The sequence below is a fragment of the Pseudomonas sp. GW821-FHT03C07 genome (assembly GCF_059420925.1).
The window spans coordinates 43037-97588 of sequence record NZ_JBWKUQ010000024.1 but is presented as its reverse complement, the minus strand read 5'-3'; the positions used below and the strand labels follow the sequence as shown (position 1 = coordinate 97588).

59 protein-coding genes are annotated in these 54552 nt (G+C 62.8%); 32 read left to right on the top strand and 27 right to left on the bottom strand.

The genetic code is table 11. From position 1 onward, the window contains the following. Positions 1–15: 15 nt before the first annotated feature. The 3 genes from rsmB to def all read right to left on the bottom strand — a co-directional run bounded on the left by rsmB (position 16) and on the right by def (position 2913). Entirely contained in the window at positions 16–1323 is a 1308-nt protein-coding gene (rsmB, locus tag AC07VG_RS29990; protein WP_495022368.1) for a 16S rRNA (cytosine(967)-C(5))-methyltransferase RsmB, read from the bottom strand. Next, positions 1320–2264, bottom strand: a complete 945-nt coding sequence (fmt, locus tag AC07VG_RS29985) for a methionyl-tRNA formyltransferase (RefSeq protein ID WP_495000278.1) — start codon at positions 2262–2264, stop codon at positions 1320–1322. Before fmt ends, rsmB begins: the two co-directional genes overlap by 4 nt. A gap of 142 nt (positions 2265–2406) precedes the next feature. Further along, a complete protein-coding gene (def, locus tag AC07VG_RS29980; RefSeq protein WP_495000279.1) occupies positions 2407–2913 on the bottom strand; it encodes a peptide deformylase in 507 nt (168 codons plus the stop codon). A gap of 152 nt (positions 2914–3065) precedes the next feature. Here def and AC07VG_RS29975 point away from each other — a divergent pair, with 152 nt between their 5' ends. From AC07VG_RS29975 to tsaC, 3 genes are all read left to right on the top strand, one after another. Continuing rightward, complete coding sequence (locus AC07VG_RS29975; protein ID WP_495000280.1) at positions 3066–4088, top strand: LysM peptidoglycan-binding domain-containing protein; 1023 nt, start codon at positions 3066–3068, stop codon at positions 4086–4088. A gap of 292 nt (positions 4089–4380) precedes the next feature. Then, entirely contained in the window at positions 4381–5481 is a 1101-nt protein-coding gene (gene dprA / locus AC07VG_RS29970; RefSeq protein ID WP_495000281.1) for a DNA-processing protein DprA, read from the top strand. Positions 5482–5528: 47 nt separating this feature from the next. After that, the gene (gene tsaC / locus AC07VG_RS29965; RefSeq protein ID WP_248799700.1) at positions 5529–6086 is read left to right on the top strand and encodes an L-threonylcarbamoyladenylate synthase type 1 TsaC; all 558 of its coding nucleotides are present in this window, start codon (positions 5529–5531) and stop codon (positions 6084–6086) included. A 188-nt stretch (positions 6087–6274) separates the two neighbouring features. On the opposite strand, the gene AC07VG_RS29960 is transcribed toward tsaC, so the two are convergent. After that, positions 6275–7252, bottom strand: coding sequence for a quinone oxidoreductase family protein (locus AC07VG_RS29960; RefSeq protein ID WP_495000282.1), 978 nt, complete (start codon positions 7250–7252; stop codon positions 6275–6277). 180 nt (positions 7253–7432) lie between these two features. Between AC07VG_RS29960 and hemF the strand changes: the two genes are divergently transcribed. Further along, positions 7433–8353: an oxygen-dependent coproporphyrinogen oxidase gene (gene hemF / locus AC07VG_RS29955; protein ID WP_495000283.1), complete on the top strand. Its 921-nt coding sequence runs from the start codon at positions 7433–7435 to the stop codon at positions 8351–8353. Then, on the top strand, positions 8353–9174 hold the full coding sequence (gene aroE, locus AC07VG_RS29950; RefSeq protein ID WP_495022367.1) for a shikimate dehydrogenase: 822 nt from the start codon (positions 8353–8355) through the stop codon (positions 9172–9174). Before hemF ends, aroE begins: the two co-directional genes overlap by 1 nt. A gap of 152 nt (positions 9175–9326) precedes the next feature. Here the strand turns inward: aroE and AC07VG_RS29945 are convergent, their stop codons facing one another. From AC07VG_RS29945 to betC, 3 genes are all read right to left on the bottom strand, one after another. Continuing rightward, complete coding sequence (locus tag AC07VG_RS29945; RefSeq protein WP_495004567.1) at positions 9327–10895, bottom strand: SulP family inorganic anion transporter; 1569 nt, start codon at positions 10893–10895, stop codon at positions 9327–9329. 240 nt (positions 10896–11135) lie between these two features. Beyond that, a complete protein-coding gene (locus AC07VG_RS29940; protein ID WP_495022366.1) occupies positions 11136–12056 on the bottom strand; it encodes a choline ABC transporter substrate-binding protein in 921 nt (306 codons plus the stop codon). Positions 12057–12075: 19 nt separating this feature from the next. Beyond that, positions 12076–13590 carry a choline-sulfatase gene (betC, locus tag AC07VG_RS29935; RefSeq protein ID WP_495022365.1) on the bottom strand — a complete coding sequence of 505 codons (1515 nt, stop codon included), beginning with the start codon at positions 13588–13590 and terminating at the stop codon, positions 12076–12078. A gap of 114 nt (positions 13591–13704) precedes the next feature. Between betC and AC07VG_RS29930 the strand changes: the two genes are divergently transcribed. Beyond that, on the top strand, positions 13705–14655 hold the full coding sequence (locus AC07VG_RS29930) for a choline sulfate utilization transcriptional regulator (RefSeq protein WP_495004570.1): 951 nt from the start codon (positions 13705–13707) through the stop codon (positions 14653–14655). 39 nt (positions 14656–14694) lie between these two features. Further along, complete coding sequence (locus tag AC07VG_RS29925; protein WP_495004571.1) at positions 14695–15024, top strand: DOPA 4,5-dioxygenase family protein; 330 nt, start codon at positions 14695–14697, stop codon at positions 15022–15024. A 12-nt stretch (positions 15025–15036) separates the two neighbouring features. Here AC07VG_RS29925 and AC07VG_RS29920 read toward each other — a convergent pair whose 3' ends face one another. The 4 genes from AC07VG_RS29920 to trpB all read right to left on the bottom strand — a co-directional run bounded on the left by AC07VG_RS29920 (position 15037) and on the right by trpB (position 18136). After that, positions 15037–15483 (bottom strand): anti-virulence regulator CigR family protein, encoded by a 447-nt coding sequence (locus AC07VG_RS29920; protein WP_495004572.1) that lies wholly within the window; start codon positions 15481–15483, stop codon positions 15037–15039. Between the two features lie 143 nt (positions 15484–15626). After that, entirely contained in the window at positions 15627–15917 is a 291-nt protein-coding gene (locus tag AC07VG_RS29915; RefSeq protein ID WP_495022364.1) for a hypothetical protein, read from the bottom strand. Positions 15918–16109: 192 nt separating this feature from the next. Continuing rightward, positions 16110–16916 carry a tryptophan synthase subunit alpha gene (gene trpA / locus AC07VG_RS29910; protein WP_495004573.1) on the bottom strand — a complete coding sequence of 269 codons (807 nt, stop codon included), beginning with the start codon at positions 16914–16916 and terminating at the stop codon, positions 16110–16112. After that, a complete protein-coding gene (trpB, locus tag AC07VG_RS29905) occupies positions 16916–18136 on the bottom strand; it encodes a tryptophan synthase subunit beta (RefSeq protein ID WP_495004574.1) in 1221 nt (406 codons plus the stop codon). Before trpB ends, trpA begins: the two co-directional genes overlap by 1 nt. A gap of 112 nt (positions 18137–18248) precedes the next feature. On the opposite strand from trpB, the gene AC07VG_RS29900 reads away from it, so the two are divergent. Then, positions 18249–19142, top strand: coding sequence for a LysR family transcriptional regulator (locus AC07VG_RS29900; protein WP_495004575.1), 894 nt, complete (start codon positions 18249–18251; stop codon positions 19140–19142). Here AC07VG_RS29900 and AC07VG_RS29895 read toward each other — a convergent pair. Continuing rightward, the gene (locus AC07VG_RS29895) at positions 19139–19465 is read right to left on the bottom strand and encodes an ElaB/YgaM/YqjD family protein (protein ID WP_495004576.1); all 327 of its coding nucleotides are present in this window, start codon (positions 19463–19465) and stop codon (positions 19139–19141) included. The genes AC07VG_RS29900 and AC07VG_RS29895 overlap by 4 nt on opposite strands. 161 nt (positions 19466–19626) lie before the next feature. Here AC07VG_RS29895 and AC07VG_RS29890 point away from each other — a divergent pair, with 161 nt between their 5' ends. Both AC07VG_RS29890 and AC07VG_RS29885 read left to right on the top strand, forming a co-directional pair. Further along, positions 19627–19842 carry a dodecin gene (locus tag AC07VG_RS29890; RefSeq protein WP_100939968.1) on the top strand — a complete coding sequence of 72 codons (216 nt, stop codon included), beginning with the start codon at positions 19627–19629 and terminating at the stop codon, positions 19840–19842. 134 nt (positions 19843–19976) lie between these two features. Continuing rightward, positions 19977–20207 carry a DUF1161 domain-containing protein gene (locus AC07VG_RS29885; protein WP_495004577.1) on the top strand — a complete coding sequence of 77 codons (231 nt, stop codon included), beginning with the start codon at positions 19977–19979 and terminating at the stop codon, positions 20205–20207. Between the two features lie 54 nt (positions 20208–20261). Here the strand turns inward: AC07VG_RS29885 and AC07VG_RS29880 are convergent, their stop codons facing one another. Then, positions 20262–21263, bottom strand: coding sequence for an LLM class flavin-dependent oxidoreductase (locus AC07VG_RS29880; protein WP_495004578.1), 1002 nt, complete (start codon positions 21261–21263; stop codon positions 20262–20264). 221 nt (positions 21264–21484) lie between these two features. Here AC07VG_RS29880 and AC07VG_RS29875 point away from each other — a divergent pair, with 221 nt between their 5' ends. Beyond that, complete coding sequence (locus AC07VG_RS29875) at positions 21485–21916, top strand: OsmC family protein (protein ID WP_495004579.1); 432 nt, start codon at positions 21485–21487, stop codon at positions 21914–21916. Between the two features lie 127 nt (positions 21917–22043). Continuing rightward, on the top strand, positions 22044–22277 hold the full coding sequence (locus tag AC07VG_RS29870; protein WP_495004580.1) for a DUF1161 domain-containing protein: 234 nt from the start codon (positions 22044–22046) through the stop codon (positions 22275–22277). 23 nt (positions 22278–22300) lie between these two features. Here AC07VG_RS29870 and AC07VG_RS29865 read toward each other — a convergent pair whose 3' ends face one another. Continuing rightward, positions 22301–22717 carry a PA0061/PA0062 family lipoprotein gene (locus AC07VG_RS29865; protein ID WP_495004581.1) on the bottom strand — a complete coding sequence of 139 codons (417 nt, stop codon included), beginning with the start codon at positions 22715–22717 and terminating at the stop codon, positions 22301–22303. Positions 22718–22900: 183 nt separating this feature from the next. Between AC07VG_RS29865 and AC07VG_RS29860 the strand changes: the two genes are divergently transcribed. Then, complete coding sequence (locus AC07VG_RS29860; RefSeq protein WP_495004582.1) at positions 22901–23950, top strand: aminopeptidase; 1050 nt, start codon at positions 22901–22903, stop codon at positions 23948–23950. 119 nt (positions 23951–24069) lie between these two features. Here AC07VG_RS29860 and AC07VG_RS29855 read toward each other — a convergent pair whose 3' ends face one another. Both AC07VG_RS29855 and AC07VG_RS29850 read right to left on the bottom strand, forming a co-directional pair. After that, on the bottom strand, positions 24070–24714 hold the full coding sequence (locus AC07VG_RS29855) for an HAD family hydrolase (protein WP_495004583.1): 645 nt from the start codon (positions 24712–24714) through the stop codon (positions 24070–24072). A 27-nt stretch (positions 24715–24741) separates the two neighbouring features. Next, positions 24742–25290, bottom strand: coding sequence for a gamma carbonic anhydrase family protein (locus AC07VG_RS29850; RefSeq protein WP_495004584.1), 549 nt, complete (start codon positions 25288–25290; stop codon positions 24742–24744). A gap of 89 nt (positions 25291–25379) precedes the next feature. Between AC07VG_RS29850 and prlC the strand changes: the two genes are divergently transcribed. After that, the gene (prlC, locus tag AC07VG_RS29845) at positions 25380–27431 is read left to right on the top strand and encodes an oligopeptidase A (protein WP_495022363.1); all 2052 of its coding nucleotides are present in this window, start codon (positions 25380–25382) and stop codon (positions 27429–27431) included. Next, positions 27428–27715 (top strand): YheV family putative zinc ribbon protein, encoded by a 288-nt coding sequence (locus AC07VG_RS29840; protein WP_495004586.1) that lies wholly within the window; start codon positions 27428–27430, stop codon positions 27713–27715. The genes prlC and AC07VG_RS29840 overlap by 4 nt, the downstream gene beginning before the upstream one ends. A gap of 51 nt (positions 27716–27766) precedes the next feature. Here the strand turns inward: AC07VG_RS29840 and AC07VG_RS29835 are convergent, their stop codons facing one another. Beyond that, positions 27767–28411 (bottom strand): phosphatase domain-containing protein, encoded by a 645-nt coding sequence (locus AC07VG_RS29835; protein ID WP_495004587.1) that lies wholly within the window; start codon positions 28409–28411, stop codon positions 27767–27769. 301 nt (positions 28412–28712) lie between these two features. Between AC07VG_RS29835 and AC07VG_RS29830 the strand changes: the two genes are divergently transcribed. The 6 genes from AC07VG_RS29830 (at position 28713) to AC07VG_RS29805 (ending at position 36419) form a co-directional block, all read left to right on the top strand. Beyond that, positions 28713–29453, top strand: coding sequence for a gluconate 2-dehydrogenase subunit 3 family protein (locus AC07VG_RS29830; protein WP_495004588.1), 741 nt, complete (start codon positions 28713–28715; stop codon positions 29451–29453). Between the two features lie 2 nt (positions 29454–29455). Further along, positions 29456–31240 carry a GMC family oxidoreductase gene (locus AC07VG_RS29825; protein WP_495004589.1) on the top strand — a complete coding sequence of 595 codons (1785 nt, stop codon included), beginning with the start codon at positions 29456–29458 and terminating at the stop codon, positions 31238–31240. 12 nt (positions 31241–31252) lie between these two features. Beyond that, the gene (locus tag AC07VG_RS29820) at positions 31253–32527 is read left to right on the top strand and encodes a c-type cytochrome (protein ID WP_495004590.1); all 1275 of its coding nucleotides are present in this window, start codon (positions 31253–31255) and stop codon (positions 32525–32527) included. A gap of 213 nt (positions 32528–32740) precedes the next feature. Next, complete coding sequence (locus tag AC07VG_RS29815) at positions 32741–33799, top strand: PA0069 family radical SAM protein (protein WP_495004591.1); 1059 nt, start codon at positions 32741–32743, stop codon at positions 33797–33799. A gap of 257 nt (positions 33800–34056) precedes the next feature. Further along, positions 34057–34788, top strand: a complete 732-nt coding sequence (locus AC07VG_RS29810) for a carbonic anhydrase (protein WP_495004592.1) — start codon at positions 34057–34059, stop codon at positions 34786–34788. A gap of 95 nt (positions 34789–34883) precedes the next feature. Beyond that, positions 34884–36419 (top strand): SulP family inorganic anion transporter, encoded by a 1536-nt coding sequence (locus AC07VG_RS29805; protein WP_495022362.1) that lies wholly within the window; start codon positions 34884–34886, stop codon positions 36417–36419. 164 nt (positions 36420–36583) lie between these two features. Here the strand turns inward: AC07VG_RS29805 and AC07VG_RS29800 are convergent, their stop codons facing one another. Then, the gene (locus AC07VG_RS29800) at positions 36584–37234 is read right to left on the bottom strand and encodes a hypothetical protein (protein WP_495004594.1); all 651 of its coding nucleotides are present in this window, start codon (positions 37232–37234) and stop codon (positions 36584–36586) included. A gap of 373 nt (positions 37235–37607) precedes the next feature. Between AC07VG_RS29800 and coxB the strand changes: the two genes are divergently transcribed. The 4 genes from coxB to AC07VG_RS29780 all read left to right on the top strand — a co-directional run bounded on the left by coxB (position 37608) and on the right by AC07VG_RS29780 (position 41908). Next, positions 37608–38735: a cytochrome c oxidase subunit II gene (gene coxB / locus AC07VG_RS29795; RefSeq protein ID WP_495004595.1), complete on the top strand. Its 1128-nt coding sequence runs from the start codon at positions 37608–37610 to the stop codon at positions 38733–38735. Between the two features lie 98 nt (positions 38736–38833). Continuing rightward, positions 38834–40432, top strand: a complete 1599-nt coding sequence (ctaD, locus tag AC07VG_RS29790) for a cytochrome c oxidase subunit I (protein ID WP_495004596.1) — start codon at positions 38834–38836, stop codon at positions 40430–40432. 3 nt (positions 40433–40435) lie between these two features. After that, entirely contained in the window at positions 40436–40984 is a 549-nt protein-coding gene (locus AC07VG_RS29785) for a cytochrome c oxidase assembly protein (protein ID WP_495004597.1), read from the top strand. A 33-nt stretch (positions 40985–41017) separates the two neighbouring features. Then, on the top strand, positions 41018–41908 hold the full coding sequence (locus tag AC07VG_RS29780) for a cytochrome c oxidase subunit 3 (protein ID WP_495004598.1): 891 nt from the start codon (positions 41018–41020) through the stop codon (positions 41906–41908). A 20-nt stretch (positions 41909–41928) separates the two neighbouring features. Here the strand turns inward: AC07VG_RS29780 and AC07VG_RS29775 are convergent, their stop codons facing one another. Then, entirely contained in the window at positions 41929–42132 is a 204-nt protein-coding gene (locus AC07VG_RS29775) for a twin transmembrane helix small protein (RefSeq protein WP_495004599.1), read from the bottom strand. Positions 42133–42203: 71 nt separating this feature from the next. Between AC07VG_RS29775 and AC07VG_RS29770 the strand changes: the two genes are divergently transcribed. The 5 genes from AC07VG_RS29770 to AC07VG_RS29750 are packed head-to-tail and all read left to right on the top strand — an operon-like array spanning position 42204 to position 46112. Then, positions 42204–42950, top strand: coding sequence for an SURF1 family protein (locus AC07VG_RS29770; RefSeq protein WP_495004600.1), 747 nt, complete (start codon positions 42204–42206; stop codon positions 42948–42950). After that, positions 42916–43509 carry a PA_0111/PP_0108 family redox-active disulfide protein gene (locus AC07VG_RS29765; protein ID WP_495004601.1) on the top strand — a complete coding sequence of 198 codons (594 nt, stop codon included), beginning with the start codon at positions 42916–42918 and terminating at the stop codon, positions 43507–43509. Before AC07VG_RS29770 ends, AC07VG_RS29765 begins: the two co-directional genes overlap by 35 nt. A 10-nt stretch (positions 43510–43519) precedes the next feature. Further along, positions 43520–44593 carry a COX15/CtaA family protein gene (locus AC07VG_RS29760; RefSeq protein ID WP_495004602.1) on the top strand — a complete coding sequence of 358 codons (1074 nt, stop codon included), beginning with the start codon at positions 43520–43522 and terminating at the stop codon, positions 44591–44593. Then, positions 44581–45480, top strand: a complete 900-nt coding sequence (cyoE, locus tag AC07VG_RS29755; protein WP_495004603.1) for a heme o synthase — start codon at positions 44581–44583, stop codon at positions 45478–45480. Before AC07VG_RS29760 ends, cyoE begins: the two co-directional genes overlap by 13 nt. Continuing rightward, positions 45477–46112: an SCO family protein gene (locus AC07VG_RS29750; protein ID WP_495004604.1), complete on the top strand. Its 636-nt coding sequence runs from the start codon at positions 45477–45479 to the stop codon at positions 46110–46112. The genes cyoE and AC07VG_RS29750 overlap by 4 nt, the downstream gene beginning before the upstream one ends. Positions 46113–46273: 161 nt before the next feature. On the opposite strand, the gene AC07VG_RS29745 is transcribed toward AC07VG_RS29750, so the two are convergent. After that, complete coding sequence (locus AC07VG_RS29745; RefSeq protein ID WP_495004605.1) at positions 46274–46699, bottom strand: VOC family protein; 426 nt, start codon at positions 46697–46699, stop codon at positions 46274–46276. 108 nt (positions 46700–46807) lie between these two features. On the opposite strand from AC07VG_RS29745, the gene AC07VG_RS29740 reads away from it, so the two are divergent. Beyond that, complete coding sequence (locus AC07VG_RS29740) at positions 46808–47665, top strand: LysR family transcriptional regulator (RefSeq protein WP_495004606.1); 858 nt, start codon at positions 46808–46810, stop codon at positions 47663–47665. A gap of 179 nt (positions 47666–47844) precedes the next feature. On the opposite strand, the gene AC07VG_RS29735 is transcribed toward AC07VG_RS29740, so the two are convergent. From AC07VG_RS29735 to zur, 7 genes are all read right to left on the bottom strand, one after another. After that, positions 47845–48618 (bottom strand): MetQ/NlpA family ABC transporter substrate-binding protein, encoded by a 774-nt coding sequence (locus AC07VG_RS29735; RefSeq protein ID WP_495004607.1) that lies wholly within the window; start codon positions 48616–48618, stop codon positions 47845–47847. A 78-nt stretch (positions 48619–48696) separates the two neighbouring features. Continuing rightward, positions 48697–49371, bottom strand: coding sequence for a methionine ABC transporter permease (locus AC07VG_RS29730; protein WP_495004608.1), 675 nt, complete (start codon positions 49369–49371; stop codon positions 48697–48699). Beyond that, positions 49371–50378 carry a methionine ABC transporter ATP-binding protein gene (locus AC07VG_RS29725; protein WP_495004609.1) on the bottom strand — a complete coding sequence of 336 codons (1008 nt, stop codon included), beginning with the start codon at positions 50376–50378 and terminating at the stop codon, positions 49371–49373. The genes AC07VG_RS29730 and AC07VG_RS29725 overlap by 1 nt, the downstream gene beginning before the upstream one ends. Positions 50379–50636: 258 nt before the next feature. Beyond that, entirely contained in the window at positions 50637–51353 is a 717-nt protein-coding gene (locus tag AC07VG_RS29720) for a PA5502 family lipoprotein (RefSeq protein WP_495004610.1), read from the bottom strand. 37 nt (positions 51354–51390) lie between these two features. Next, the gene (gene znuB, locus AC07VG_RS29715; RefSeq protein WP_495004611.1) at positions 51391–52179 is read right to left on the bottom strand and encodes a zinc ABC transporter permease subunit ZnuB; all 789 of its coding nucleotides are present in this window, start codon (positions 52177–52179) and stop codon (positions 51391–51393) included. Next, positions 52172–52960, bottom strand: coding sequence for a zinc ABC transporter ATP-binding protein ZnuC (gene znuC, locus AC07VG_RS29710; RefSeq protein ID WP_495004612.1), 789 nt, complete (start codon positions 52958–52960; stop codon positions 52172–52174). Before znuC ends, znuB begins: the two co-directional genes overlap by 8 nt. Next, a complete protein-coding gene (zur, locus tag AC07VG_RS29705; RefSeq protein ID WP_495022361.1) occupies positions 52960–53442 on the bottom strand; it encodes a zinc uptake transcriptional repressor Zur in 483 nt (160 codons plus the stop codon). Before zur ends, znuC begins: the two co-directional genes overlap by 1 nt. A 66-nt stretch (positions 53443–53508) precedes the next feature. On the opposite strand from zur, the gene AC07VG_RS29700 reads away from it, so the two are divergent. After that, entirely contained in the window at positions 53509–54429 is a 921-nt protein-coding gene (locus tag AC07VG_RS29700) for a zinc ABC transporter substrate-binding protein (protein WP_495022360.1), read from the top strand. Positions 54430–54552: the final 123 nt, after the last annotated feature.

Genomic DNA, 54552 nt, shown 5'->3' with positions numbered 1-54552 from the left:
TCCGTTACCCCCGGCTCAGCCGCGCGCGGCGATCTTGATCAGTTTGGCGTAGTAGAAGCCATCGTGACCACCTTGCTGGGCGAGCAACTGGCGACCGTGGGGCTGCTTGATGCCAAAGGCCCCGGCGATGTCCAGCTCGCGGGCGCCGGAGGTCCGGGACAGGAACGCCGCGATCACTTCGGTGTTCTCGGTCGGCAAGGTCGAGCAGGTGGCGTAGAGCAGGATGCCGCCGACTTCCAGAGTCGTCCACATTGCGTCCAGCAGTTCGCCTTGCAAGGCGGCCAGGGCGGCGATGTCGTCGGGCTGGCGGGTCAGCTTGATGTCGGGATGGCGACGGATCACGCCGGTGGCCGAGCACGGCGCGTCCAGCAGGATGCGCTGGAACGGCTTGCCGTCCCACCATTTGGCGGTGTCACGCCCATCGGCGGCGATCAGTTCGGCGTCCAGGCCAAGGCGTTCGAGGTTCTCGCGCACCCGTACCAGGCGCTTGGCCTCCAGGTCGACGGCAACCACGCCGGCCAGTTGCGGCTGGACTTCGAGGATATGACAGGTCTTGCCGCCAGGGGCGCAGCAGGCGTCGAGCACCCGCTGGCCGGGCGCCAGGTCGAGCAGGTCGGCGGCCAGTTGCGCGGCTTCGTCCTGGACGCTGATCCAGCCTTCGTTGAAGCCGGGCAGGTTGCGCACGTCGCCGGCCTCTTCCAGGACGATACCGTCCGGGCTGTAGACACAGGCCTGCGCGCCGACTCCGGCGTCGCCCAGCAGCTTGAGGTAGGCATCGCGCGAGTGATGGCGGCGATTGACCCGCAGGATCATCGGCGGGTGGGCATTGTTCGCCGCGCAGATGGCTTCCCATTGTTCCGGCCAGAAGGCTTTCAGGGATTTCTGCAGCCAGCGTGGGTGGGCGGTACGCACCACCGGGTCGTGTTCCAGCTCGGCCAGCAGCGCCTCGCTTTCCCGTTGCGCGCGGCGCAGCACGGCATTGAGCAAGGCCTTGGCCCAGGGTTTTTTCAGCTTGTCGGCGCAACCGACGGTCTCGCCGATGGCGGCATGGGCTGGCACGCGGGTGTAGAGCAGTTGATAGAGGCCGACCAGCAGCAAGGCTTCGACGTCGGTATCGGCGGCCTTGAAGGGTTTTTGCAGCAGCTTGGCCGCCAGTGCCGAGAGGCGTGGCTGCCAACGCGCGGTGCCGAACGCCAAGTCCTGGGTCAGACCGCGATCGCGAGCCTCGACCTTGTCCAGTTGCAGCGGCAACGAGCTGTTGAGCGACGCCTTGCCGTTGAGGACGGCGGTGAGTGCCTTGGCGGCGGCCAGACGCGGGTTCATTGGCCGAGCACCGTACCGAGGGCGAATTTCTCGCGGCGGCTGTTGAACAGATCGCTGAAATTCAGCGCCTTGCCGCCGGGCAGTTGCAGGCGGGTCAGGCACAGGGCGCCGGCGCCGGTGGCGACGATCAGGCCGTCCTTGCTCGCGGCGAGGATTTCACCCGGCGCGCCCTTGCCTTCGGCCACGCCACCGGCCAGTACTTTCAGGGCTTCGCCGTCGAGGGTGCTGTGGCTGACCGGCCAGGGGTTGAAGGCACGAATCAGGCGTTCCAGCTCGACCGCCGGACGGTTCCAGTCGATACGCGCCTCGTCCTTGTTCAGCTTGTGGGCGTAGGTGGCGAGGCTGTCGTCCTGCACTTCGCCGTCCAGGGTCCCGGCGGCGAGACCGGCGATGGCCTGGAGCACGGCGGGCGGGCCGAGTTCGGCCAGGCGATCATGCAAGGTGCCGCCAGTGTCTTCGGCGCTGATCGGGGTGACGCTCTTGAGCAGCATCGGCCCGGTGTCGAGTCCGGCCTCCATGCGCATCACGGTCACGCCGCTTTCGCGATCACCGGCTTCGACGGCGCGCTGGATCGGCGCCGCACCGCGCCAGCGCGGCAGCAGCGAGGCGTGGCTGTTGATGCAACCCAGGCGCGGGATATCCAGCACCACCTGTGGCAGGATCAGGCCGTAGGCGACCACCACCAGCAGGTCCGGCTTGAGCGCCGCCAGTTCGGCCTGGGCCTCGGCGTTGCGCAGGGTCGGCGGTTGCAGGACGCTGATGCCGTGCTCCAGCGCGAGCTGCTTGACCGGGCTCGGCATCAGCTTCTGCCCACGGCCCGCCGGCCGATCCGGTTGGGTGTAGACCGCGACGATCTGGTAAGGGCTGTCGAGCAGGGCCTTGAGATGTTCGGCGGCGAATTCGGGGGTGCCGGCAAAGACGATGCGCAGTGGCTCAGACATAAAAAGGGCTCGCTTGGATACTGTAGGAGCGAGCTTGCTCGCGAGGGTGGCCGGGGCAGCGCGGGGTATCAGGTACCCCGCGTTATCGTTGACGTCCATCGCGAGCGAGCTCGCTCCTACAGGAGATACAGGAAGGGGCGGATCAGGCGTTCTGGCGATGGAGCTTTTCCAGCTTCTTCTTGATCCGGTCGCGCTTGAGCGTAGACAGGTAATCGACGAACAGCTTGCCGTTGAGGTGATCGCATTCATGCTGGATGCACACCGCCAACAGGCCTTCGGCCTCCAGTTCGAACGGCTTGCCGTCGCGGTCCAGGGCCTTGACCCGCAGTTTCGTCGGGCGGTCGACGTTTTCGTAGAAGCCCGGCACCGACAGACAGCCTTCCTGGTACTGCTCCACTTCCGCGGTCAGGGTTTCGAACTCGGGGTTGATGAACACCCGGGGTTCGCTACGATCTTCGCTCAGGTCCATGACCACGATACGCTGGTGCACATTGACCTGGGTCGCCGCCAGGCCGATGCCTGGGGCTTCATACATTGTTTCAAACATGTCGTCGATCAGCTGCCGCGCCTGGTCGTCCACCACGGCCACGGGTTTGGCGATGGTGCGCAGGCGCGGGTCTGGAAATTCGAGGATGTTTAAAATGGCCATAGGCGTATTTGCTGCACTTGTGAGGTAAAGTCAGAGACGGTTGCCGAAATGTCCCGGTGGGATCGGCTACCGTTGTAAAACGTTCTCCCTGGGAGCGAGCCGCGGGGGCTCTGGCGTTTCACGCGAAGGCACATAATAAAGGGATTCACTGCATGAGGAAAACACTACTCGCCCTGTTGCTGGCCGTTAGCGGCGTCGTGCAGGCGCAAGTGCAACTCAAGGACGGTTATCCACAGCGCTATACCGTAGTGCGCGGTGACACACTTTGGGACATTTCCGCCAAGTTTCTCAGCGAGCCGTGGAAGTGGCCGGAGATCTGGCACGCGAACCCCCAGGTGGCCAATCCGGACCTGATCTATCCCGGCGACACCCTGACCCTGCAGTTCGTCGACGGCCAGCCGCGGTTGGTGGTGGATCGCGGCGCGTCGCGGGGGACCGTGAAGTTATCGCCGCAGGTGCGCCGCTTGCCGGTGGCCGAGGCGATTCCGAGCATTCCGCTGGAAAAGATCAATGCGTTCCTGTTGAGCAACCGCATTGTCGACAACGCCAATGATTTCCAGAAAGCCCCGTATATCCTGGCCGGCAGCAATGAGCGGGTGCTCAGTGGCATGGGCGACCGGATCTATGCCCGTGGCGTGTTCGACCCGGCGCACACGGTGTACGGCCTGTTCCGCCAGGGCAAGGTCTATACCGACGCGCAGACCAAGGAGTTCCTTGGGATCAACGCCGACGACGTCGGCACGGGCGAGTTGGTGGCGACCGAAGGCGATATCGGCACGTTGAACCTGCGCCGCACCACCCAGGAAGTTCGCCTGGGTGACCGCCTGTTCGTCAGCGAAGAGCGCCCGGTCAATTCGACGTTCATGCCCAGTGCGCCGCAAGTGCAGATCCTCGGCACGATCATAGATGTGCCACGGGGTGTTACACAGATCGGGGTCATGGACGTGGTCACGATCAATAAGGGGCGACGCGATGGCCTGGTCGAAGGCAACGTTCTAGCGGTGATGAAGACCGGCGAGACCGTACAAGACCAGATCACCGGACAGCGGGTGAAGGTCCCCGACGAACGTTCGGGCCTGTTGATGGTGTTTCGCACCTACGAAAAGCTCAGCTATGGTTTAGTACTTACTGCCACGCGGTCCCTGACAGTTCTGGACAAGGTGCGCAACCCGTAGCGCTGGATGCTCGATGGCTGGCCGAAGATTCGGTCCCCCTGAAACCCCGCGTCTTTGTGGGAGCCGGCTTGCTGGCGATGGCGATGCAAGATTCACCGCCGCCATCGCTGGCAAGCCCGCTCCCACAATGATCGTGTTTGGGTCCTGCAATTGCGCTTTCCAATGGATCAGAACGCTGCCTCCAGGGTAGCGTCCAAGGTCGCCTCCGTTAGCAGGCTAAACAGGTTACCCACAGAGTTATCCACAGCTTGTTCCTGCTGTTCCAGGACCGCCACAGATCAAGGATGATCCGATGTCGCTGTCCAACTGTACCTCCCTGTCCCCGGCGGAGCTGGAAGCCCGCCTGCGTCTGCACCGACTGCCGGAACTCGGTCCACGGCGCTTTCGCAGCCTGATCAAGGCCTTCGGTTCGGCCTCGGCGGCCCTTGGTGCGCCGGCCGCCGCCTGGCGTGCGCTAGGCTTGCCGACGGCCTGTGCCGAGGCGCGCCGCAGCCCTGAAGTGCGTGACGCTGCCAGCGCTGCATTGCGCTGGCTAGAGCGCCCGGCTTGTCATTTGGTGATGTGGGACCAGGGCGATTACCCGGCCCTTCTCGCCGAACTGGACGACGCCCCGCCGTTGCTGTTCGTGGCCGGCGACCCTACCCTTCTGGAACAACCGCAGCTGGCGCTGGTTGGCAGTCGGCGTGCCTCCAAGCCAGGCATGGACACGGCGGCGGCCTTTTCCCGGAGCCTGGCCGGCGCCGGTTTTGTCATCACCAGCGGGCTGGCGCTGGGGATCGACGGCGCGGCCCATCAGGCGGCCCTGGACATCGGCGGGCGAACTATCGGGGTACTCGGTACCGGCCTGGAAAATTTTTATCCACAACGCCATCGCCGGCTGGCGCAGGCCATGATTGCCCAGGGCAGCGCCGTGGTGTCCGAGTTGCCGCTGGAGGCAGCGCCGCATCCGAGCAACTTTCCCCGGCGCAACCGGATCATCAGCGGCTTGTCCCTGGGCGTGCTGGTGGTGGAGGCCAGTGTCGCCAGCGGCTCATTGATCACCGCCCGGCTGGCGGCGGAACAGGGACGCGAGGTGTATGCGATTCCCGGCTCCATCCACCACCCCGGCGCCAAGGGTTGTCATCAGTTGATCCGCGACGGTGCGGTGCTGGTGGAAACCGTCGAACATATCCTCGAACCCTTGCGTGTCTGGCAGCGGGTGACGGCCAGCCCTATTCCCACTGCGTCCGAGCACCCGCTACTAGGCTTGCTGCACGCCGCGCCGCAGAGCAGCGAGGCCCTGGCCCAGGCGTCTGGCTGGGCACTGCCGCGAGTATTGGCGGCACTGACCGAGTTGGAGCTCGAAGGCCGGGTTGCCAATGAAAGCGGACGCTGGTTAGCTCGCGCGAGGTAGGCTTACCTGAGTAAACTGCGAGCAGCGTTAAATCCGGAGAGCGAGCAATGGTCAACAGTTGGCGTGTGCAAGAAGCCGCACGAGAAATTCGCGCAGGGGCGGTGATTGCCTATCCAACCGAGGCGGTCTGGGGCTTGGGTTGCGATCCCTGGAACGAAGAAGCGGTGGACCGCTTGCTGGCGATCAAAAATCGTTCGGTGGACAAGGGCCTGATCCTGATCGCCGACAATATTCGCCAGTTCGATTTTCTCTTCGAGGATTTCCCGGAAGACTGGATTGACCGCATGGCCAGTACCTGGCCGGGACCCAATACCTGGTTGGTGCCGCATCAGGACCTGTTGCCGGAGTGGGTGACCGGTGTGCATGACACCGTGGCCTTGCGGGTCAGCGATCATCCGTTGGTGCGCGATCTGTGTTCGTTGGTGGGGCCGCTGATTTCCACTTCCGCCAATCCCCAGGGGCGCCCGGCGGCGCGCACGCGGATTCGCGTGGAGCAGTATTTCCGTGGGCAGCTCGACCTGGTGCTGGGCGGTAACCTGGGTGGGCGCAAGAACCCGAGCCTGATTCGCGACCTGGCGACCGGCAAGGTGGTGCGCCCGGCGTAAGAGCGGTGTGCGGGCAAGCATCGCTCCCACAAGAGGGCGGACGCCTCCTCGGAGGCCGCGTTATCGTTCATTGCCAGCAAGCCGGCTCCTAGAGGACGGTGTCGATCACAAAAAGGTGTTGCGACACGGAGACTGTAGGAGCCGGCTTGCTGGCGATCCGCTGCGTCAACAGCGGCCGCCCACCTCGATCACGGCAACAATACGGTCGACCCGGTGGTCCGTCGCGCCGCCAGTTCGGTCTGGGCCTTGGCCGCGTCCGCCAGGCCATACCGTGCGCCGATCTCGATCTTCAGTTTGCCGCTGGTGATCATCCCGAACAGATCCTTCGCCATGAGCTGCAGGTTTTCTGCGTTGTTGGCGTAGGTCGCCAGCGTCGGTCGGGTCACATACAACGAGCCCTTGGCCGCCAGGATCCCCAGATTGACGCCGTCCACCGCGCCCGAGGCATTGCCGAAGCTGACCATCAGCCCACGGGGTGCCAGGCTGTCCAGCGAGGTCAGCCAGGTGTCCTTGCCCACGCCGTCATACACCACCGGGACCTTTTTGCCATCGGTCAACTCCAGCACCCGCTTGGCCACATCCTCATGGCTGTAGTCGATGGTTTCCCAGGCACCCAGAGACTTGGCCAGGGCCGCCTTTTCCGGCGAACTGACGGTACCGATCAGCTTTACGCCCAGGGCCTTGGCCCACTGGCAGGCGAGCAGGCCGACACCGCCGGCCGCGGCGTGGAACAGCACGGTTTCGCCACCCTTCAACTCATAGGTCTGGCGCAGCAGGTACTGCACCGTCAGGCCCTTGAGCATCACCGCGGCCGCCTGTTCGAAGCTGATACCTTCCGGCAGATGCACCAGATTGGCCGCCGGCAGCACATGCACTTCGCTGTAGGCGCCCAAAGGACCGCTGCCATAGGCCACGCGATCACCGACCTTGAACTGGCTGACCTCGCTACCGACCGCCTCGACCACGCCAGCCCCCTCGGCCCCCAGGCCCGACGGCATGGTCGGTGGTGCATACAGCCCGCTGCGCAAATAGGTGTCGATGAAGTTCAGGCCGATGGCGTGGTTGCGTACCCGCACCTGCTGCGGGCCCGGCTCGGCGGGGGTGTAGTCGACATACTCAAGGACTTCGGGGCCCCCATGGGTGCGAAACAGGATACGTTTGGCCATCTTTCTCTCCTTGGACATTTCACTAAGGGGCGCGGTGTGGCGCGATGCAAGGGCCCTATCGGACTCCTTCGCTTGATCTTCGTCAACAGCGACGAGCATAAACGCGGTGCTATGCTACGCGCCTCTTTGCCACCGGCCGTCCGAGAGGCCGCGTGGCTTTGCCCGATTCAAGGTGATGCCATGACTACCCGCACCGAGGCCGTGAAAGCCTACCTGCTCGACCTGCAAGACCGTATCTGTGCCGCCCTGGAAGCCGAAGACGGTGGCGCGCATTTTGTCGAAGACGCTTGGACCCGCCCCGCCGGTGGCGGCGGTCGGACCCGGGTGATCGGCAACGGCCAGGTCATCGAGAAAGGCGGCGTGAACTTCTCCCACGTCTTCGGCAGCGGCCTGCCACCGTCGGCCAGCGCCCATCGGCCGGAACTGGCCGGGCGCGGCTTCGAGGCCCTGGGCGTGTCGTTGGTGATTCACCCGCACAACCCCCATGTACCGACGTCCCACGCCAATGTGCGCTTTTTCATCGCCGAGAAGGAAGGTGAGGAACCGGTCTGGTGGTTCGGCGGCGGTTTCGACCTGACGCCCTACTACGCCAATGAAGAAGACTGCGTGCACTGGCACCGGGTGGCCGAGCGTGCCTGTGCGCCGTTTGGCGCCGATGTCTACCCACGCTACAAGGCCTGGTGCGACAGTTACTTCCATATCAAGCACCGCAACGAACCACGGGGTATCGGTGGCCTGTTCTTCGATGACCTGAATGAGTGGGACTTCGACACCAGCTTTGCCTTCATGCGGGCGATCGGCGATGCCTATATCGAGGCGTACCTGCCGATCGTGCAGCGGCGCAAGGCCCAAGCCTGGACCGAACAGCAGCGCGAGTTCCAGGAGTTCCGTCGCGGTCGTTACGTGGAGTTCAACCTGGTGTACGACCGTGGCACCCTGTTCGGCCTGCAATCGGGTGGCCGTACCGAGTCGATCCTGATGTCGTTGCCGCCGCAAGTGCGTTGGGGCTATGACTGGAAGGCCGAGCCCGGGAGTGCCGAGGCGCGCTTGACCGAGTACTTCCTGCAGGACCGCGACTGGCTGGCGGAGGGTGATGCCTGATGGATCGTTATGTCGTCTTCGGTAACCCCATCGGCCATAGCAAGTCGCCGTTGATTCACCGTCTGTTCGCCGAGCAGACCGTTCAGCCGTTGGACTACAGCACCTTGCTGGCACCTCTTGATGATTTTTCCGGCTGTGCCCGGGCGTTTTTCCAGGAAGGCCGCGGGGCCAATGTGACGGTACCATTCAAGGAAGAGGCCTATCGCCTGGCCAACAGCCTGACGGCCCGGGCACAGCGGGCCGGGGCGGTGAATACCTTGAGCAAGCTGGCCGATGGCAGTTTGTTGGGTGATAACACCGATGGCGCCGGGTTGGTGCGTGATCTGACGGTCAATGCCGGGTTCAGCCTGCGGGGCAAGCGCATCCTGCTGCTGGGGGCTGGCGGTGCGGTACGTGGCGCGCTGGAGCCGTTGCTGGCGGAGCAGCCGGCTTCGGTGATCATTGCCAATCGGACCGTTGAGAAAGCCGAGTTGCTGGCTGAGTTGTTCGCCGACCTGGGGCCGGTGTCCGCCAGTGGGTTTGACTGGTTGCGCGAGCCGGTGGACCTGATCATCAATGCCACTTCGGCGAGTCTGTCGGGGGATGTGCCACCGATTGCGCCAAGCCTGATCGAGCCAGGCAAGACCCTCTGCTACGACATGATGTACAGCAATGAGCCGACGGCGTTCTGCCGTTGGGCGAGCGAGCATGGTGCGGCGGTGTCGATGGATGGCCTGGGCATGTTGGCGGAACAGGCGGCGGAGGCTTTCTTCCTCTGGCGCGGTGTACGCCCGGATACGGCGCCGGTGTTGGCGGAGTTGCGGCGTTTGCTGGCCCTCTGAGCAAGGGCACAATATGACTGGCGGATCGCAATCTGATGTGGGAGCGGAGCTTGCCCGCGAAGCTTTTGGCGTCTTTGAGGGCGCCTTCGCGGGCAAGCTCCGCTCCCACACAAGCCCATTCACCACTGAAAGCTTCGTTGCTGTCAGGGGCCTCAATCCTCAAACAGGATCGGGCACTTATCCACACCCTCGAGCTTGACCAGCTCTTCCACCACCGGCGCCCGCGCCCGCCTCAGGGTCAGGCTGCGGCCTTCGCGTATCAACCGCCGGGCTTCCTGGTGGAGCATTTCAACCCCCGAGTAATCGATGAAGTTGATCTGCTGCGCCTCGATCACCACCTTCACCCCGTGCAACCGTTGCAACTGCACTTGCAGGTAATGGCTGGCGCCGAAAAAGATCGATCCGCCGACCCGCAGCACATCCTCGTCGCCATCGCGCCAATGCTGGACCCGCGGCTGCGAGGTGCGCTTCAGGTAGAAAAACAGCGAGGCCAGCACCCCGGCATAAATCGCCGTCTGCAACTCCAGCAGCAAAGTTGCCACGCAGGTCATGGCCATTACCGCGAACTCGGCGTGACTGACCCGGAATAACGCGCGGATGCCGCGCCGGTCGACCAATCCCCAACTGATCAGCAGGATACTGCCGGCCATCGCCGGGATCGGGATATGCGCGATCAGCGCCGAGCCGGTTACGGCGAACAGTGCCACCCAGAGCGCGGAAAACACCCCGGCCAGCGGTGAGCAGGCCCCGGCTTCGTAACTCAGTGCGGCGCGGGTGAACGAGCCGGCCGAGAGGTAGCCGGAAAACAGACTGCCGACGATATTCGACAGGCCCTGGGCGCGGACTTCCTGGTTGGCATCGAGCAATTGCTGCGAACGTGCGGACAACGAGCGGGCTATCGACAGGCTGGTCACCAGCCCGAGCATGCCCACCGCGACGGCGCTGGGCAGCAGGCGCAGGATGGTTTCCAGGTCCAGCGGCAAGGCGCTGAACGGCGGCAACCGGCCGATAAAGCCCTTGACCCGTTGCACATGCCCGAATAGGCCCGGACACAACCAGACCAGCGTGCTGGCCAGGACCAGGGTGATCAACAGGGTTGGCCAGCGCGGCAGCCAGGATTTGAGCGCGAGACCGAGGATCAGCGTCCCCAGGCCCAGCAGCAGCGAGGGTTTGTCCAGTTCGCCGAGGTGCTGGCCCAGTTGCAGCAGGCTGTTCAGGGCGGTGGCCTGGTTGGGGATATCGAGCCCCAGCAGGTTTGGCAGTTGCCCGAGGGCGATGACCACGGCGGCGCCCAGGGTGAAACCCAGCACCACCGAATGTGAGACGAAATTCACCAGAGCACCGAAACGCAGCATCCCCAGCAACCACTGGAAGATCCCGGCGATACAGGTCAGCAACAGGATCAGTGTGATGTAGTCCTGGCTGCCGGGCACCGCCAGGGGGCTGACGCTGGCGAACAGGACAATCGAGATGGCCGCCGTGGGTCCGCAGATCAGGTGCCAGGACGAGCCCCAGAGACAGGCGATCAGCACCGGGACGATGGCTGCGTACAGGCCGTATTCGGGGGGCAGGCCGGCAATCAGCGCGTAGGCGACCGATTGTGGCAAGGCCAGGATCGCCCCGCTCAGGCCGACGATCAGGTCACGACTGACACTGGCGCGGGTTTGCCGCGGCAGCCAGCTGAGAAATGGCAGGAATTTGTGGCGGTTGGTCCAGCCCATGGGTCTCTCGGTCGGATGAGTCGGCGTCAGGGTGAGGGGTATATCCGAAATTTTCGCGGTGAAGCACCGACCTTGTAGGAGCCGGCTCCCACAGATCCCGGTTCCGCCGCAATACTATCGTCATGCGCCGAACCTTGTAGGAGCCAGCTTGCTGGCGATGAGGCCCTTGAGCCTTGCGCTGCCCTTGCGGACGCCATCGCCAGCCAGCCGGCTCCTACACCTCAGGTTGTGTATTGCTCTTTAGAGCTTGGCTTTAACCGCCGGCAACCCATCCTGGCCATCCACGGTCTTCACCCCGTCCAGCCATTTATCCAGCACCGCCGGGTTGGCCTTGATCCAGGCCTTGGCCGCATCGGCATTGTTCAGCTTCTTGTTCGCCACCTCGGCCATGATGCTGTTTTCCATGTCCTGGGTGAAGCTCAGGTTGCTCAGCAATTTGCCGACGTTCGGACAGGCCTGTGCATAACCCTTGCGGGTCACGGTATAGACGCTGCCGGTATCACCGAAGTATTTCTCGCCGCCCTTGAGGTAATGCATTTTCATCTGCACGTTCATCGGGTGCGGGGTCCAGCCGAGGAAGACCACGAACTTCTGCTTCTTCACCGAACGAGCTACTTCGGCCAACATCGCCTGCTCGCTGGACTCCACCAGTTTCCACTGGCCCAGGTCGAACTCGTTCTTCTTGATGATATCCGCCAGCGAGGCATTGGCCGGCGCGCCGGAGCCGATACCATAGAGCTTCTTGTCGAACTTGTCGGCGAACTTGTTCAGGTCGGCAAAGTTATGCACGCCCGCGTCCCAGACATAATCCGGGACCGCCAGGGTGAACTCGGTGCCGTCGAGGTTCTTCGTCAGTTGCGTGACATCGCCGTTGGCCAGGAATTTGTCGTAGAAACCCTGCTGCGCAGGCATCCAGTTGCCAAGGAACACATCCACCTGGCCGTCCTTGAGACCGCCATAGGTGATCGGCACCGCCAGGGTGTCGACCTTGGCCTTGTAGCCCAGGCCATCGAGCAGCAAGCTGGTGATGGCGTTGGTCGCGGCGATATCGCTCCAGCCCGGATCGGCCATTTTTACCGTGTCGCAGCTCTGCTCGGCATAAGCACTCAGGCAGCTCATGGCCAGCAAACCGGCCGTCAGTGCTGTGGATAACTTCTTCATCGCCTTCCCCTTACGTTCGTTATTGGTTTTGGCAGGGTTGTGGATAACGTGCTTTGCGTTCCAGATCGTCGAGGTCGATATGGTTGCGCATGTATTGCTGACTGGCATCCACCAGTGGCTGGTGATCCCAGCTCTTCAGCTTTCCTTGGCTCAGCGCGCTGGCGACGAAACGCCGCCGCCGCTGACTGGCGAGCACCTGTTGGTGGATCGCCGGGATGTTCCATTTCGCCCGGGCTTCGGCCAGGAAGTCGTTGAAGAGTGCTTGATGCGGCACTGACTGGCTGAGTTCTTCCTCCTCATGGGGGTCGTTGTGGACATCGAAGAGCAGGCAGGGGTCGTCTTCGCTGTAGATAAATTTGTAGGCTCCACGGCGAATCATCATCAGCGGGCTGATGGTGCCTTCGGCCATGTATTCGCCGAACACTTCGTCGTGGCCGCCCTCGCCCTTCAGGTGTGGGACCAGCGAGCGCCCGTCCAGCGGCAGTTCGGCCTGCAAGGTGCCACCGGCCAGTTCCACCAGGGTCGGTAGCAGGTCGGCGGTGGAGACGGCCGCGCTGACGCGGCCGGCGGCAAACTGCCCCGGCGCGCTGATCAGCAGCGGTACCCGCGCGGACATTTCGAACCAGTGCATTTTGTACCAGAGGCCGCGCTCGCCGAGCATGTCGCCGTGGTCGCCGGAGAACACGATCACCGTGTCCTCGGCCAGGCCGGTTTCCTCCAGGGTTTGCAGGAGTTTGCCGACGTTGCTGTCGATATAGCCGCACGCGCCGAAGTAGGCCCGGCGCGCGTCGCGGATCTTCTCCACAGGCAGCGGCTTGTCCCACAGGTCATAGACCTTGAGCAACCGCTGGGAATGCGGATCGAGACTGTCCTGGGCCGGGGTCTGCGGCAACGGAATGTCTTCGTCGCGATACAGGTCCCAGAAGGCCTTGGGAATGGTGTAGGGATCGTGGGGGTGGGTCATGGACACGGTCAGGCAGAACGGCTGGTTGCCGTCTTCGCGCACATGGTCGAACAGGTATTGTTGCGCCTTGAAGACCACCTCTTCATCGAAATCCAGCTGGTTGGTGCGCACGCAAGGACCGGCCTGCAGCACCGAGGACATGTTGTGGTACCAGCTGGGCCGCACATCGGGCTCATCCCAGTTCACCGCCCAGCCGTAGTCCGCCGGGTAGATATCGCTGGTCAGGCGCTCTTCATAGCCATGCAACTGGTCCGGCCCGCAGAAGTGCATCTTGCCCGACAGCGCGGTGCGATAGCCGAGGCGCCGCAGATAGTGGGCATAGGTCGGTACGTCGGCGGGGAAATCGGCGGCGTTGTCGTAAGCGCCGATCTTGCTCGGCAACTGGCCACTGACGAGGGTGAAGCGCGACGGCGCGCAGAGCGGGCTGTTGCAGTAGGCGGCATCGAAGACCACGCCTTCGGCGGCCAGACGGCTCAGGTTCGGAAGCTTGATCGGCGATGCACCGTAGAGCGGCAACAGGGGTGCGGCCATTTGATCGGCCATGATGAAGAGAATGTTCTTGCGCTTCATGTAATCGCGGCATTCCATAGTGAATTGTTATGCGATAGTGCTGTGATTCAGCATGTGGCCCACGGAATCTGTGGTAAAGCCCCTGCAAAACAATGACTAGGATAAGTGCAGCTTATGTATGAAGCGCTGGGTGACCTGTCCCTCGATCTGCTCCGGGCCTTCGAAGCGGCGGCCCGTCATCACAGTTTTACCGCCGCCGCGGTGGAGTTGGGCACTACCCAGCCGGCCATCAGCCAGCAGATCAAGCGCCTGGAAGAGCAGTTGACCACCCGCCTGTTCGACCGCATCTACCGCGGCATCGAGTTGACCGAGGCCGGCTCGATTCTGTTCGAGCAGGTGCAGGTCGGTCTGCAGAGCATCGACAGTGGTTTGAGCGCGGTCACCGCCCAGCGTCAGCACGAGGTGCTGCAGGTCGCCACTGACTTTGCCTTTGCCGCCTATTGGTTGATGCCGCGCCTGCATCGCTTCCACGCGGCCAATCCACAGGTCGATGTCAGCCTGGTGACCAGCGAGCGCAGCCACAACATGCTGCGCACCGACATCGATGTGGCGGTGTTGTTCGGCAAGGGCCGTTTCAAGCAGGGCGAGAGCCATTGGCTGTTCAGCGAGGAAGTGTTTCCGGTGTGCAGCCCGCAATTGCTCAAGGGTCGCGAGTTGCCGCTACCCACAGAGGCTTTGCTGGAGTTTCCCTTGCTGCACCTCAAGGGCGAAAACAGCAGCCACTGGTTCGATTGGAGTGGGGTTTTTCGCGAACTGGGGCTCACCGCCGCACCGGCTCCGGGGCAATTGCGCTTCGACAACTACACCTTGTTGATCCAGGCGGCGATTGGCGGCCAGGGCGTGGCCATCGGCTGGCGCCACCTGGTGGATAACCTGTTGGAGCAGGGCTTGTTATGCCGGCCGATCAGCCAGACGGTGATTTCCACCTTTGGTTATTACGTGGTGTTGCCTCAGCGTAAACGGCGTGGGGCGCTGATCCAGCGCTTCTTTGACTGGTTGATGGCCGAGCAGGCCAACAGTGCGCAATCGCTGGTGGGGCTGGGCTTGCCCTCGATTGCGGTGTAGCGTTAGGTCATTAACAGACGCTGAACGAACGAGAGCGGCATGCAACGTATCAAGGGCTACCACGCCCACATCTATTTCGATGCTTCGACCCTGGAGCAGGCCCGTGAGCTGTGTGAACTGGCGGCGACGACTTTTCCGCTGAGGATGGGACGGATGCACCAGCGCCCGGTGGGGCCGCATCCGGACTGGAGTTGCCAGCTGGCGTTCGAGGCGCAATACGTTGGTGTGGTCCTGCCGTGGCTGGCGCTGAACCGCAAGGGGCTGGTGGTGTTCCTGCATCCCCTGACCGGCGATGACCTGGCCGACCATCGCGATCACGGGATCTGGATGGGAGCGGTCAGGCCATTGGATCTGTCGATCTTCGCCTAGCGCCTCAAGCGGTCAGTTCAGCACGCCGTCGAGAATCTCGTAGACGATCCCGGTGCCGATGGTGATCAAGACCACGTCATCGCCCATGCGCCGCCATTCGTAACCCTCGTACATCGGCAGGCGCGACAGCGCCCGGTCGTCCAGGCGTTCGCCTTCGTAGCCGCGTGGCAGCGGTTGGCCGCGCACCAGACGGTAGCCCGGTGGTGGTGGCGCGCCACGGCCGAAATGTTCGCGGTCTTCATGAATCATCTGGCGGACCCGGCCGAAATCCTGGGGCGGACGGTGCGCATTGCGCTCGTCATGTTCCCTGCCCTGGCCTCTGTTGTCACCCCGGTCCCGTTGGTCGTAGCCACCGCGATCATGATCTTCGCCGCGCCACTGGTCTTCGGCATGCAGCAGGGGGCTGGTGCTGAGTATCAACAGGCCAAGACCGGCCATCAGGCGTTTGGGCATTTTCATCGGGGGCATTCCTCACCACACAGGCAATACATCGAATAGGGGTGAAGGCTTGGCTTCAAACCCCCGGGTCTTGCTCTATTAGTCCGTATGGTGGCGTTTAGATTCCTTTGTATCAGGAACTTTACCTTTGTCCGGCGCCGGTGCTATCTCCAGCGATCATGCTGTTCGCTCAGGCCATGCCGCAGGGCTTCAAGACGTTCGCGCAAGGAGGCGTCGTTTGCCGCTGCGCCAGCGGTTCTTGCCGGGACGCCGCTCTGCGAAGCCAGTTTCGCGGTGCTGGGGGCCAGGGGTTCGAACGCGAACAGGCTGGACAGGTTTTGTCGCGGTGGTGGGGTTTGGCGGGGCTGGGAAGTCACCGATCTGAGCCGCTTTGGGCGAGGGCTTTCAGTGACGGACAGGTGGTCGAGGAAGGTACGGGCGATAGCGAGTGTCATAGGGGCATCCATTTTCATCGGTAACGATCCAGCGCTCCTGCGCGGCCGTCTCTTGCCGGTATTTCCCGGAAAGAGAATGAAATGATTACCCCTTTGACAGCGCGGTTCTGTCAATAAACGCTCAGGTTCGCGCCCATGAAAAAAGGGACCCAGGGCCGTGGCCGTGGATCCCCTGGTGTCGTGCCGTGTGGCTTAGCGCGCGGTCCGTACGCCTTCGGCGAGGGCCGCGCACAGGCTCAGCACGCCATCGATGGCCTGCTCATCGCTGGTGGCGTTGGCGATATGATCGATCAGCGCCGAGCCGACCACCACGCCGTCCGCCAGCCGGGCGATGGCCGCGGCCTGCTCCGGTGTGCGGATACCGAAACCGATGCTGATCGGCAGATCGGTGTGGCGACGCAGGCGAGCCACCGCCTCTTCGACGTGTTCCAGGGTCGCCGAGCCGGCACCGGTCACGCCGGCCACCGACACGTAGTAGACGAAGCCGGAGCTGCCGTTGAGCACGGTGGGTAGACGGACGTCGTCGGTGGTCGGGGTGGTCAGGCGGATAAAGTCCAGGCCGGCGGCCTGGGCCGGGTCGCACAGCTCGCCGTTATGTTCCGGTGGCAGGTCGACCACGATCAGGCCGTCGACACCGGCGGCCTTGGCATCGGCGATGAAGCGTGGCACGCCGTAGTGGTGGATCGGGTTGAAGTAACCCATCAGCACCAACGGGGTTTCATTGTTCTCGGCGCGGAACTCGCGAACCATCTGCAGGGTTTTCGCCAGGTTCTGCTTGGCGGCCAGGGCGCGGATGTTCGCCAGTTGGATTGCCGGGCCGTCGGCCATCGGATCGGTGAAGGGCATGCCCAGTTCGATCACATCGGCACCGGCCTTGGGCAAGCCCTTGAGGATCGCCAGGGAGGTGTCATAACCCGGGTCGCCAGCGGTGACAAAGGTCACCAGGGCGGCGCGGTTCTGTTGTTTCAGCTCGGCAAAGCGGGTTTGCAGGCGGCTCATCAGTGTTTCTCCTGCTGGGACTGTTGCATGTGGTGCATGACGGTTTGCATGTCCTTGTCGCCGCGACCGGACAGGTTGACCACCATCAGGTGATCCTTGGGCAGGGTCGGCGCGCGCTTGAACACTTCGGCCAGGGCGTGGGCGCTTTCCAGGGCCGGGATGATGCCTTCGAGGCGGCAGCACTGGTGGAACGCGGCCAGGGCTTCATGATCGGTGATCGAGGTGTACTGGACGCGGCCGATATCGTGCAACCAGGCGTGTTCCGGGCCGATGCCGGGGTAATCGAGGCCGGCGGAAATCGAGTGGGCGTCGATGATCTGGCCGTCGTCGTCCTGCAGCAGGAAGGTCCGGTTGCCGTGCAGTACACCCGGGACGCCGCCGTTCAGGCTGGCGGCGTGCTTGCCGGTCTCGATACCGTGGCCGGCCGCTTCGACGCCGATGATTTCGACGCTGGTGTCATCAAGGAACGGGTGGAACAGGCCCATGGCGTTGGAGCCGCCGCCGATGCACGCCACCAGGCTGTCGGGCAGGCGCCCTTCCTGGGCTTGCAGCTGCTCGCGGGTTTCCTTGCCGATCACCGACTGGAAGTCGCGGACCATGGCCGGGTACGGGTGTGGACCGGCGACGGTGCCGATCAGGTAGAAGGTGCTGTCGACGTTGGTGACCCAGTCGCGCAGGGCTTCGTTCATCGCGTCTTTCAGGGTGCCGGTCCCGGCAACCACTGGAATCACTTCCGCGCCCAGCAGTTTCATGCGGAACACGTTGGCCTGCTGGCGCTCGATGTCGGTGGTGCCCATGTAGATCACGCAATCGAGGCCGAAGCGCGCAGCCACGGTGGCGGTGGCCACGCCGTGCATGCCGGCACCGGTCTCGGCGATGATGCGTTTCTTGCCCATGCGCCGCGCCAGCAGGATCTGGCCGATGCAGTTGTTGATCTTGTGCGCGCCGGTGTGGTTCAGCTCCTCGCGCTTGAGGTAGATCTTCGCGCCGCCGCAGTGCTCGGTCAGGCGTTCGGCGAAGTACAGTGGGCTCGGACGACCGACGTAGTCGCGCTGGAAGTAGGCCAGTTCCTTGATGAACGCGGGATCGATCTTGGCGGCTTCGTATTCGCGGTTCAGGTCGAGGATCAGCGGCATCAGGGTTTCGGCCACGTAGCGGCCGCCGAATGCGCCGAACAGGCCGTTGGCGTCGGGGCCGTTGCGCAGGTTGGACTGGGTCATGGGAGGCTCCAGGTGGACGATTGAAGGTTCGATGGGGTTCACTCTAACCATGACAGGCGCGGATGAAAACCGATAAGATCGGCGTAACCTGTCAGGAAAACTCACAGATACCATGAGCCGCGACCTTCCCCCGCTCAATGCCTTGCGCGCCTTCGAGGCCACCGCCCGCTTGAACAGCGTCAGTCAGGCGGCCGAACAGCTGCATGTGACCCATGGGGCGGTCAGCCGGCAATTGAAAGTGCTCGAGGAACACCTGGGCCTGAGTCTGTTCGTCAAGGACGGCCGCGGCCTGAAACTCACAGATGCGGGGATACGCCTGCGTGACGCCAGTTTCGAGGCATTCGAGCGGCTGCGGGCGGTCTGCGCCGAGCTGACCCAGAGCACGGCGGATGCGCCTTTTGTACTGGGCTGTTCCGGGAGTTTGCTGGCGCGCTGGTTTATTCCGCGACTGGGACGACTGAATGCCGATCTGCCTGACTTGCGCCTGCACCTGTCGGCGGGTGAAGGCGATCTCGATCCACGCAAGCCGGGGCTCGATGCCCTGCTACTGTTCGCCGAGCCGCCATGGCCGGCGGATATGCAGGTCGTTGAGCTGGCCAGCGAGCGCATCGGGCCGGTCATGAGCCCGCACTTCAGCCGTTACGAGTCCTTGCTGCGGGCGTCGGCCCGGGGGCTGGTGGGCGAGCCGTTGTTGCACACCACTTCGCGACCGCAGGCCTGGCCCAGTTGGGCGCGGCAGAACGGCATCGATGTGACGGAGTTGAAATACGGGCAGGGTTTCGAGCATCTGTACTACCTGCTCGAAGCGGCGGTGGCCGGGTTGGGCGTGGCGATCGCGCCGCAGCCGCTGGTGGCGGACGATTTGCGCGCCGGTCGCCTGGTGGCGCCCTGGGGCTTCAATGAAACCCCGGGGCGGCTGGCGTTATGGTTGCCTCGGCGTGCCGCGGACGGACGTGCCCAACAGTTGGCCCAATGGCTCAAGACCGAGTTGGAGCACGGCACTTAGTCCCGGCGTGTGCACAGCAGGTAAGCCGCCAGCAACCCCAAGGCACCCACCGCGATACCAGCGGTTGTCCACGGATGCTCCTGGGCGTAGTCCCGGGTCGCGATCCCGGTTTCACGGGTTCTGACCTTGACCTCTTCATAGGCATCGCTGAGCAGGTGCCGCGAGTGTTTCAGCGCATTCTCGGCATTGCTGCGGAGCGCCTTGAGGGTCTTGCGCGACTCGTCCGAGGCGTCATCCTTGAGGCTTTCGAGGGACTTGAGCAGGCTCTCGATTTCGGCTTCCATGCTTTGCAATGAAGCTTTGCGTAGTGAGTTGCTGGCCATATCGGCATTCTCCCGCAGTTGAGTGGCGTGTGTAGATTGGGACTTCAGCGCGGTGTGAAAGTGCAAAAAATCTGCGCCGCCTCCCGGGGTCACTCGATGCGAGCTGTGGGAAAAATCACTGCTAGGCTCTCTGAACCGCCCTCGGGACTTAGGAGAACAGCATGAGCGACCATCACACCTACAAGAAAATCGAACTGGTAGGTTCTTCCCCCACCAGCATCGAAGACGCGATCAACAACGCCCTGGCCGAAGCCGGTAAAAGCATCAAGCACCTGGAGTGGTTCGAGGTGCTCGATACCCGTGGGCATATCAAGGACAACAAGGCCGCGCACTTTCAGGTGACGCTGAAAGTGGGCTTCAGAATCGCCAATAGCTGAACAAATGCTGGCCTTTTGAACTTATAGGCTGGCCGACTGCCATATTGATTGCTATACAGAGGGCGCTAAATAGCCCCAGGTGCGTCGCCTAACAGCCGACGCACTTTTTTTGATCTGACCAGGGAATATGATCGATGAAAAAGCTTGTGCTGGCGGTAGCGTTGTTGAGTCTGGCGGGAACCGCCCTTGCGGCGGGCAAACCATGCGACGCGGTAGAGAAGGACATCAAGGACAAGCTTGAAGCCAAGGGCGTCCATGGTTACTCGCTGCAGGTCGTCGACAAGGCCGGCAATACCGGCGCCGATGGCAAGGTCATTGGCAGCTGCGATGCGGGTAAAAAGGAAATCGTCTACAAGCGCAAGTAAGCTTGAGTGGGCATCAAAGCCGGCGCCAGGCGCCGGCTTTTTTGTCGCTGGCCCTCAGCCTTTCATAAGCTGCGCCAGCAACTCGTAGGAATGCAGCCGATCGGCATGCTCATACAGGTCACAGGTGAAGATCAGTTCATCGGCCTGGGTCTGCTCGATCAGCACCTCCAGCTTGGCGCGGATCTTCGCCGGGCTGCCGACCATCGCCAGACCGAGGAAGCTCGCCACGGCTTCTTTCTCGTGGGGTAGCCACAAGCCATCCATGGTTTGCACCGGAGGCCGTTGCACCAGACTCTGGCCACGCATCAGGGCGAGGATGCGCTGGTACACCGAGGTCGCCAGGTAGTCGGCCTTTTCATCGGTATCCGCGGCCACCAATGGCACGCCGAGCATCACGTAAGGTTTGTCAAGCACCGCCGAAGGCTTGAAGTGGTTGCGGTAGACGCGAATCGCCTCATGCATATAGCGCGGCGCGAAATGTGAAGCGAAGGCGTAGGGCAAGCCCCGCTCGCCAGCCAGTTGGGCACTGAACAGGCTCGAGCCGAGCAACCAGACCGGCACCTGGGTGCCGGTGCCCGGCATGGCGATCACCCGTTGTTCCGGCGTGCGCGGGCCGAGGTAGCCCATCAGCTCAGTGACATCCTCGGGGAAGTCGTCGGCGCTGCCCGAACGCTCGCGGCGCAAGGCCCGGGCGGTCATCTGGTCGGACCCCGGGGCGCGGCCCAGGCCCAGGTCGATACGGCCGGGGTAGAGGCTTTCCAGGGTGCCGAACTGTTCGGCGATCACCAGTGGCGCATGGTTGGGTAGCATCACACCGCCGGAGCCGACGCGAATGGTCGAGGTGCCGCCCGCCAGGTAACCCAGCAGCACGGAGGTGGCCGAACTGGCGATGCCGTCCATGTTGTGGTGCTCGGCGACCCAGAAGCGGTTGTAGCCGAACTTCTCCACATGACGGGCCAGATCCAGCGAATTGCGCAGCGATTGGCCCGGGCTGCCGTCCTGGCGCACGGGCACCAGGTCGAGGGTGGAAAATTTGGTATCGGACAGTCGCTTCATAAGCCTGCTACTCCATAGGGGGGTACGCAGGCTTCGTCTGCTGTCGAAAAACCTGCCGGTCTCCAAGGAATGTGGGCATATACCCGAGTTTCAAGGGGTGGCTGGTTTTTAACCTGCATTTTTTTCAGATGGGTCTTACAAAGTGAACTTTGAGACAGCGTCTATCCTCAGAACTTTGACCCCGGCGTGAACCCTTCGCGCCGGCTTTTGAGGAGGCAGCTATGAGTATCAAGAAGAAAGCATCGGCTCATTGGGCAGGCGACCTGAAAACCGGTATCGGTTCGATTTCCACGGAAACCGGGGTGTTGCGCGAAGCACCTTACGGTTTCAAGGCCCGTTTTGAAGGCGGCAAGGGCACCAACCCGGAAGAGCTGATCGGTGCCGCCCACGCGGGGTGTTTCTCCATGGCCTTTTCGATGATTCTCGGCGAGGCCGGTCTCAAGGCCGACAGTATCGACACCCAGGCCGAAGTGACCCTGGACCAGGTCGACGGTGGTTTTGCGATCACCGCGGTGCACCTGATTCTCAAGGCGAAAATCCCCGGCGCCAGCCAGCAGCAGTTCGATGAACTGAGCAAAAAGGCCAAGGAAGGTTGTCCCGTGTCCAAGGTACTGAACGCCAAGATCAGCCTCGACGGGACCCTGGTTCACTGACCGGGCTGCGGCAAACGCCGGGGATGTGAGGTGGAGCAGAACTTGGCCGGCGCAATTGTGGTCGAATAAAGTGTGGAGTTTGCGCGTACGCTCTTGCGACGCGCTGCCGTAGTCAAGGAGTTCGACCATGAAACGTTTTGCCCTGGGGATTTTCTGTTGCGCGCTGGTCACCTCGGCCTTGGCCGCGACCAAACCTTGTGACGAGCTCAAGGCCGAGATCGAAACCAAGATCCAGGCCGCTGGTGTCAGTTCCTACACCCTGGAAATCGTCGCCAATGATGAAGTCCACGACCAGAACATGGTCGTGGGCAGTTGCGACGGCGGCAGCAAGAAAATCATCTACCAGAAGAACGACCGCTGACGCCTGGCCACACCGGTCACTCGCTAGGTAATGCAGAACACGTTGTTTTGCTCGGCCACCACTTCACCCTTGTCGTTATACAGCCGTGCGCTGGCGTAGAAGCCCAGGGCAATGCCTTCCAGACGGTAACGCCGGCCGGCTTCGAAGTGGTCGTAGTGCACGCTCAGATAGCACAGGCGGTTCGGTGGATCGGTGTTCATGGCCATGCCGCCGATATAAACCTCGTAATCGAAACGCGCCACGAGGTCATGGCTGCCCGGGGTGACCTGGAAAAAGCGCCCGTCGCGCAGGCGCTGCTTGTCCAGACTTTCGGCCATGATCACCGTGCCGGTGTGGGTGTCCAGGTCGACCCAGGCCATTTGTGGGTTCACCGCCGGTAACGGACTGATACAGCCGCCCAGGCTGGCCAGGGCGAGGAGTACGAGGGGAGTCTTGCGCATGATGGTTTCCAGTCTGTCAGAGCCTCAGCATACCCGCGTTCAGGGGCGGCGGGATGCCCCCGGGCGTCAAGCTCGTGCTGGGACGGCCGCATTGCGGTTAACCGCGTAACCTCAAGAATCATTCATGGAAAAGTGTTCGGTCCGCACGCTAGTCTTGTGTCTGCTCCCAGCAGGATGACACCCATGATGTTCAGGCCCTTGGTCCGCGGTTCGATCGCTGCCATGCTGCTGTTGCTCGGTGGTTGCAGCAGTATCGATTATTATAGCCAACTGGCCGGCGGCCAGTTGAGCCTGTTACGCGCCCGGGAACCGGTGGCCGAGGTGATTGCCGATCCGACCCGGGATCCGAAGCTGCGTGAACACCTGGCCCAGTCCCAGCAGGCGCGAGCCTTCGCCAGCGAGCATCTGCATCTGCCGGATAACCACAGTTACCGATTGTATGCGGATATCAAACGCCCTTATGTGGTCTGGAATGTCTTCGCCACGGCGGAATTTTCCCTGACCCCGCAACCGCACTGTTTCCCCATTGCCGGCTGCGTGGCCTATCGCGGCTATTACAACCAGGGCGCGGCGCGGGGTGAAGCGGCGCTGCAAAAACAGCAGGGCATGGACGTGTATATCGGTGGGGTCGAGGCCTACTCGACGCTGGGCTGGTTCGACGATCCGATTATCAGTTCGATGCTGACCTGGGGCGACGAGCGCCTGGCGACGCTGATCTTTCACGAGCTGGCGCACCAGCGCTTTTATGTGAAGGACGACACCGAGTTCAACGAATCCTATGCCAACTTCGTCGAACAGGAAGGCACGCGCCAATGGCGGACGGCGCGGGGCTTGCCGCCGGCCAAGGTCAACGATGTGGCGCAGAAGGATCAGTTTATCGAGCTGCTACTGAAGACGCGGGCGCGTTTGCAGCAGCTGTATGCGCAGGCGTTGCCGGTCGAGCAGATGCGTGAGCGCAAGGCACAGGAGTTCCAGCGTTTGCGTGATGAGTATCACCGGATACAGGCGAGTCAGTGGGCTGGCGACAAGCGTTATGACGCCTGGATCAATGCGCCGCTGAATAACGCCAAGCTGCTGCCCTTTGGATTGTATGACCAATGGGTGCCGGCGTTTGCGGCGTTGTTCAAGCAGGTCAATGGCGACTGGCCGGCGTTTTTCAGTGCGGTGGAAAAGCTTGGGGGGCTGCCAGTTGACGAACGCAAGGCGGTGTTGCGCCAATTGATGCCTGGCTGAAGGACGCCATCGCGAGCAAGCTTGCTCCTGCAGTGTCTGTGTCGTATCAATAAATTGCGGACGACCGATATCCTGTAGGAGCAAGCTTGCTCGCGATGCAGGCGACACGGTTTCACGACTTACACAAACGCCCGATGCAGCTCAGCCAAGGTCTGGAAATGATAAGCCGGCTGCTGCGCGCTCAACTCCTCGAAACTGCCAAACCCATACCCCACTGCCGCCGCATCCAAACCATTGGGTTGCGCGCCGATCAGGTCGTGCTTGCGGTCGCCGATCATCAGCGTCTCGCTCGGCACCAGCCCTTCTTCGGCGATCAGGTGGGCAATCAGCTCGACCTTGTCGGTCCGCGTGCCATCCAGCTCGCTGCCGTAGATCACCTTGAAGTGCCGGGCAAAATCGAAATGCCGGGCGATCTCCCGGGCAAACACCCAGGGCTTGGACGTGGCGATATACAGGGTGCGGCCCTGTCCGCCCAACAGCTCCAGCAGCGGCGTGACCCCTTCGAACACCCGGTTCTCATACAGCCCGGTGACCTTGAAGCGCTCCCGGTAGAAGTTTACCGCCTCCCAGGCCTTGGCCTCGTCAAAACCGTAGAACTGCATGAACGCCTGCAACAACGGCGGGCCGATAAAGTGTTCGAGCTTGCCGAGGTCCGGCTCGTCGATCCCCAGCTTACCCAGCGCGTACTGGATTGAACGGGTGATGCCCTCGCGTGGATCGGTCAAGGTGCCGTCGAGGTCGAAGAGAATCGTCTGGTAATGCATGGCGTGTCCTGGTTGTACAAAAAACAATCAAACGGCCTGATGATAACCTTCGGCCATGTGCAGGTCCTTGAGCTTCACGTAGTTCGCCGCGCTGTAGGTGAAAAACGCCCGTTCCTTGTCTGTCAACGCCCGCGCCTGCTTGACCGGGCTGCCGATATAGAGAAAACCGCTTGCCAGGGTCTTGCCCGGCGGCACCAGGCTGCCGGCGCCGACGATTACCTCGTCCTCGATCACCGCGCCGTCCATGACGATACTGCCCATGCCGATCAGAATCCGGCTGCCCAGCGTGCAGCCATGCAGCATGACCTTGTGGGCGATGGTCACGTCGTCGCCGATCAGCAGCGGGAAACCTTCAGGGTTGAACGGCCCGGCGTGGGTGATATGCAACACGCAGCCGTCCTGCACGCTGGTGCGTTGGCCGATGCGGATTCGGTGCATGTCGCCACGGATCACGGTCAACGGCCAGATGGAGCTGTCGGCGCCGATTTCGACGTCGCCGATCACTACCGCCGAACGGTCGACAAAGGTCCGTTCACCGAGTGCCGGCGTGAGGTTCTGATAGGTGCGAAGGGTCACGATAGGCGCTCTCTCTTTGGTTGATAGCTGCGGTCGGCGTCGATTGTAATTAAGATGGGCGTATGTTTCTTCCAGCCAAGGTGCCAACCGTGAGCGTGAATAACCCTCTTCTGCAGTCCTACGACCTGCCGCCGTTCTCGGCGATCCGCGCCGAACACGTGCTGCCGGCCATCGAACAGATCCTGGCGGACAACCGCGCGGCCATCGCTGACATTCTGGCAACCCAGGGCCAACAGCCTACCTGGGCCGGGCTGGTCCTGGCGATGGATGAACTCAACGATCGCCTGGGCGCCGCCTGGAGTCCGGTCAGCCACCTCAATGCGGTGTGCAACAGCGCCGAATTGCGCGAAGCCTACGAGGCCTGTCTGCCGGCCTTGAGCGCCTACTCCACGGAGCTGGGCCAGAACCGCGAACTGTTCCAGGCTTTCGAAGCCCTGGCGAACAGCCCGCAGGCCGCCAGCTTCGATGTAGGCCAGAAAACCATCCTCGAACACTCCCTGCGCGACTTCCGCCTGTCGGGTATCGACCTGCCGCCCGAGCAGCAGCAGCGCTACGCCGAGGTGCAGAGCAAGCTTTCCGAACTGGGCAGCCGCTTCTCCAACCAGTTGCTTGACGCGACCCAGGCCTGGACCCGGCATGTCACCGACGAGGCTGGCCTGGCCGGCCTGAGCGATTCCTCCAAGGCGCAAATGGCCGCCGCGGCCAAGGCCAAGGGCCTGGACGGCTGGTTGATCAGCCTGGAATTCCCGAGCTACTACGCGGTGATGACCTACGCCCAGGACCGTGCCCTGCGCGAAGAGGTGTACGCCGCCTACTGCACCCGTGCCTCGGACCAGGGGCCGAACGCCGGCCAGTACGACAACGGCCCGGTGATGGAAGAGATCCTCGACCTGCGCCAGGAGCTTGCTCAATTGCTGGGCTTTGCCAGCTTCGCCGAATTGAGCCTGGCGACCAAGATGGCCGATTCCAGCGACCAGGTGCTGACCTTCCTGCGCGACCTGGCCAAGCGCAGCAAGCCGTTTGCCGCCCAGGACCTGCAGCAACTCAAGGCCTACGCCGCCGAGCAAGGCTGCGCCGAGCTGCAAAGCTGGGACAGCGGTTACTACGGTGAGAAGCTGCGTGAACAACGCTACAGCGTTTCCCAGGAAGCCCTGCGCGCCTACTTCCCGATCGACAAGGTGCTCGGCGGGCTGTTCGCCATTGTCCAGCGCCTGTACGGCATCGAGATTGCCGAACAGAGCGGTTTCGACACCTGGCACCCGGATGTCCGGCTGTTCGAAATCAAGGAGAACGGCCAGCACGTCGGGCGCTTCTTCTTTGACCTCTATGCCCGCGCCAACAAGCGTGGCGGTGCCTGGATGGACGGTGCCCGCGACCGTCGGCGTACCGTCGATGGCGTCCTGCAAAGCCCGGTGGCCAACCTGGTGTGCAACTTCGCCCCGGCCGACAGCGGCAAGCCGGCCTTGCTGACCCATGACGAAGTCACCACCCTGTTCCACGAATTCGGCCATGGCTTGCATCACCTGCTGACCCGCATCGAGCATGCCGGCGTGTCCGGCATCAACGGCGTGGCCTGGGATGCCGTGGAGCTACCGAGCCAGTTCATGGAGAACTGGTGCTGGGAGCCTGAAGGCCTGGCGCTGATCTCCGGTCACTACGAAAGCGGCGAGCCACTGCCCCAGGACCTGCTGGAAAAAATGCTCGCGGCGAAGAATTTCCAGTCCGGGCTGATGATGGTGCGCCAGTTGGAATTCTCGTTGTTCGACTTCGAACTGCATGCCACCCATGGCGATGGCCGTAGCGCGGCGCAGGTCCTCGAAGGTGTGCGCGACGAGGTCTCGGTGATGCGTCCGCCGGCCTACAACCGTTTCCCCAACAGCTTTGCGCATATTTTCGCCGGCGGTTACGCGGCGGGCTACTACAGCTACAAATGGGCCGAAGTGCTGTCGGCCGATGCCTTTTCCCGGTTCGAGGAAGAAGGTGTGTTGAATGAGCAGACCGGGCGGGCTTTCCGTGAAGCGATCCTGGCACGTGGTGGTTCCCAGGAACCGATGCTGTTGTTCGTCGACTTCCGTGGCCGCGAGCCGTCAATTGACGCACTCTTGCGTCACAGCGGCTTGAGCGAGGATGTCGCGGCATGAGCGAGGCACCTGTGATCAAGACCAAGAAGCGCTTTATCGCCGGGGCGGTCTGCCCAGCGTGCAGCGAGCAGGACAAGCTGATGATGTGGAGCGAAGACGAGGTTCCGCACCGTGAGTGCGTGGCCTGCGGTTATGCCGACACCCTGAATGAACAGGGCTTGTCGGTACCCAAGGAGTTGGGCACGCGGGTCAATACCGCGGCGGTCAAGGCGCCGCAGGACAACAAGGTCCAGACCGTGCAGTTCTTTCCCAATCCGAAGCTGAAGAAGCCCGACGGCCAGTAGCCGCCGCGTGTTATAGCCTGAGCCGGGTCACGCCCGGCTCATTTTTGGCCATCACTCGACACTGGCGGACTTGAGCCAGCTGCGCACCGCGCAGGTGGCGTAGGGGTTGGTGCTGCATGCGCCGCTGGCCAGGGCCTCGCGCAACTTGTCGACTGGCGCCTGCATCATGTAGCGGATGCTGTCCTTGAAGTGCGCGCTTTCGCCAAATCCACCCATCATCATCTCGCTCAGGGCTTCCTCCTTGCTCCAGCCCTGCACCACCACCCGGTACATCGCCGCCATCAGGCCGGTGCGCTCCGTGCCCTGCTTGTCGTGGATCAACACCGAACCCTGGTCCTCGGCGTCCTTGATCGCCCGCAAAATCGTCAACACGTCGGCGTCGTCGACATGGCCGATCCGATAGGGCAGTTGCACTTGCTTGATCTCGGGGGCCGACAGCCAGCTGGAGTCGGCTTCCGGTTGGAAGTTGATCACCGTGGTGATGTTCAGCTTGGCCAGGAGCTGTACGGCATTGCTGTCCGGCAAGGTGCTGCGGTAGAGCGTCGGGGTCATCTGGTTGAGGTTGTACTGGTTGCCCACTGGGGTCGCCCATTGCGGCGGGCGTTGGCTGCTATTGTCGCCGGCCTGGACGGCGAGCCACACCAAACCGCTGATGAGGATCAGGCCAAGGAGGGAAAACCAACGAACGATCGACATGTGGACGGCGCCCGGAAAAAGAGAACTCGACATTGCCCTATAGCATTGAATTTTCCGGATCAAAAGCCTGTGAGTCGAGTGTCAAAGATTTGTGAGAGCCACGGAATACGCGCAGCAAAAAGCCGAGATTTTTAGCTGAATCGATTCATCTTGATGCTTAGGCTGCTATCATTTGTAACTAAAGGTTGCCGGTGTGTTCTCTATTCGAGGTGTCTCGCTAGAGACCGCTGCCCGAAAAAGACAGGTTGCTCAATTGAAGTGGCCGATTAATCCGTGCGTGCAAGATGAGTAAGGTACCGCCATGTCTGATCAAGATCGAGATAACCCGCGGCGTGAGTTCCTGCGCAAAACCCTGACCTTGATCCCGCTGGTCAGCGTGGCGAGCAGCGCCTTGGGCAGCAGTGTCCTGCAGGCCGCGTCGCAAGCAACGCCGCCGGCCGCCGACCAGGCGCTGGTCAACAGCGGTCATTACGAGCCGAGTTTCTTCACCACCGAGGAATGGGCTTTTCTCAATGCCGCGGTGGCCCGTTTGATTCCGGCCGACGCCCAAGGGCCGGGGGCCCTGGAAGCCGGAGTTCCAGAGTTTATCGACCGGCAAATGAACACGCCTTACGCCAGTGGCGCCCTCTGGTTCATGCAGGGTCCGTTCGCCGCCGACGCGTCGGCGGAGATGGGTTGGCAAAGCAAATTGGTGCCCCGCGAGATCTATCGCCTGGGTATCGCCGCCACGGAGGCCTGGTGCAAGAAGCTGCACGGTTCAACTTTTGCCGAGCAAGACAGCGCTACCCAGGACGCCTTGCTCAAGCAACTGGAGGCCGGAGACGCGGCGTTCGACAGTGTCCCTCCGAAGATTTTCTTCAGTTTCCTGCTGCAAAACACCAAGGAAGGGTTCTTTTGCGATCCGATCCATGGCGGCAACAAAGGCCTGGTCGGTTGGACCCTGATCGGCTTCCCCGGCGCCCGCGCCGACTTTATGGATTGGGTTGAACGCAACGAGCAATACCCCTTCCCGGCTGTTTCCATTCGCGGCGAGAGGGCGTGAGCATGGCGATTCAAATGAAAAAGGTCGACGCGGTGATCGTCGGTTTCGGTTGGACCGGTGCAATCATGGCCAAGGAGCTGACCGAAGCCGGGCTGAATGTCGTGGCCCTGGAACGGGGTCCGATGCAGGACACCTATCCCGATGGCAACTACCCACAGGTGATCGACGAACTCACCTACAGCGTGCGTAAAAAACTCTTCCAGGATATCTCCAAGGAAACTGTCACCATTCGCCATAGCGTCAATGACGTTGCCCTGCCGAACCGCCAGCTCGGTGCGTTCCTGCCAGGTAACGGCGTGGGCGGTGCCGGCCTGCACTGGTCGGGTGTGCACTTCCGGGTCGACCCCATCGAGCTGCGCATCCGTAGTCACTACGAAGAGCGCTACGGCAAACACTTCATTCCCAAGGACATGACCATCCAGGACTTCGGCGTCAGCTACGAAGAGCTGGAGCCGTTCTTCGACTACGCCGAAAAGGTCTTCGGCACCTCGGGCCAGGCCTGGACCGTCAAGGGTCAGTTGGTCGGCCAAGGCAAAGGCGGCAATCCCTACGCGCCGGATCGCTCCAATCCTTTTCCGCTGGAGTCGCAGAAGAACACCTATTCCGCACAGCTGTTCCAGAAAGCTGCCAGCGAGGTCGGCTACAAGCCCTACAACCTGCCGTCGGCGAATACCTCAGGGCCCTACACCAACCCTTACGGCGCGCAGATGGGACCGTGCAATTTCTGCGGTTTCTGCAGCGGTTATGTTTGCTACATGTATTCCAAGGCCTCGCCGAACGTGAACATCCTGCCGGCGCTGCGGCAGGTGGCGAACTTCGAACTGCGGCCCAATTCCCACGTGCTGCGGGTCAATCTCGACAGCAGCAAGCGCAAGGCCACCGGGGTGACCTACGTCGACGCCCAGGGCCGCGAGGTGGAGCAACAGGCCGACCTGGTGATTCTTGGCGCCTTCCAGTTCCATAACGTGCGGCTGATGCTGCTGTCCGGTATCGGCAAGCCCTACGACCCGATCACTGGCGAGGGCGTGGTGGGCAAGAACTTCGCCTACCAGAACATGGCCACCATCAAGGCCTTCTTCGACAAGGATGTGTACACCAACAATTTTATCGGCGCTGGCGGCAACGGCGTGGCGATCGATGATTTCAACGCCGACAACTTCGACCACGGCCCCCACGGGTTTGTCGGCGGCTCGCCAATGTGGGTCAACCAGGCCGGCAGCCGGCCGATTGCCGGGACCTCGAACCCGCCGGGCACACCGGCCTGGGGCAGCGCCTGGAAACGTGCCACGGCGGATTACTACACCCATCAGGTGTCGATGGACGCCCACGGTGCGCACCAGTCCTACCGGGGCAACTACCTGGATCTCGACCCGGTTTACCGTGATGCCTACGGCTTGCCGCTGCTGCGGATGACCTTCGACTGGCAGGAAAACGACATCAAGATGAACCGCTTCATGGTTGGGAAACTGAGCAAGGTCGCCGAGGCGATGAACCCCAAGTCGATTGCCCTGTTGGGCAAGCAGGTGGGTGAGCACTTCAACACCGCGTCCTACCAGACCACCCACCTCAACGGCGGCGCGATCATGGGCAGCGACCCGAAGACCAGCGCCCTGAACCGCTACCTGCAATCCTGGGATGTACACAATGTCTTCGTCCCCGGCGCTTCGGCCTTTCCCCAGGGTCTGGGCTACAACCCCACCGGCCTGGTGGCGGCGCTGACCTACTGGTCGGCCCGGGCGATCCGCGAGCAGTACCTGAAGAACCCCGGCCCGCTGGTTCAGGCTTAAGGAGCGATGAACATGAAAGCATTGGTTATCGCCACCCTGGCACTGTTGGGCAATGGCGCGGTCAGCGCCGCCGAGGCCGATCCGTCGGCCCTGATCAAGCAGGGCGAATACCTGGCGCGGGCCGGGGATTGCGTCGCCTGTCACACGGCCAAGGGCGGCCAGCCGTTCGCCGGTGGGCTGCCGATGCAGACGCCCATCGGCACGATCTACTCGACCAATATCACCCCGGACCAAAGCGGCATCGGTGCCTACAGCTTCGAGGATTTCGACCAGGCGGTCCGGCATGGTGTCGCCAAGAGCGGCAGTACCCTGTACCCGGCGATGCCCTATCCGTCCTACGCCCGGGTCAGTGACAGCGATATGCAGGCGTTGTACGCCTATTTCATGAAGGGCGTGGCGCCGGTGGCCCAGGACAACAAGGTGGTCGATATCCCCTGGCCGCTGAGCATGCGCTGGCCGTTGGCGGGTTGGCGCTGGATGTTCGCGCCCAAGGTCGCCGAATATCAGGCCGCTAGCGGCGCGGATCCGCTGCTGAGTCGCGGCGCTTACCTGGTCGAAGGCCTCGGCCATTGCGGCGCCTGCCATACGCCACGGGCCCTGACCATGCAGGAAAAGGCCTTGAGCGCCAATGACGGCAGCGCCTTCCTGGCGGGCAGCGCACCGCTGGAAGGGTGGATCGCGAAAAGCCTGCGTGGCGACCACAAGGATGGCCTCGGCAATTGGAGCGAGGCGCAGTTGGTGCAGTTCCTCAAGACCGGTCGCAGTGAGCGCAGCGCAGTATTCGGCGGCATGAGCGACGTGGTGGTGCACAGCATGCAGTACATGAGCGATGACGACCTGAGCGCCATTGCCCATTACCTCAAGAGCTTGCCGCCGGTGGACCCGCAAGATGCGCCCCACGGCTATGAGCCACAGGTCGCACAGGCCTTGTGGAAAGGTGATGACAGCAGGCCGGGGGCATCGGTCTACATCGACAACTGCGCGGCTTGCCACCGTACCGACGGGCACGGTTATACCCGGGTGTTCCCGGCGTTGGCCGGCAATCCGGTGGTGCAATCGGCGGATGCCACCTCGTTGATCCATATCGTGCTCAAGGGCGGCACCTTGCCGGCGACCCACACTGCACCTTCGGCCTTCAGCATGCCGGCGTTTGCCTGGCGGCTGTCGGACCAGGAAGTGGCGGATGTGGTCGGTTTCATTCGCGGCAGCTGGGGCAACCAGGGCGGCGCGGTGAAGGCCAGCGATGTGGCGGCATTGCGCAAGGAGGATATGCCGGCCAAGCCGTAAGATCCCGAGAGCGCCACCGCCCCCTGTAGGAGCCGGCTTGCCGGCGATGAGGCCCTTGAGTCTTGCGGTGCCCTTACGATCGCCATCGCCAGCAAGCAGGCTCCTACAAGGTCCGCGTTCGGCCGGGCCTTTTGGGCGCTCCTGCCAGACGGTGCTAGGCAGATCGGCTCGGCTCCATTACTGTATATAAATACAGTAATGGAGCCTTCTCCAATGTTTACCCCGCTCCCACTCCGTGGCCGTGGCACCGCGACCAACCCGCACAACCGCTTCTCGCCCAATCGTTCGGTGGCCGAGGACGACGGCTGGTACCAGGAGGTTCCGCTGACCCAGGGCACCGAGGTGCGCATCGAGACGGCGAAATCCATCATCACCCGCAACACCTCGCCGGACCTGCCCTTCGACCGCTCCATCAATCCCTATCGCGGTTGCGAGCACGGTTGCATCTACTGCTACGCACGCCCCAGCCATGCCTATTGGGATCTGTCCCCTGGCCTGGATTTCGAAACCAAACTGATCGCCAAGACCAACGCGGCCGCGCTGCTGGAGCAACAACTGTCCAAGCCGGGCTATCGGGTGGCCCCGATCAACCTGGGCTCCAACACCGATCCCTACCAGCCGATCGAACGCGAGCACCAGCTCACCCGGCGGATTCTCGAGGTGTTGCTGCGTTATCGGCATCCGGTGACCATCGTCACCAAGGGCTCGTTGATCCTGCGCGATCTGGACCTGCTGACGGAACTGGCCCGGCAGCGACTGGTGGCGGTGATGATCAGCCTGACCAGCCTCGACGATGAGCTCAAGCGCATCCTCGAACCCCGTGCGGCGGCGCCCAAGGCGCGCTTGCGGGCGATCCGGGTCATGCGTGAAGCGGGCATCCCGGTGGGCGTGCTGTGTTCGCCGATGATTCCGATGATCAACGACAGTGAGCTGGAAAGCCTGCTCACCGAGGCCCGCGATGCTGGAGCCCAGAGTGCCGCCTACATGATGCTGCGCCTGCCGCTGGAGGTGGCGCCGCTGTTCGAGGAGTGGCTGGCCGCCCATTACCCGCAGCGGGCGGCCCATGTGCTGAGCCTGATCCGCCAGACTCGCGGCGGTGAGCTCTACGACAGCCGGTTTGGTGCGCGGATGCGCGGCGAAGGGCCGTTTGCCGACCTGCTGGCACAACGCTTTGCCAAGGCCATCAAGCGCTTGGGTCTCAACCACCGGGAAGGCTTCAACCTCGATTGCACGGCGTTCTGTCCCCCCGGAGGGCAGATGTCGTTACTCTGAACCATGACCCGGACCAAGGTTGCTTGGTGGTGTTTAGCCTGTGCCTATACTCTTGGGTAACAAGCGTAAGAAGCTTCTGGAACGTCCGTTCTAGAGCCTCTGATTCAGCTTGAGTTAAGTTTTCGCGGTTAGGGTGAAGTTGCCTGTTTCGTACGGGTGGCGTTCAAGGAATCGGGCGCGTTGATCCGATGAGTGCTGGCCGCGAGCGAGCCAAATCAGGAAAATCCCCTTAAATCCGTCAGAAAAGAGGATGAATCATGAGTGACAAGGATAAACAGCCGTCAGCTGCGTCGGCATCAGGGGTTTCCGGAGCCGAAAGTGCCGATGCGGCGCTGAAACATATCGTCGATGGCTTCCTGCATTTTCACCATGAAGTCTTTCCGCAACAGGAAGAGCTGTTCAAGAAACTCGCCACGGCGCAGAGCCCGCGGGCGATGTTCATCGCCTGCGCCGACTCGCGCATCGTTCCCGAGTTGATTACCCAAAGCGCCCCAGGCGACCTGTTCGTGACCCGCAATGTCGGCAATGTGGTGCCGCCCTACGGGCAAATGAACGGCGGTGTCTCGACCGCCATCGAGTACGCGGTGCTGGCCCTGGGCGTGCAGCACATTATCGTCTGCGGGCATTCGGACTGCGGCGCCATGCGCGCGGTGCTCAACCCCGACAGCCTGGAAAAGATGCCCACGGTCAAAGCCTGGCTGCGCCATGCGGAAGTGGCGAAGACCATGGTCCATGAGAACTGCGACTGCGCCAACGAAGGCGAAAGCATGAAGGTGCTGACCGAAGAAAACGTCATCGCCCAGTTGCAGCACTTGCGCACACATCCCTCGGTGGCCTCGCGCATGGCCAACGGTCACCTGTTTATCCATGGCTGGGTCTACAACATCGAAACCAGCGAAATCAAAGCGTATGACGCCGATCGGGCCTGTTTCCTGCCTCTCGATGGTACTCATCCGATCCCGAGTGCAACGCCCAAAGCCCGCTTCTAGCGTCTGAAGCTTCCTCCCTCCATTGGGTTCAGCCACGACCGGCGTCAGAGCGGTCGGGCTTTGCCATGCCTGAAGATATCCTCAGGAGACTGATCATGCGTGCTGCACAACTGAAAGCGCTTTTGCCACGGGAGCTGTTGGCTTCCGTGGTGGTATTCCTGGTTGCCCTGCCGCTGTGCATGGGGATCGCCATCGCCTCCGGCATGCCACCGGCCAAGGGGCTGATCACCGGCATCATCGGTGGGCTGGTGGTGGGCTGGCTGGCCGGTTCGCCGTTGCAGGTCAGTGGTCCGGCGGCGGGCCTGGCGGTGCTGGTGTTCGAACTGGTGCGCGAGCACGGCATGGCCATGCTCGGGCCGATCCTGTTACTGGCCGGCCTGCTGCAATTGCTGGCCGGTCGCCTGCGTCTGGGCTGCTGGTTCCGGGTGACCGCGCCGGCAGTGGTCTATGGCATGCTCGCGGGTATTGGCGTGTTGATCGTTCTGTCCCAGATGCATGTGATGCTCGACGGCTCGCCCCGGCCCTCGGGTCTGGACAACCTGCTGGGCTTTCCCGCCGCGCTGGGTCAGGCGTTTTCCGGCGAAGGCAGCGGCTGGCAGGCCGGTGCGTTGGGCCTGGCGACGATCCTGGTGATGTGGGTTTGGGACAGGCGCAAACCTCAGGCCTTGCGCTTTGTGCCGGGTGCGTTGCTCGGCGTGGGCCTGGCGACCCTGGCGAGCCTGCTGCTGGCGTTGTCGGTCAAGCGCGTGGAAGTCCCGGCCAACCTGGCCGAGGCCATTGACTGGCTGCGGCCCGCCGACCTGCTCAACCTGGCCAACCCCAACCTGCTGATCGCGGCCTTTGCCGTGGCCTTTATCGCCAGCGCCGAAACCCTGCTCTCGGCGGCCGCGGTGGACCGCATGCACGACGGTCAGCGTTCGGACTTCGACCGCGAACTGTCGGCGCAGGGGGTGGGCAATATGCTCTGCGGCTTGCTCGGGGCGTTGCCCATGACCGGGGTGATCGTGCGCAGTTCGGCGAATGTCCAGGCCGGTGCCCGGACCCGGCTGTCGGCGATGTTCCATGGTCTGTGGCTGCTGGCTTTCGTGCTGCTGCTGTCCAGCGTGCTGCAAAGCATTCCGGTGGCGAGCCTGGCGGGTGTGCTGGTGTATACGGGCATCAAGCTGGTGGACCTCAAGGCCTTTCGCGGCCTGGGGCGTTACGGGCGCATGCCGATGCTGACCTATGCGGCCACGGCCTTGGCGATTGTCTGCAGCGACTTGTTGACGGGAGTATTGATCGGTTTCGGCCTGACCCTGGCGAAGTTGGCCTGGAAGGCCTCGCGCCTGAAAATCAGCCTGGTGGATTTGCCCGCCGAGGGTGAGATGGAGCTGCGCCTGCTGGGGGCGGCGACGTTTCTCAAGGTGCCGGCGCTGACGCGGGTGCTGTCGACGGTTCCGCCGGGCACGGTGGTGCATGTACCGCTGGGCAACCTGAACTATATCGACCACTCGTGCCTGGAGCTGTTGGAGGAATGGGATCGGGCCAACCGGGCCAAGGGTTCGCGATTGGTGATCGAGCCCCATGGCTTGAAACGGCGTCTGGAGGGGCGGCTGCGGACCGCCACCGGTATCGGTTCCGCCGCGGTCTGATGAGAATCTTGAAAACACCACAAAACCTGTAGGAGCCCGGCTTGCCGGCGATAGCGGCCCTAAGGACGATAAAGCCCTTGGGCCTTGCGGCGCCGATGCGGACGCCATCGCCGGCAAGCCGACTCCTACAGGGGACCGCGTTCGGCCGCGATGGCCTGGCCGCACTAAGCGCTGGGCTTGTCGAGCTCCAGTTCCACGCCCAGTTGGCGCGACAGGCACGGCCAGCGTTTCCACGCCGCCTCGGTGTCCGGGTTGTACAGGCGCTCGCGATAGGCTTCCACCGACTCCAGGGCAAAGCTCTCTTCATTGAGCATTTCATCGACCGCGTGATGCACCGCTTCATCCAGCTGGTTGGCGAATGTCTCGCCGATCAACTGGTGGGCGATCAGGTTGGCCACGGTAATGTCCGAGGGAATCAACGGCTGGCCGAAATGCTTGATATACAGGTCGTTGACCTCCTCCACCAGGCGGTGCGCCAGATAGGCTTCATCCAGCAGGCCGTCGAGCCCGACATGGCCTTCCAGGATCGCCGGCGGTTGCAGGAAAAACTGCTCGGCGATTGTCAGCACCGGTTTGATCTGTGATTCGATACCGGCTTCGCGCGCCACCTCATTGGCGGCATCCAGCAGGTCGGGAACCAGGTCGATGTAAGCTTTGACAAAGCGCGTCAGCACGCCTTTGGCGTCCACATCCGGCAGTTGAATAGCGGGGTGAAGGTGCGGCAATTGAACTTCAAGTTGACGAGTCAACTGGCCGGTACCGGTCTCGTGTTGATGGGCACGTTGAATCTGCTCGCGCAATGCGGCGGTGTTCATGAAAACTCCAGGGGGGTGCGACAAAGGGAAAATAGGGAGAATACAAAGTAGCTGGGTTATAAAAGATGCTCAGACGCATTTGTAATAATTATTTCATGCTTATATGCATGAGTTATATCGGCTTGCCATCATTTCTGCCCTACCTCAGGTAATCCAGGGCCTCCAGCCCGATACCCAGTCGCCTTTCAGTTCATTTCCCAGATCGCATGGCGCGGTCCCGGTCGCTGTCTATACTCGGTTTTGTATGGAGTTAGCTGATGACGCCCGGCTGCGGTTGCAGGCCAGGCCGAATGGTCCGCTTACGCAGTACGACCATTCCCTTGGCCGCAGGTGAAAGCCGGCGGGATAACAAGAACGATAAGGGGAACCCGCAATGATGCGACATCCACGAGTCTGGATGGGCCTCCTGTTGTGGTCGATATTCAGTCAGGCGCAGGCTGCCTGGACCGTGAATATGACGCCTGGAGCGACGGAAGTCAGTCACGAGATCTTTGATCTGCACATGACCATTTTCTGGATCTGTGTGGTGATCGGCATCGTCGTGTTCGGTGCAATGTTCTGGTCGATGATCATGCACCGACGCTCCACCGGCCAGGTAGCGGCCAAGTTCCATGAAAGCACCACCGTGGAAATCCTCTGGACCATCGTGCCTCTGCTGATCCTGGTGGTGATGGCGGTTCCCGCGACCGCCACGCTGATCAAGATGTACGACACCAGCGAGTCGGACGTCGATATCCAGATCACCGGCTATCAGTGGAAATGGCATTACAAATACCTGGGCCAGGATGTCGAGTTCTTCAGCAACCTGTCCACCCCCGCCGAACAGATGCATAACCAGGCGCCCAAGGGCGAAAACTACCTGCTGGAAGTCGATCAGCCGCTGGTGTTGCCGGTGGGGGCTAAGGTGCGTTTCCTGGTGACCTCCGCCGACGTGATCCATTCCTGGTGGGTGCCGGCCTTTGCGGTCAAGCGCGATGCGATCCCGGGGTTTTTCAACGAGGCCTGGACCCGCGTCGACAAGCCCGGCATCTACCGTGGGCAATGCTCAGAACTCTGTGGCAAGGACCACGGCTTCATGCCAGTGGTGGTCGATGTCCGCACCAAGGCCGACTACGACAGCTGGCTGGCCGAGCGCAAGGCCGAGTCCGCCAAGCTCAAGGAACTGACCAGCAAGGAGTGGACCCTCGACGAACTCAAGGAGCGCGGCGACAAGATCTACCACACCACCTGCGTGGCCTGTCACCAGGCCGAGGGCCAGGGCTTGCCGCCGATGTTCCCGGCGCTCAAGGGCTCGAAGATCGCCACCGGTCCGAAAGAGGATCACCTGCACCGGGTGTTCTTCGGCAAGCCGGGCACCGCCATGGCGGCCTTCGGCAAACAGTTGTCGGAAGTTGATATCGCCGCCGTCATCACCTATGAGCGCAATGCCTGGGGCAACAACAAGGGCGACATGGTCACCCCCAAGGAAGTCCTGGCACTGAAGCAGACGGAGGGCAAATGAACAGCTCCGAAACAAACAGCGCTGTTGCAGGTTCGCCGAACCGGTCGGAGGCCAGTGCCCTCGACCAAGCCGTTCCCCCCGTCAGCAGGAGAGAGGACATGAGTGCACTGATCGACGACCATGGCCATGTCGGCCACGATGAGCACGCCGTCCACGGTCCGGCCAAGGGGCTGATGCGCTGGGTGCTGACCACCAACCACAAGGATATCGGCACGCTGTACCTGTGGTTCAGCTTCGCCATGTTCCTGCTCGGCGGCTCCTTCGCCATGGTGATCCGCGCCGAACTGTTCCAGCCGGGACTGCACATCGTCGAACCGGCGTTCTTCAACCAGATGACCACCATGCACGGCCTGGTGATGGTCTTCGGCGCGGTGATGCCGGCCTTCGTCGGCCTGGCCAACTGGATGATCCCGCTGATGATCGGCGCGCCGGACATGGCCTTGCCGCGGATGAACAACTTCAGCTTCTGGCTGTTGCCGGCGGCCTTCGCGCTGATGGTCTCGACCCTGTTCATGCCCGGCGGCGGGCCGAACTTCGGCTGGACCTTCTATGCACCGCTGTCGACCACCTATGGTCCGGAGAGCGTGACCTTCTTCATCTTCGCCATCCACATGATGGGCATCAGTTCGATCATGGGCGCGATCAACGTGATCTCGACCATTCTCAACCTGCGTGCGCCGGGCATGACCCTGATGAAGATGCCGCTGTTCGTCTGGACCTGGCTGATCACCGCGTTCCTGCTGATTGCCGTGATGCCGGTGCTGGCGGGCTGCGTGACCATGATGCTGATGGACATCCATTTCGGCACCAGCTTCTTCAACGCCGCCGGCGGTGGTGATCCGGTGCTGTTCCAGCACGTATTCTGGTTCTTCGGCCATCCCGAGGTGTACATCATGATCCTGCCGGCGTTCGGCGCGGTCAGTGCGATCATCCCGGCGTTTTCGCGCAAGCCGCTGTTCGGCTACACCTCGATGGTCTACGCCACGGCGAGTATCGCCTTCCTTTCGTTCATCGTCTGGGGCCACCACATGTTCGTGGTCGGCATTCCCCTGGTCGGCGAGTTGTTCTACATGTACGCGACCATGCTGATCGCGGTGCCGACCGGGGTGAAGGTGTTCAACTGGGTCAGCACCATGTGGCAAGGCTCGTTGACCTTCGAGACGCCGATGTTGTTCGCGGTGGCCTTCGTTATCCTGTTCAGCATCGGCGGCTTCTCCGGGCTGATGCTGGCGATGGCGCCGGCGGACTTCCAGTACCACGGCACCTATTTCGTGGTGGCGCATTTCCACTACGTGTTGGTGCCGGGCGCGATCTTCGGGATCTTCGCCTCCACCTACTACTGGTTGCCGAAGTGGACCGGGCACATGTACGACGAAACCCTCGGCAAGCTGCACTTCTGGCTGTCGTTCGTCGGCATGAACCTGACCTTCTTCCCGATGCACTTCGTCGGCCTGGCGGGAATGCCGCGGCGGGTACCGGACTACAACCTGCAGTTCGCCAACTTCAACATGGTCTCGTCGATCGGCGGCTTCATGTTCGGGGTCACGCAACTGTTGTTCCTGTTCATCGTCATCAAGTGCATTCGCAGCGGCCCGCCGGCCCCGGCCAAGCCTTGGGATGGCGCGGAGGGCCTGGAGTGGAGCATTCCGTCACCGGCGCCCTATCACACCTTCACCACGCCGCCGGAAGTGAAGTAAGCCATGGCCGACTCGATCTCGCTCAAACGCCTGGTCACGCGCCTGTTGCTGGTGGTGGTAGCGATGTTCGCCTTCGGTTTTGCCCTGGTGCCGCTGTACGACGTGATGTGCAAGACCTTCGGCATCAACGGCAAGACCGCCGGGCAGTATGAAGGCGAACAGGTGGTCGACCTGTCGCGCAAGATCGGCGTGCAATTCCTCTCGACCAATGCCGTCGACATGGTCTGGGAGTTCTATCCCAAGGCCGACCAGCTGAGCGTGCACCCCGGTGCGGTCAACGAGATGCTCTTCGTGGCCTACAACCCCACCGATCATGTGATGAAGGCCCAGGCCATCCCGAGCATCGCCCCGGCGAATGTCGCGGTGTATTTCCACAAGACCGAATGCTTCTGCTTCACCCAACAGACCCTGCAACCCGGGCAGCGCATCGAGATGCCGGTACGTTTCATCGTTGACCGCGACATGCCCAGGGATGTGAAGCACCTGACGCTGGCTTACACGCTGTTCGACATCACCGCCCGCAACCCGCCCGTGGCGGGTACGGGCGGCTAGGACATTTGGCGTGCCCGATAAGGAGAACAATAAATGGCGATTCATGAGCACTATTACGTACCGGCCCAGAGCAAGTGGCCGATCATTGCCACGTTGGGCATGCTGACCACGATGTTCGGCCTGGGTACCTGGTTCAACGACCTGAAGGCGGCGCGCCCGGATTCCCACGGCCCGCTGATCTTCTTCGTCGGCGGGCTGTTGCTGGCCTACATGCTCTTCGGCTGGTTCGGCACGGTGATCAAGGAAAGTCGCGCCGGGCTCTACAGCGCGCAGATGGATCGCTCGTTCCGCTGGGGCATGAGCTGGTTCATCTTTTCCGAGGTGATGTTCTTCATCGCCTTCTTCGGCGCGCTGTTCTACGTGCGCAATCTGGCGGTGCCGTGGCTGGCCGGTGACGGCGGCGCGAAAGGGATCGCCCACCTGCTCTGGCCGAACTTCCAGAACGCCTGGCCATTGCTCCAGAACCCCGATCCGAAACTCTTCCCCGGCCCCAGGGAAACCATCAGTCCCTGGGGACTGCCGCTGCTCAATACCGTGCTGCTGGTCAGTTCGAGCGTCACCGTGACCATCGCCCACCATGCCCTGAAGAACGGCCATCGCGGCGCCCTCAAGCTCTGGCTGGCGTTCACCGTGCTGTTGGGGATCGGGTTCCTGACCTTCCAGGCCAAGGAGTACATTCATGCCTACCACGAGCTGGGGCTGACCCTGGGCTCGGGCATCTACGGCGCGACCTTCTTCATGCTCACCGGTTTCCACGGTGCCCACGTGACCATCGGCACCCTGATCCTGTTCGTGATGCTGATGCGGGTCATGCGCGGGCACTTCAATGCCGAGCATCAATTCGGTTTTGAAGCGGCCAGTTGGTATTGGCACTTTGTCGACGTGGTCTGGATCGGCCTGTTCGTGTTCGTCTACGTGCTCTGAGCCTTGCCGGGCCCTGGGGCTTACCAGGGCGCCGAGGACACCAGTTGGCCGCTGAAAAAGCCCCAACTGATCAAGGCCAGGGTGATCACGGCAAGCCCGACCCGGACGGTCAGGGCATGGACCAGGCGCTTGGAGTGCGCGTCGTCCTTCACCAGGAAGAACAGGCCGCTGAACAGGCTGGCCAGCGTGGCCAACAGCATCAGGACAATCGCCGCTTTCAACATGGTGAGACTCCGGGGGAGATGCGTATGCAATTGAGTATAGCGAGTCGAATAGCGGTCGCCGGGGTGCGGCCATGAGGCGCTTCCAGCCCGGCATCGCGCCGACGCTGGTGGTGCTCGTGCTGCTGCCGTTGCTGGTCTGCCTGGGTTTCTGGCAGCTGAGTCGCAGCGAGCAGAAGCGCGTGCTGCTGGAAAACCATGCCCAGCGCCGTACTGCCGAGCCAGTGGCCGGCGACCAGCTGAAAGCCCTACCCGATCCGGCGTTCCGGCGGGTGCGGCTGAGCGGTCAGTTCGACACTGAGCACAGCTACCTGCTGGATAACCGCATGCGTGACGACCGGGTCGGCGTCGAGCTGTTGCAGCCGTTCCACGACGAGGCCAGCGGCCTGTGGTTGCTGGTCAACCGGGGCTGGTTGCCCTGGCCGGATCGGCGCACGCCGCCGCTGTTCAGCACCCCCACGCAACGGCTGGAGATCGGCGCCTGGGTGTATGTCTCGCCCGGCGCGACTTTCCAGTTGGGCGCCGACCCGGCCAATGCGAGCTGGCCACGGCTGGTGACTGTGATCGAGCCGGACAAGCTCTGGGCCGAACTGGGTCGTACAGGTTTCAACTACGAACTGCGCCAGGAGTCCGGGCCGGCGGCCTACGAGGCCGGCTGGCCGGTGGTCTCCGAAGGCATGGGGCCGGAAAAACATGTGGCCTATGCCGTGCAGTGGTTCGCCATGGCACTGGCGCTGTTCGGCCTTTATCTCTATCTCGGATGGCATAACGCAAGGGAGAAGCACCATGGGAGCGGCCATGAATCCTCTGAACACAGCTGAAACCCCGGGCCGGCCACAGCGCGCCCGTGGTCGTTGGCAACTGATCCTGATCCTGCTGGTGGTGATCGGCCCGATGATCCTCGCCACCGGGATGTACAAGTTGCAGTTCTGGGTACCGGAGAGCCGCAGCTATCACGGCGAGTTGATCGGCAACGGCGAAAGCCGCGTCGACTTGGGCGTGCAGACCGACGAGCAGCGTTGGCAGATGCTGGTGACGGCGCCAGGGGAGTGTGCCGCGGACTGCCAGCAACTGGTCTACCTGGCGCGGCAGATCCAGATCGCTCTTGGCCGCGATGCTTCCCGGGCCAGCCATGCCCTGGCGACGGCGCAACCCCTGGAGACGGGCTACGACGCCAAGCTCAAGCGCGAATACCCGCAGCTGCAGCGCTACCCGCTCGATCTTGCGGCCTATACTCGAGAGACCCAGGGCAATGGCGCGGCGCAACTGTGGATCGTCGATCCCCACGGCAACCTGGTGCTGCGCTACGACGCCGGGGTCAAGGGCAAGGATCTGCTAAACGACCTGGTGCAACTGCTGAAATTGTCGAATATCGGATGAGGGCATCGTCATGGCCAAACCTGGATTTCGCCTCGCGTTGTTCGCCACCCTGCTGGCGCTGATCGTCGTCCTGCTGGGGGCCTATACCCGCCTGACCCACGCCGGCCTGGGCTGCCCCGACTGGCCGGGTTGCTACGGCTTTATCAGCGTGCCCCAGGGCGAAGTCCAGCTGGCCCATGCCGAGCTGCATTTTCCCGAAACCCCGGTGGAGGCCCACAAGGGCTGGAACGAGATGGTCCATCGTTACTTCGCCGGGACCCTGGGGTTGCTGATTGTGTTGCTGGCCGCGCGCTCCTGGCATGAGCGCCGGCGTGACGGGCAACCGTTGAAGTTGCCGCTGTTCCTGCTCGGGGTGGTCTTCGCCCAGGCGGCCTTCGGCATGTGGACGGTGACCCTCAAGCTCTGGCCCCAGGTGGTCACGGCGCATCTGCTCGGCGGCTTTGCCACCTTGAGCCTGCTGTTCCTGCTGACCTTGCGCCTGTCCGGCGTGCTGCCGGCGCTGGCGGTGCCGCGGCGCTTACAGCGCTGGGCCACGGCCGGGCTGCTGCTGGTGATCCTGCAGATCGCCCTCGGCGGCTGGGTCAGTTCCAATTATGCGGCGGTGGCCTGTATCGACCTGCCAACCTGCCATGGCCAATGGTGGCCGAACGCGGATTTCGCCAACGGTTTTCACCTGACCCAGCATATCGGCCCCAACTACCTGGGCGGCCAGCTCGACAGTGATGCGCGCACGGCGATTCACCTGACCCACCGCATCGGCGCCCTGCTGGTGACCCTGGTGTTGCTGGGCCTGGCCTGGCAACTGCGGGCGGTGGGCATGACCCGGCTTGCCGGTTTGCTGCTGCTGGCGCTGGCGGCGCAGATCGGCCTGGGCCTGAGCAACGTCTACTTTCATCTGCCACTGCCGGTGGCCGTGGCGCACAATGCCGGTGGCGCGGCGTTGTTGCTGACGCTGGTGCTGATCAACTACCACGCGCGCACCGCGCTGGTCCGGGTGCGGGCGCAAGCGCGCTGGCGCCTGAGCCCGATCAAAGCGGTCCATGCACCCATCACGATCAAGGGAGAAATGCCGTGGCGACTGTAATCGGTGAGCGCCAGGGCCAGGCCCTGTGGCGCGACTACCTGGAGCTGACCAAACCCAAGGTGGTGGTGCTGATGCTGATCACCTCGCTGGTGGGCATGTTTCTCGCGACCCGCGCCGGGGTGCCCTGGACCGTGCTGGTGTTCGGCAACCTCGGCATCGGCCTGTGTGCCGGCGGCGCGGCGGTGGTCAACCATGTGGTGGATCGGCGCATCGATGCGCTGATGGCCCGCACCCACAAGCGGCCGTTGGCCCAGGGCCGGGTCTCGCCGACGGCGGCGCTGAGCTTTGCGCTGCTCCTCGCGGTGCTCGGACAGGCCTTGTTGCTGAGCTTCACCAACCCGCTGACGGCCTGGCTGACCCTGGCTTCGCTGCTCGGTTACGCGGTGATCTACACCGGTTTTCTCAAGCGTGCCACGCCGCAGAATATCGTGATCGGCGGTCTGGCCGGGGCGGCGCCGCCGTTGCTCGGCTGGGTCGCGGCCACCGGCCATGTCAGCGCCGAACCGCTGTTGCTGGTGCTGATCATCTTCGCCTGGACCCCGCCGCACTTCTGGGCCCTGGCCATCCATCGCAAGGAAGAGTACGCCAAGGCGGATATCCCGATGCTGCCGGTGACCCATGGCGAGCAGTACACCAAGGTGCATATCCTGCTTTACACCTTTGCCCTGCTGGCGGTCAGCCTGCTGCCGTTCGTGATCCATATGAGCGGCCTGCTCTACCTGGTCTGCGCCACGGCCTTGGGCGCGCGCTTCCTGCACTGGGCGTGGGTGTTGTACCGTGGCAGCCAGCCGCATGCGGCGATCAACACCTTCAAGTACTCTATCTACTACTTGTTCCTGCTGTTTATCGCGCTGCTTGTCGATCACTACCTATTGTTGAATCTATGACTCGAGTTCAGAAAACCGTTTTTATTCTTGTCGCCGTGGTGGCCCTGGTCCTGGGCCTGACGGTCAATAAAGTGATGAACAACCAGCGCCAGGGCGAGCCCACGGCGATGATCGATGCGGGGATTATCCTGCTGCCCCAGAGCCGTTCGCTGCCCGGGGTGAAGATGACTGACCAGAACGGCCAGCCGGTGCAGGTTGACGAGCTCAAGGGCAAGTGGAGCCTGCTGTTCTTCGGCTACACCTTCTGCCCGGACATCTGCCCGACCACCCTCGCCCAGCTGCGTCAGATCAAGAGCGAGTTGCCCAAGGACGTGGTTGGCCAGTTGCAGGTGATCCTGGTGAGTGTCGACCCGAACCGCGATACGCCGCAGCAGCTCAAGCAGTACCTGGGGTATTTCGATCCGGATTTCCGCGGGCTGACGGCGAGCTCGATCGATGATCTGCAGAAGGTTGCCAATGCGCTGAGCATTCCGTTTATTCCGGCGGATACCAGCAAGCCCAACTACACCGTCGACCATAGTGGCAACCTGGCGCTGGTCGGGCCGGATGGCACTCAGCGCGGTTTTATCCGCGCGCCGTTGAACAACCAGAAGCTGGTGGCGCAGTTGCCGGAGTTGCTCACGCGCAAATAACCCCGGCCTCGCCAGCATCGCCGAACCCTGTGGGAGCCGGCTTGCCGGCGATGGCGTCCTAGCAGGCGATGCAAGACTCACTGGCCTCATCGCCGGCAAGCCGGCTCCCACAGGGGGCCGTGCCGCGCCAACATATCGGGGTATAGCGCCGATCGTGAGGTTTACTTGGCGAACATCTGCCCGATATCCTTGAACGCTTTGAACTCCAGGGCATTGCCGCACGGGTCGAACAGGAACATGGTGGCCTGTTCGCCCACCTGGCCCTTGAAGCGCACATAGGGCTCGATCACGAACCGCGTGCCCTTCTCTTTCAGGCGTTCGGCCAGCGCTTCCCAGGTTTCCCATTCCAGCACCACGCCGAAATGCGGCACCGGCACGTCGTGGCCGTCCACCGGGTTGCTCAGCGCCTGTTCCTGAGCTGCGCTCTTGGCCTGATAGTGAATCACCAACTGGTGGCCGAAGAAGTCGAAGTCCACCCAGTGATCGCTGCTGCGTCCTTCCGGGCAGGCAAAGACATCGCCATAGAAATGTCGGGCCGCGGCGAGGTCATGGACCGGGATTGCCAGATGAAACGGTGAAAGCGCCATGTCGGATACCAGGCTGAGGGGATGAAGCTTTCAGTGTAGCGATGATTATTTTGCTGAAAAGCGCATATTCTTGCTCCCGAGCCCGACTATTTTTGCTAGGTGAGCCCGATGCTCCGTGAACTCAAGACCTTTATCCGCGTCGCCCGCGAAGGCACCTTTGTCGCCGCTGGCCAGCAGGTGGGACTGACCCAGTCGGCGGTCAGTGCGCAAATGCGCGTGCTGGAGCAGAACCTCGGTCTGCGCCTGTTCGACCGCAGTGGGCGGGCCGCCGTGCTGAATGCGGCGGGTCGCCATGCGTTGCCCCTGGCCGAGCAGATCCTCGTCCTCTACGGGCAGATGGCCCTGTCGACGACGGCCGCCGAGTGGCAGGGCGAGTTGCGCATCGGCGCTATTGCCACGGTGCAGACCGGCTTGTTACCCCAGGCCTTGCCGCGCTTTCGCCAGGCGGCGCCACGGGTCGAGTTGAAGCTGGTACCGGGCGTCTCGCTCAATTTGCTGAGCCAGGTGGATGCCGGTGAGCTGGACCTGGCGCTGTTGATCAAGCCGCCGTTCGAGTTGCCCAAGGAGCTGCTGGAGATTCCCCTGGCCAGCGAGGCCTTTGTACTGATCGCGCCGCTGCATTTGCCGGGCGATGACCCGCTGCAATTGCTCGCCGAGCAGCCGTTCGTGCGTTATGACCGGGCATCGTTTGGCGGACGCCTGGTCAGTCAGTTTCTGCGCGAGCAGCGGATACAGGTACGCGATGCGCTGGAGCTGGATGAGCTGGAAGCGATTGCGCGGATGGTCGAGTGCGGGCTGGGGGTGTCGCTGGTGCCCCGGGCGGGACTGTGGTTGCAGCGGGCGGATCAGTTGCGGGTGATTGAGCTGGGTGAGCTGACGTTTGAACGGCAGTTGATCGCGGTGTTGCGTCGCGCCCAGCGGCAGCCGGCGTTGGATTGCCTGCTGGAGTGCCTGGGCGGGTGCTGAGAGCTACCAGGGGGCCTGCGGGAGGCATGTGTGGATGTACTGTGGGAGCGGAGCTTGCCCGCGAAGAACGATAACGCGGTGTACCTGAAAAACCGCGTCGCTCTCTTCGCGGGCAAGCTCCGCTCCCACACAAGCTCCGCTCCCACACAAGTTCCGCTCTCAAGGAGATCGAGCCGACTTTAGAACGCCGGGACGATCGCGCCCTTGTACTTCTCGATGATGAAGGCTTTCACTTCAGGGCTGTGCAGTGCCGCGACCAGCTTCTGCATGGCGTCCGAATCCTTGTTGTCCGGACGGGCCACCAGGATGTTCACGTACGGCGAATCGCTACCTTCGATGATCAGCGCATCCTTGGACGGGTCCAGTTTGGCTTCCAGGGCGTAGTTGGTGTTGATCAGGGCCAGGTCGACCTGGGTCAGCACGCGCGGCAGGGTGGCGGCTTCCAGCTCGCGGATCTTCAGGTCCTTGGTGTTCTCGACGATGTCTTTCGGGGTCGACAGGATGTTAGTGGCATCCTTCAACTTGATCAGGCCGGCTTTCTGCAGCAGCAACAGGGCGCGACCGCCGTTGGTGGCGTCGTTCGGGATCACCACATTGGCGCCGCCCGGCAGGTCGGCGAGTTTCTTGTACTTGCTGGAGTAGGCGCCCAGCGGCTCCACGTGTACGCCGGTAACGCTGACCAAGTGGGTGCCCTTGGCCTTGTTGAACTCATCCAGGTACGGTTGGTGCTGGAAGAAGTTGGCGTCCAGGTGCTTCTCGGACACTTGCACGTTCGGTTGCACGTAGTCGGTGAAGACCTTGACCTTCAGGTCCACGCCTTCCTTGGCCAGCACCGGCTTGACGAACTCCAGGATTTCCGCGTGGGGAACTGGCGTGGCGGCGACGGTCAGGGTTTCCGCGGCGTGGGCCGAGAAGGCGGCAACGGCGGCAAAGGCAGCAATCAGTTTTTTCATCGAACGACTCCATGTGGGGGGCGCCGGTTCAGGCGCTTGCCGGCCTGGGGCCGGCTGATTCAGTTGTAAATGCGATATCTATTTGCGCGAGAAGTGCACCACCAGCCGGTCGCCGATGCTCTGCAGCACTTGCACCAGGACGATCAGCATGATCACCGTGACCACCATGACATCGGTCTGGAAACGCTGGTAACCATAGCGGATCGCCAGGTCGCCGAGACCGCCGGCGCCGACCACACCGGCCATGGCGGTATAGCTCACCAGGGTAATCGCGGTCACGGTAATCGCCGCGAGGATACCCGGACGGGCTTCCGGCAACAGCGCGTTGAGAATGATCTGGCGGGTGGTCGCGCCCATTGCCTGGGTGGCTTCGATAATGCCGCGGTCGACTTCGCGCAGCGCGGTTTCCACCAGTCGGGCGAAGAACGGCGCGGCGCCCACCACCAGCGGTGGGATGGCGCCGGCCACGCCCAGGGAGGTGCCGGTAAGAAGCACGGTGAACGGAATCATCACGATCAGCAGGATGATGAACGGCAGCGAGCGCACCACGTTCACCACGAAGGCCAGGACCGCGTAGGTGGCTTTCTGCTCCAGCAACTGGCGTGGGCTGCAGAGGAACAGCAGGATCCCCAGCGGCAGGCCCAGGAGGATGGTGAACACCAGCGAGGTGCCGAGCATCAGCAGGGTGTCGCCAGTGGCTTCCCAGATATCCGACCAGTCGATGTTGGCGAAGAAACTCAGAAACAGGTCCATCAGCGCAGTACCTCCATATGGACGTCGGCGGCGCTGAAGCGCGCGAAGGCGGCCTCCATGTCGCCGCCGGTGACAGCGAGCGTCAGTTGCCCATAGGGGGTGTCCTTGATGCGGTCGATGCGTCCGGCGAGGATGCTGTAGTCGACGCCGGTTTCACGGGCGACGGTGCCCAGCAGCGGCGCGTAGGTGGCGTCGCCCTGGAAGGTCAGACGGACGATACGGCCCGGCACGTGGGCGAAGTCGTCGCGCTGCTCGCTCTCGTCGATCTGTTCGTCTTCCTGGACGAAGCGGCGGGTGGTCGGGTGCTTGGGATGCAGGAACACATCCGCCACCGGCCCTTGCTCGACGATCACGCCGGCATCCATCACCCCGACCACATCGCAGACCCGGCGGATCACGTCCATTTCATGGGTGATCAGTACGATGGTCAGCTTCAGCTCGCGATTGATCTCGGCCAGCAGTTGCAGGACCGAGGCGGTGGTTTGCGGGTCGAGGGCGCTGGTGGCTTCGTCGCACAGCAGGATCTTCGGCTTGGTCGCCAGGGCGCGGGCGATGCCGACGCGCTGCTTTTGCCCGCCGGACAACTGGGCCGGGTATTTCTTCGCATGATCGGACAGGCCGACCCGCTGCAAGAGTTCGGCGACGCGCTGGTCGATCTCGCGCCGCGACAGCTCGCCGGCCAGGGTCAGCGGCAGCGCGACGTTGTCGGCCACGGTCTTGGAGGCCAGCAGGTTGAAGTGCTGGAAGATCATCCCGACCTGTTGGCGGAAACGCCGCAGGCCATTGGCATCGAGCGCCGTGACCTCTTCGTCGTCGACGACGATCTGGCCGCCGCTGGGGGCTTCCAGGCGATTGATCAGACGCAGCAGGGTGCTTTTTCCCGCGCCGGAATGGCCGATCAGGCCGAACACCTGGCCGTTCTCAACCCGCAGGTTGGTCGGGTGCAGGGCGGGAATATCCTTACCGGCGACCCGGTAGGTTTTATGGACGTTATGAAACTCGATCACGTAGCGAACCTTGTGGGGCGCAATGGAAAAAGGTCAGCGGTTAGCCGGGCGGGCATTTTAGCTTGTCTGTATAGAGGTTTTTAGCATTTGTTTTGCGTACAACCTTTCAATCGGAAATAAGCCGATCGACGGTCGGACACCCATCTGTGGAAACCAGCTTGCTGGCGATGACGTCCGCACGTTCGATGCAAGACGTGCTGGCCTCATCGCTGCGGTGCGGCGTCCCGACAAGCCAGCGCCTACGGAAGATCGCCGGGTTTACGGCTTGTGTGGGCTCAAGACCACCTGCGCCTTCACCTGCCGGTCGATCTGCTTGTCGATCTTCAGCTCGAAGCCCGCATCAAGCTTTTTCACCCGTTTTTCCAGCAAGGTTGCCAGCCACGGGTAATCCTCGGTGCGCGGCACCTGGAAGGTCACCGTGCACTGGTAATTCACCACGTCCGCCGCCAGCGCATCCATCTGCTTGCGCAGTTGTGCAACGTCCTGGATGTTCAGGGCAATCGTGCTGCTCTCGGCACTCGGATCGATCAAGCGTGCCGTTGGCTTGGTCTCGGCCGCCTTGAGCGCCGCCTCGGCCTTTTCCAGCTCGGCCTTGCGTGCCTGGGCGATCGTGCCGTTGACCCCGCCGGTCAGGGCCGGAGCCTTGGGCATCAGCGCCCGGGCGCGGCTCAGGGCCGTGGCGGCGGCGTTGACGTCGCCTTTTTGCAGCACGATCTGGCTGCGTTGCAGATAGGCTTCGGCCAGTTGCCGCTGGTAGGTCACCCACTGGGGATCGTCCGGCGACTGCGTCTGCAAGGCGCTCAGTTGGTCCTCGGCGGTGGTCAGTTCATTGCTGTTGATGCTCTGCTCCAGCGCGGCGATGGCCGCGACCCGGGCGTCGGGCACCGTGGTGTCCACCGGTGGGGTGCTCTGGCAAGCGCCCAGCAGCAGGGAAAATGCGACAAGGAGCAGATAACGGGAGGCGAACGGCTTCATTCCTGCGACTCTCTAATTGCGCAAAAAACGAGCAAGTCTACACCCCTCTGCGTGGCAGGACAAAACTCAGCAGAAACAGGCCGGCAGCCGTCACCACAATGGACGGCCCCGCCGGGGTGTCCTTGAACCAGGACAACGCCAGGCCACCGCACACCGCGAGCATGCCGAGCAGGCTGGCACCCAGGGCCATCTGCTCCGGCGAGCGGGCGTGCCGCTGGGCGGCGGCGGCCGGGATGATCAACAAGGAGGTGATCAACAGCACGCCGACAATTTTCATCGCCACCGCGATCACCACGGCAATCAGCAGCATCAGCGCCATGCGCAACGCTGCCACCGGCAGGCCTTCGACGGTGGCCAGTTCTTCGTGCACGGTGATCGCCAGCAGCGGCCGCCAGAGGCTGATCAGCAGCACCAGCACCGCCGCGCTGCCAGCGAGGATCCAGTAAAGGTCGGTGGTGCTGATGGCCAGCAGGTCGCCGAACAGATAACCCATCAGGTCGATCCGCACTTCATGCATGAAGCTTAGTACCACCAGGCCGAGGGACAAGGTGCTCGGCGCGAGAATCCCCAGCAGGGTGTCGGAGGCCAGGGGCTGGCGCTGTTGCAGGGTCACCAGCAGCACCGCCAGCAACAGGCAGCCGACGGTCACCGCCAGGGTCGGGCTGACATCCAGCAGAAAGCCCAGGGCCACGCCGAGCAGGGCCGCGTGGGACAAGGTGTCGCCGAAATAGGCCATGCGCCGCCAGACCACGAACGAGCCCAGCGGGCCCGCCACCAGCGCCAGGGCCAAGCCTGCCAGCAAGGCGTAGAGCAGAAAATCAGCCATGCTTGCAGCTTTCTCCGTGAACGTGGGTGTGGGCCGCCGGGGCCGTTTCGTTGACCACGGCGCCATGCAGGTCGTGGGCGTGGTCATGGTGGTGGTGATAGATCGCCAGGCTTTGGGCGTTCTGGCCGAACAGCTCGATGAAGGCCGGGTCGCCGCTGACCTGCTCGGGATGGCCGGAGCAGCAGACATGGCGATTGAGACAGACCACCTGGTCGGTGGTGCTCATCACCAGGTGCAGGTCGTGGGAGACCATCAGCACGCCGCAGCCGTGGCGGTCGCGCAGGCGGGTGATCAAGCTGTAGAGCTCGGCCTGGCCGGCGACATCGACACCTTGCACCGGCTCGTCGAGCACCAGCAGTTGCGGTTCGCGCAATAGCGCGCGGGCCAGCAGCACGCGCTGCATTTCGCCGCCGGAGATGCTTTGCACCGGGCTGTCGATCACCTGTTCGGCACCGACTTCGCCGAGGGCCGCCAGGGCCCGTGCGCGGTCGACGCCCGGCACCAGGCGCAGGAAGCGCAGCACCGACAGCGGCAAGGTCGGGTCGACATGGAGTTTCTGCGGCATATAGCCGATCCGCAGCTTCGGCTTGCGCCAGACGCTGCCGCGATCCGGCTTGAGCAGGCCGAGCACGGCGCGCACCAGGGTGGTCTTGCCGGCGCCATTGGGGCCGATCAGGGTGACGATCTGCCCGGGCTCGACGCTCAGGTGGATGTTGTCGAGCACCGGCTGCCCGGCAAAGGTCACGGCCACCTGTTCGAGGCGAATCAGCGCAGTGCTCATCAGGCCCCCTGGCAACCCGAGCAGAGCCCGATCACTTCGACGGTCTGGGCCTCGACGGCGAAGCCGACCTCCCGGGCACTGCCGACGATGGCGTCGCTGATGGACTTCTGTTCCAGCTCGATGGCGGCGTGGCACTCGCGGCAGATCAGGAACTGGCCCTGGTGGGCGTGTTCCGGGTGGTTGCAGCCGACAAAGGCGTTGAGCGAGGCGATGCGATGGACCAGGCCGTTGTCCAGCAGGAAGTCCAGGGCGCGGTAGACGGTCGGTGGCGCGGCGCGGCGGCCGTCCTGTTCGCTCAGCACGGCGAGGATGTCATAGGCGCCCAGCGGCTTGTGGCTCTGCCAGACCAGCTCGAGCACCCGCCGCCGCAGGGCGGTCAGACGCAGGCCCTGGCGTGCGCACAGGGCATCGGCGTCGGACAGCGCGCTGTGCACGCAGTGAGAGTGATCATGGGGACGGCTGGCGAGAGGGGTTATAGGCATGAGCGGCGACGGCGTTTGTGAGAGACGTTATTATGTTACCTGTTCCTGCCACCTTGAGTGTTCATCGTGCCCCGTCTTTTTGCCTTTTTTGTCACTATCAGTGCCAGTTTGTTGGTGATGTCCCCGGTTCAGGCGCAAGTCAGCGTCCTGACCAGCATCAAGCCCCTGCAGTTGATTGCCGCCGCCGTGCAGGAGGGTGTCGATACCCCCGAGGTGTTGTTGCCGCCGGGTGCTTCGCCGCACAACTATGCGTTGCGGCCTTCCGATGTACGCAAGGTGCAGTCGGTGGACCTGCTCTACTGGATCGGCCCGGACATGGAAAGCTTCCTGCCCCGGGTGCTCAAGGGCCGCAGCCTGGCAACCGTGGCGGTGCAGGACCTGCCGGAGATGAAACTCCGTCGGTTCGCCGAAGATAGCCACTCGCATGCCGAAGATGCTGACGAACATGATCACGATCATCGTCCGGGCACGTTGGATGCGCACCTGTGGCTGTCGACGGTGAATGCCAGGGTGATTGCCGCGCGCATGGCCGCGGACCTGAGTGCGGTCGATCCGGCCAACGCGCAGCGTTATCAGAGCAATGTGAAGGCCTTCGATGCCCGGCTCGATGCCCTGGATGCCCGGTTGAAGGCGCGTCTGGCGGGGGTGGCGGGCAAGCCGTATTTTGTCTTCCATGAGGCCTTCGACTACTTCGAGGATGCCTATGGGCTCAAGCACGCCGGCGTGTTCAGCGTGGCCGCCGAAGTGCAGCCGGGCGCCCAGCATGTGGCGGCGATGCGCACGCGCTTGCAGGAAGTGGGCAAGACCTGTGTGTTCAGCGAACCGCCATTGCGTCCGCGGTTGGCGGAAACCCTGGTGAGCGGGCTGCCGGTGAAGCTGGCTGAGCTGGATGCGTTGGGCAGCTACACGCCGGCGGCGGCCCATGGGTATGAGCAGGTGCTGGAGAAGCTGGGTAATGACCTGGCGGGGTGCCTGGAAAGCCTCTAAGGAACATGGCCCCTGTTCCTGCGGGGCAATGCGGTTCACTTGAGGTTGAACACCTACCCTGTGGGAGCGGTGCTTGCCCGCGAAGAGGCCCGTGAGACCGCTAAAAGCTTCGCGGGCAAGCAC

Coding starts and splice junctions, on each gene's coding strand:
- AC07VG_RS29770 (WP_495004600.1), top strand. CDS start 42,204: ATGAGGCGCTTCCAGCCCGGCATCGCGCCGACGCTGGTGGTGCTCGTG.
- AC07VG_RS29945 (WP_495004567.1), bottom strand. CDS start 10,895: ATGGGCTGGACCAACCGCCACAAATTCCTGCCATTTCTCAGCTGGCTG.
- AC07VG_RS29800 (WP_495004594.1), bottom strand. CDS start 37,234: ATGAACACCGCCGCATTGCGCGAGCAGATTCAACGTGCCCATCAACAC.
- coxB (WP_495004595.1), top strand. CDS start 37,608: ATGATGCGACATCCACGAGTCTGGATGGGCCTCCTGTTGTGGTCGATA.
- AC07VG_RS29920 (WP_495004572.1), bottom strand. CDS start 15,483: ATGAAAATGCCCAAACGCCTGATGGCCGGTCTTGGCCTGTTGATACTC.
- hemF (WP_495000283.1), top strand. CDS start 7,433: ATGACTACCCGCACCGAGGCCGTGAAAGCCTACCTGCTCGACCTGCAA.
- trpA (WP_495004573.1), bottom strand. CDS start 16,916: ATGAGCCGCCTGCAAACCCGCTTTGCCGAGCTGAAACAACAGAACCGC.
- AC07VG_RS29750 (WP_495004604.1), top strand. CDS start 45,477: ATGACTCGAGTTCAGAAAACCGTTTTTATTCTTGTCGCCGTGGTGGCC.
- AC07VG_RS29785 (WP_495004597.1), top strand. CDS start 40,436: ATGGCCGACTCGATCTCGCTCAAACGCCTGGTCACGCGCCTGTTGCTG.
- AC07VG_RS29925 (WP_495004571.1), top strand. CDS start 14,695: ATGCAACGTATCAAGGGCTACCACGCCCACATCTATTTCGATGCTTCG.
- AC07VG_RS29820 (WP_495004590.1), top strand. CDS start 31,253: ATGAAAGCATTGGTTATCGCCACCCTGGCACTGTTGGGCAATGGCGCG.
- AC07VG_RS29730 (WP_495004608.1), bottom strand. CDS start 49,371: ATGGACCTGTTTCTGAGTTTCTTCGCCAACATCGACTGGTCGGATATC.
- AC07VG_RS29960 (WP_495000282.1), bottom strand. CDS start 7,252: ATGGCCAAACGTATCCTGTTTCGCACCCATGGGGGCCCCGAAGTCCTT.
- AC07VG_RS29915 (WP_495022364.1), bottom strand. CDS start 15,917: ATGACACTCGCTATCGCCCGTACCTTCCTCGACCACCTGTCCGTCACT.
- znuC (WP_495004612.1), bottom strand. CDS start 52,960: ATGAGCACTGCGCTGATTCGCCTCGAACAGGTGGCCGTGACCTTTGCC.
- AC07VG_RS29865 (WP_495004581.1), bottom strand. CDS start 22,717: ATGCGCAAGACTCCCCTCGTACTCCTCGCCCTGGCCAGCCTGGGCGGC.
- trpB (WP_495004574.1), bottom strand. CDS start 18,136: ATGACCCAGTCCAACCTGCGCAACGGCCCCGACGCCAACGGCCTGTTC.
- AC07VG_RS29880 (WP_495004578.1), bottom strand. CDS start 21,263: ATGAAGCGACTGTCCGATACCAAATTTTCCACCCTCGACCTGGTGCCC.
- def (WP_495000279.1), bottom strand. CDS start 2,913: ATGGCCATTTTAAACATCCTCGAATTTCCAGACCCGCGCCTGCGCACC.
- AC07VG_RS29930 (WP_495004570.1), top strand. CDS start 13,705: ATGTATGAAGCGCTGGGTGACCTGTCCCTCGATCTGCTCCGGGCCTTC.
- AC07VG_RS29740 (WP_495004606.1), top strand. CDS start 46,808: ATGCTCCGTGAACTCAAGACCTTTATCCGCGTCGCCCGCGAAGGCACC.
- AC07VG_RS29860 (WP_495004582.1), top strand. CDS start 22,901: ATGATGTTCAGGCCCTTGGTCCGCGGTTCGATCGCTGCCATGCTGCTG.
- betC (WP_495022365.1), bottom strand. CDS start 13,590: ATGAAGCGCAAGAACATTCTCTTCATCATGGCCGATCAAATGGCCGCA.
- AC07VG_RS29765 (WP_495004601.1), top strand. CDS start 42,916: ATGGGAGCGGCCATGAATCCTCTGAACACAGCTGAAACCCCGGGCCGG.
- rsmB (WP_495022368.1), bottom strand. CDS start 1,323: ATGAACCCGCGTCTGGCCGCCGCCAAGGCACTCACCGCCGTCCTCAAC.
- AC07VG_RS29900 (WP_495004575.1), top strand. CDS start 18,249: ATGAGCCGCGACCTTCCCCCGCTCAATGCCTTGCGCGCCTTCGAGGCC.
- znuB (WP_495004611.1), bottom strand. CDS start 52,179: ATGGCTGATTTTCTGCTCTACGCCTTGCTGGCAGGCTTGGCCCTGGCG.
- tsaC (WP_248799700.1), top strand. CDS start 5,529: ATGGTCAACAGTTGGCGTGTGCAAGAAGCCGCACGAGAAATTCGCGCA.
- AC07VG_RS29890 (WP_100939968.1), top strand. CDS start 19,627: ATGAGCGACCATCACACCTACAAGAAAATCGAACTGGTAGGTTCTTCC.
- AC07VG_RS29825 (WP_495004589.1), top strand. CDS start 29,456: ATGGCGATTCAAATGAAAAAGGTCGACGCGGTGATCGTCGGTTTCGGT.
- AC07VG_RS29745 (WP_495004605.1), bottom strand. CDS start 46,699: ATGGCGCTTTCACCGTTTCATCTGGCAATCCCGGTCCATGACCTCGCC.
- AC07VG_RS29775 (WP_495004599.1), bottom strand. CDS start 42,132: ATGTTGAAAGCGGCGATTGTCCTGATGCTGTTGGCCACGCTGGCCAGC.
- AC07VG_RS29855 (WP_495004583.1), bottom strand. CDS start 24,714: ATGCATTACCAGACGATTCTCTTCGACCTCGACGGCACCTTGACCGAT.
- dprA (WP_495000281.1), top strand. CDS start 4,381: ATGTCGCTGTCCAACTGTACCTCCCTGTCCCCGGCGGAGCTGGAAGCC.
- AC07VG_RS29760 (WP_495004602.1), top strand. CDS start 43,520: ATGGCCAAACCTGGATTTCGCCTCGCGTTGTTCGCCACCCTGCTGGCG.
- AC07VG_RS29940 (WP_495022366.1), bottom strand. CDS start 12,056: ATGAAGAAGTTATCCACAGCACTGACGGCCGGTTTGCTGGCCATGAGC.
- fmt (WP_495000278.1), bottom strand. CDS start 2,264: ATGTCTGAGCCACTGCGCATCGTCTTTGCCGGCACCCCCGAATTCGCC.
- AC07VG_RS29870 (WP_495004580.1), top strand. CDS start 22,044: ATGAAACGTTTTGCCCTGGGGATTTTCTGTTGCGCGCTGGTCACCTCG.
- AC07VG_RS29720 (WP_495004610.1), bottom strand. CDS start 51,353: ATGAAGCCGTTCGCCTCCCGTTATCTGCTCCTTGTCGCATTTTCCCTG.
- AC07VG_RS29835 (WP_495004587.1), bottom strand. CDS start 28,411: ATGTCGATCGTTCGTTGGTTTTCCCTCCTTGGCCTGATCCTCATCAGC.
- aroE (WP_495022367.1), top strand. CDS start 8,353: ATGGATCGTTATGTCGTCTTCGGTAACCCCATCGGCCATAGCAAGTCG.
- AC07VG_RS29805 (WP_495022362.1), top strand. CDS start 34,884: ATGCGTGCTGCACAACTGAAAGCGCTTTTGCCACGGGAGCTGTTGGCT.
- AC07VG_RS29830 (WP_495004588.1), top strand. CDS start 28,713: ATGTCTGATCAAGATCGAGATAACCCGCGGCGTGAGTTCCTGCGCAAA.
- AC07VG_RS29840 (WP_495004586.1), top strand. CDS start 27,428: ATGAGCGAGGCACCTGTGATCAAGACCAAGAAGCGCTTTATCGCCGGG.
- ctaD (WP_495004596.1), top strand. CDS start 38,834: ATGAGTGCACTGATCGACGACCATGGCCATGTCGGCCACGATGAGCAC.
- AC07VG_RS29815 (WP_495004591.1), top strand. CDS start 32,741: ATGTTTACCCCGCTCCCACTCCGTGGCCGTGGCACCGCGACCAACCCG.
- AC07VG_RS29895 (WP_495004576.1), bottom strand. CDS start 19,465: ATGGCCAGCAACTCACTACGCAAAGCTTCATTGCAAAGCATGGAAGCC.
- AC07VG_RS29780 (WP_495004598.1), top strand. CDS start 41,018: ATGGCGATTCATGAGCACTATTACGTACCGGCCCAGAGCAAGTGGCCG.
- AC07VG_RS29885 (WP_495004577.1), top strand. CDS start 19,977: ATGAAAAAGCTTGTGCTGGCGGTAGCGTTGTTGAGTCTGGCGGGAACC.
- AC07VG_RS29875 (WP_495004579.1), top strand. CDS start 21,485: ATGAGTATCAAGAAGAAAGCATCGGCTCATTGGGCAGGCGACCTGAAA.
- AC07VG_RS29975 (WP_495000280.1), top strand. CDS start 3,066: ATGAGGAAAACACTACTCGCCCTGTTGCTGGCCGTTAGCGGCGTCGTG.
- AC07VG_RS29810 (WP_495004592.1), top strand. CDS start 34,057: ATGAGTGACAAGGATAAACAGCCGTCAGCTGCGTCGGCATCAGGGGTT.
- AC07VG_RS29735 (WP_495004607.1), bottom strand. CDS start 48,618: ATGAAAAAACTGATTGCTGCCTTTGCCGCCGTTGCCGCCTTCTCGGCC.
- zur (WP_495022361.1), bottom strand. CDS start 53,442: ATGCCTATAACCCCTCTCGCCAGCCGTCCCCATGATCACTCTCACTGC.